The following is a 57,671-nucleotide window of genomic DNA, read 5'->3' as shown; positions in this document are numbered from 1 at the left end:
TCAAGCGCGCCCGGATCGATCACATAGATGACGTCGACGTCGGAAATGTAGTTCAGTTCGCGGGCGCCGCATTTGCCCATGCCGATTACGGCGAGGCCGACGTCGGCCACCTCCGCGGCGTCGAACTTTTCCGCCGCCTCGGCCCGGGATACGGCGAGGGCCGCTTCGAGGGCGGCGCCGGCGAGATCTGCCAGTTCGGCGCCCGCAGCCGGCATGAAGTCCAGCGGATCGGCCGCGCACAGGTCCTTGATGGCGAGCTCCACGAGCCCGCGCCGGTAGGCGGTGCGCAGGGCCGCGTAGGCTTCCTGTCCACTGAGGGCAGCCACCGGCCGGGCAGACTTGGGATCGGCCCGCACCGACTGCAGAAGCCGGGTCCGCAGGGCCACGGCGTCCGCGGGCAGCGGTTCCGGGCTGACCCGGACGTCGAAGGCGTCGAGGTGTTCGGGGTGGCGGATGAGGAACTCACCGAGCGCCTCGGAGGCCCCCAGGACCCGGTACAGCGGTTCGCTGCTTTCCGGGTCCGCGACGGCAAGCTTGCGCAGTTCCGGGTGCTTCTCGATCAGCCGGACCAGGGACTGCAGGGCCGTGTCCGGGTTCGCCGCCAGCTGCAGCCCCGCGAACAGGGCGTCCTGGTCGAGCCCCTCCAGTTCCCTGGCCGCCAGGAACCGCTCGCCCTTGTCCAGATCACTGAAGCCTGCGGCAATGAGGCGTCGTGCCAGGCTCATTGGGGCAGCCTACAGAATGCCGAGGTTGCGCTGCAGTTCGTAGGGCGTCACCTGGAGACGGTAGTCCTGCCATTCTGCACGCTTGTTGCGCAGGAAGTGCTCGAACACCTGCTCGCCGAGGATCTGCGGCATGAGTTCGGAATCCTCCATGGTCCGGATCGCGTCGTGCAGGCTCGCAGGCAGCGGGTCGTGTCCCATAGCGCGGCGTTCTGCCGAGCTCAGCGACCAGATGTCGTCCTCGGCCGCCGCGGGAAGCTGGTAGCCCTCCTCGATGCCCTTGAGGCCGGCACCGAGGAGCACAGCGTAGGCCAGGTAGGGGTTGGCGGCGGAGTCGATGCCACGGTATTCGATCCGCGCGGACTGGCCCTTGCCGGGCTTGTACAGCGGCACGCGTACCAGCGCGGAGCGGTTGTTGTGGCCCCAGCTGAGGTAGCTTGGCGCCTCTCCCCCGCCCCATAGCCGCTTGTAGGAGTTCACGAACTGGTTGGTCACGGCCGTGAATTCGGGGGCGTGCTTGAGGATGCCGGCAATGAACTGGCGCGCCGTCTCGGAAAGCTGGAACTCGGAACCGGCCTCGTAGAAGGCGTTGGTGTCCCCTTCAAACAGGGAGAAGTGCGTGTGCATGCCGGAGCCCGGGTGGGCGGTGAAGGGCTTGGGCATGAAGGTGGCATACGTGCCCTGCTGCAGCGCGACTTCTTTGATGACCGTGCGGAACGTCATGATGTTATCCGCGGTCTGGAGCGCGTCCGCGTAGCGCAGGTCGATTTCGTTCTGGCCTGGGCCTGCCTCGTGGTGGCTGAATTCCACGGAGATGCCGACCGATTCGAGCATGGTCACGGCGGTCCGGCGGAAGTCCTGGGCCACGCCGCCCGGGACGTGGTCGAAGTAGCCGCCCTCGTCCACGGGGATGGGTGATCCGTCGGGGCCCGGCTGCTGGGACTTGAGCAGGTAGAACTCGATCTCGGGGTGCGTGTAGCAGGTGAAGCCCATGTCCGCGGCCTTGGCCAGGGTGCGCTTGAGGACGTTGCGCGGGTCCGCGGCGGAGGGTTCGCCGTCGGGCGTCAGGATGTCGCAGAACATCCGCGACGTGGCCTCGGTCTCGCCGCGCCACGGCAGGATCTGGAACGTGGCCGGATCCGGCTGGGCGAGCATGTCGGATTCAAAGACGCGGGCCAGGCCCTCGATCGAGGACCCGTCGAATCCGAGCCCTTCCTCGAAGGCGCCTTCCACCTCGGCCGGAGCCAGGGCAACGGACTTGAGCGATCCGACGACGTCGGTGAACCACAGGCGCACAAACCGCACGTCGCGCTCTTCGATCGTCCGCAGGACAAACTCTTGCTGGCGGTCCATACTGGCCTCTTTCCGGTTCTTCCGTCCGCCCCAGGCCCGGCATTCATGGGCCCCGCGGCTACTCACGGTTCACTTTACTAAGCATTGGCACCGATTGCTGAAGCCGGACCCCGGTGTAACACGCCGTTAACACAAAGGCGGACGAATTCGCTGCATGCGGCGGCATTCCGCGGACGCACGGGCCGCCTGTGTGACGTGATTCACTGCAAACCGGGGCGCCCCCCGGTAGCTGCGGCACTTCGTCTCGCACTACGCTCGTGGCATGGCCTCAAGTAACAGTTCCGATTCCAGCACGCCCGCAGAACTTGCGGCCCCCTACGGCAGCGGCCCGGCAGCGGCTTCAGCGGCCGCCCCTTCCGGTACGTCGGCGGCAACCACAGCCGGCGGCACCGGCGGGTCCGCCGCCGGGAGCACCGGTGGAACTGCGGAGGCGTCCCGGAAACCGGCGGCCAGGATCCGCACGCATCATCTCCAGGCCGCCAAGGTCAACGGTGAGCGCTTCGCCATGCTCACCGCCTATGACCAGTACACCGCAGAGATCTTTGACCAGGCAGGCATCGAGGTGCTCCTGGTGGGCGATTCGGCCTCCAATAACGTCTTTGGCAACGAGACCAGCCTTCCCGTGACGGTGGACGAGCTCCTTCCGCTGTGCCGGGCCGTCGCCCGCTCCGCGCGGCGGGCCCTGGTGGTCGCTGACCTGCCGTTCGGCAGCTACGAGGTCTCCGCCCAGCAGGCGGTTGCCACCGGCGTCCGGTTCCTGAAAGAGGGCCTGGCCCATGCCGTCAAGATTGAAGGCGGAAAGTTCTACGCCGAGACCGTCCGCGCCATGGTCCAGGCCGGCATCCCCGTCATGGCGCACATCGGCTTCACCCCGCAGAGCGAGCACTCCCTCGGCGGCTACCGCGTCCAGGGCCGCGGCGATGACGCCCAGCGGTTGATCGACGACGCCGTCGCGCTGGCCGAGGCCGGCGCGTTCAGCGTGCTCATGGAAATGGTCCCGGCCGCCACGGCCGCCGCCGTGGATGCCGCCGTCGACGTCCCCACGGTGGGCATCGGCGCCGGCAGCGCCACGACCGGACAGGTCCTGGTGTGGCAGGACATGGCGGGCCTGCGCGGCGGAAAGATGGCGAAATTCGTCAAACAGTACGCCGACCTGCGCACGTCCCTCAGTGACGCCGCCAAAGCCTACGGCGACGATGTGCGCTCTGGCCAGTTCCCCGGCCCGGAACACTCCTTCTAGTTCCGCGCCTTCGACGTGACGCTTCGCCCACCGCTCCTACGGAGGGGAGGGCGCCGGGGCAACTCTGCCGGGCCACGGGGCGTTCGGTACTCGTGTGCAGACCCTGAACTGGGCCGACACCTCATCCTTCACGGGGGATGCGTTGCGCCGCCCGTCCGGGCAGGCTGACCGTTAAGGTCTGCTTCAGGCCTCAAGATGTTCCGCCGGCCCGGACGGTTTCATGCGCGAAGCGCTGGGTCAGGCTCCGGCGGACACAAGTGGAGGAGTATCGATGGACACGAATAGCTTCTGGGACGTCCTGCTGTGGAGTTTCTGGTTCTTCATCTGGATCGCTGCGCTGATGGTGTGGTTCCGCTGCCTGATGGACTTGTTCAGCGACCACGAGCTCAGCGGCTGGGCCAAGGCTGGTTGGGTTATCCTGCTGATCTTCGTTCCCTGGCTCGGCGCCCTCATCTACCTGATCGCCCGGGGCCGCAGCATGGCTGATCGTCAGATGAAGGCATTGGCCCAGCAGCAGGCTGCCCAGCAGGAGTACATCAAGCAGGCTGCAGGCTCGACGTCCAGTCCCGCCGCCCAGATCGCCGATGCCAGGGCGCTGCTCGATTCCGGAGCCATCAACCAGACCGAGTTTGATTCCCTTAAGGCAAAGGCCTTGGCCTGACGCGACAACCGCTTGCGCCGGGCATGAGAATTACCTGGCTTGGTCACTCCTCGGTGGTTCTGGATCTTGACGGGGTTCGGGTCCTGACCGATCCGCTGCTCAGTGCCCATGCCGGGCTGTTGCGGCGCCTGGCTCCACGGCCGGACCCGGCGTCGTGGAGCCGACCGGACGTGGTGCTGCTCTCCCATCTGCACCACGACCACGCCGAGGTGCGCTCCCTGCGTATGCTGCGCGGGGCAGCGCTGATGAGCGCACCGGCGAACGTTGCCTGGTTGCGTCGACGAAAGCTGACGCACACAGTTTCCTTGGGTGACGGCTGGACCCCGGTAGGCAGCGGGGTCCAGATTCGCCAGGTGCCAGCCGAGCATCGAAGCCGCCCTATGCCGCACCGTCCCAACGACGCCAACGGCCAGCTCGTTCGGGGCCCTTCGGGCGTCGTGTGGATCGCCGGTGACACGGAGTTGTTTCCGGAGATGGCCGCGCTCCCCGCGATGGCAGGAGGGCCGATCGATGTCGCCCTGGTGCCGGTGTGGGGGTGGGGGCCGAGGCTCTCGGCGGGACACCTGAATCCGGAGACGGCCGCCCGGGCTGTCGCGATGAGCGGTGCGCGGTTCGCCCTGCCCGTGCACTGGGGGACGCTGCACCCTCCGTTCGTCACCTACTTTGCCCGGAGCTGGCTCGAGCGGCCCGGGCACCGGTTTGCCGACGCCGTGGCGGATCAGGCTCCTGGCTGCACGGCAGTCATCCTCGCTCCCGGCCAGTCATGGCTGGCGCCCGTGTAAGCCGCTCAATCACGGGACGCCGTGGTGGCGCGCTGGCCGCAGGACTCGAGCATCGCCACCAGCACCTGGTGGAGTTCTCCGGCACCTTCGATCCGCTCGGGCAGCCCCGCCATGAGATCGACCGGGCCGATCAGCACGGCGCGGTCCTGCCAACCACCCAGGCCCCCGTGGGATCCCACGAGGCCTTCGAACGCTGCGACGTCGCCGGTCACGGGATCCACCGTGCTGTTGACGTAAAGGTCCGGCGCCTCGGGGTGCATCAACGCACGCTTCAGCACCCGCGCCGCATGGGACCCGAAGCCGGCCAGCGGGTCGGTGCCCTCCACCGCCCCGCTGCTGATGTTGAGGCGCCCACCGCTCCCGATCGCCCACGCTTGGCCGTCGTCATCGATGCCGGCAACGAACCCGACGCCGGGATGACCCGCCAGCCCGGGGATCAAGGCCGGCCACTGGCTCTCGAGGACTTGGAGCGTCAAGCGCCGGTCCCCCCGCAGGTACACCAGGCCCAGGTTGCCGGAGCCCAACACGACCACCGGATCCTCGGCGGCGTCGCCCGGAGCCGGCGTCGCTTGTGCCTTGGTCAGCACCTCATCGGCACGGCCGGCGAGTTTCCCGGTCAACCCGCCAGAGGCGACGTCGCCGGCGATGGAGTCCGCGCGCCCGAGCCCCTCGACGGATGCGTCCACGTTCTGAACGTGTTCCTGCATCAGTTCCGCACACAGATCGCCGAGCGTCTGGTCATACCTGTCCGCGAACGGGGTGCCCTGGGACTGGCCGTGGTCCGAGAGCACCACCAGCCGGTAGCGGCGGGGAGCGGTCCCGGCGAGCTCGGCCAGGGCTCCGAGTGTACGGTCCAAGCCATCCAGGGCGGCGAGCGATTCGGGCCGGAACATGCCTGCGTGGTGGGCGATCTCGTCGTAGTCAACGTAGTCGACGTAGATGCTCTTGGTGCCGCGGCGCAGCTCCTCGGCCACCAGGGCCGTGTTCAGGTCTCGCAGGAGACCGTTGGTCACTGCCCGCAGCAGGGCGAAGGTCCAGTCCCGGTGCACACGCGGGTGGAGGTCACGCTTGATCTGCCTCCGGGCCTGCCAACGCTCCTTGAGGATCTCCCCGACGGTCCGCGTGAAGCTGCGCATGAACCCATTCGGCGTGGCAAAAAACCAGGCGAACGCCCGGCGGGTTTGGGTGGAGCCGCGCCGGACCTCCACGCTGCTCATCGTCAAAAACGATCGGGGCGCGTCACCGGTGAACAGGTTCGAGATGGAGACGCCGTCGTCGCAGAGCAGGCCCTGGCCGGTGCTGTGCCGCTCCTCGATCACCCGGGCGTCTGCCGGACGGTTGGCCACCAGGACCCGGTTCAGTTCACGGTCGTACCACCGGAAGGCCGGGATCCCGTCTACGGTGCCGTGCAGAATGCCCATCTGGCTCGCTGGCGTGGTGCAAGGCAGCTGGGGAGTCCATTCACGGAACTGGTACTCCCCCGAGGTCAGCCAGCGCCGGAGGTGGGGTACTGCCCCGGACTGGACTGCCCACTGCAGCACCGGGAAGGGGACACCGTCGAGCTGGACGAATAGGACGCCGTCGACCTCCGGATCGGTCACCGTTTCCTGCCGGCGTGCCCTTCCGGCCAGTGAGGTGATCAGGCCGTCGTCAGTGCCGGCCGTGGTGGCCCACGAGATGAGCGTGCCGACGACGGCACTGACCCAGGTTGCGGCAAGGGCGGTCAATGGCGTCGACTCGATGCCGGGCACCAGGCGGATGGCGACGTACATGATCAGGGCCTGCCCGACCAGGGCGGTCAGCAGCACTGCCAGCCAGCCCACCCTGGCAGAGATCTCCACCAGCGCGGGGCGCAGGACCAGGCCGACGATGCCGGCGGCGGCTGCCACGGCGGCGTAGGACCACCAGCTGGTTGCCGAGAACCCCGGCAGCAGCGCGCCGGTGATAATGAGGGCAACAGTCGAGGCAGCCCAGGCAGCGGCCAGCCTGACGAGGTCGGTGATTCGGGCGCCGCGGGTGCGGGCAACGCGCGTCGGCATTTTCCCAGTATGGCTGGCGGCAACCGGCTGGCACTCACCCTCACGGGGTGAGAATGACGGGCGGAGAAAAATTAGCCGGCGTGCGCGGTGGCCGGTCCGCGATCGCCAGGGGATGCTTTCACGGGCGCGGCAGGCGGGAACGGGCTAGTCGTCCTCGTCCTTGTCCCACGCCTCGTTACGCGCCTTGACCTTTTCCAGGGCGTGTTCGGCTTCCTCACGTGTCTTGTACGGTCCGATCAGCTGGCTCCAGTCGGACATCGCGTCTTCCTCGATCTCGTGGGTGTTGACGTTGTACCAGTATTCGGGCATCGGGGTTCCTTCACTGTTTTCCGGCTGTTTTCCTGCTTTTTTCCGCCGGTTTCCGGATGCATTTTCCGGGTCCTATTTTCCGGGCGGAGCCCGGGGGCTTATATGATCAATCTATGCCTTCTCTAGCCTCAACTGCACCCATCGGCACGCTTGTCCCGGGGACAGTGAGCCCGCAGCGTCCCGTGCCGACGTCCATCCCGCGTCCGGAATATGTGGGCAAGCCGGGTCCTGCAAAGTTCACAGGGTCAGAGGTCAAGTCGGCAGAGACCATCGAAAAGATCCGGATCGCCTCCAAAATCGCCGCCCAGGCCATCGTGGAGGTCGGCAATCACATCGAACCCGGCGTCACTACCGACCAGCTGGACCGGGTGGGCCATGAGTTCCTGCTGGACCACAACGCGTACCCCTCCACCCTCGGATACCGCGGCTTTCCCAAGTCCCTGTGTTCCTCCCTCAATGAGGTCATCTGCCACGGGATCCCGGACAGCACAGTGGTCCAGGACGGCGACATCCTCAATATTGACATCACGGCGTTCGTCGGCGGCGTCCACGGCGATACCAACTACACCTTCCTGGTCGGCGATGTCGACGAGGAATCCCGCCTCCTCGTCGAGCGCACCCGGGAATCGCTGAACCGCGCCATCCGGGCCGTAGCTCCCGGACGCGAAATCAACGTGATCGGCCGGGCCATCGAGTCCTACGCAAAGCGCTTCGGTTACGGCGTGGTCCGTGACTTCACCGGACACGGAGTTGGCGAAGCCTTCCACACCGGGCTGATCATTCCGCACTATGACGCGGCCCCCGCATACAACACCACCATCGAAACCGGTATGGTGTTCACGATCGAGCCAATGCTGACCCTGGGCACCGTTGACTGGGACATGTGGGCCGATGACTGGACGGTCGTGACCCGCGACCGTAGGCGCACCGCCCAGTTCGAGCACACCCTGCTCGTGACGGAGTCCGGTGCTGAGGTCCTGACGCTGCCCTGACCGCCCGCTCCACACGCTATTTCCCGGAACCACCCCGCTCTTTCACCGCCGGCCCTGCCCGGTCACTACCGCCCGCCCCTGCCACGAATGGAACGACATTGGCCAAGAAGGACGAAAAGTCGAAGAAGAACGCCCCCTTGATCGGCATTGACATCGGCGGCACCGGAATCAAGGGCGGGATCGTGGACCTGAAGAAAGGGAAGCTGATCGGTGGCCGCGTGCGCTTCCCGACCCCGCAGCCCTCCACCCCCGAGTCCGTGGCCGAAGTCGTCGCGCAGGTCGTCGCGGAGCTCTCCGCCCGTTCCGAGGCCCCCGACGCCAGCACCCCCGTGGGGGTCACCTTCCCCGGCATCATTCAGCACGGCGTAGTCCACTCGGCCGCGAATGTGGACAAGTCATGGCTGGAAGCCGACATCGATGCCATGCTCACGGCGCGTCTCGGCCGTCCCGTGGAGGTCATCAACGACGCCGACGCCGCCGGACTCGCCGAGGCCCGCTTCGGTGCCGGCGAGGGGATCGACGGCACGGTGCTGGTGATCACCCTGGGCACCGGCATCGGTTCGGCGTTCATCTTCGACGGGAAGCTGGTTCCCAACGCCGAACTCGGGCACCTGGAGATCGACGGCTTCGACGCCGAGACCAAGGCCTCGGCCGTGGCCCGTGAGCGCGAGGGCCTCAGCTGGGAACAGTACAGCGTGCTGCTGCAGCGTTACTTCGCCCACGTGGAGTTCCTGTTCTCCCCCGAACTCTTCATTGTGGGCGGCGGCATTTCCAAGCGCGCCGACGAGTACCTGCCGCACATGAAGCTGCGCACGCCGATCGTCCCGGCCGAACTGAAGAACGACGCCGGGATCGTGGGCGCGGCCATCGAGATTGCCCTGAAGCACAAGCTGGCCAAATAGAGGCCGACTGAGCTGTAAAAACCAATTGAGCTATCACTCCGGGTCGTTTCTGAACGCTGGGAACGACCCGGAGTGATAGCTCAATTTTTTAGTGCGGTGCGGTGCGGTGGGTTGGAGCCGGTGGTGGCTGCGGCTTCCCCTCCGCTGCCACCACCGGAGTCTGTGGTGGTTCCTAGGCCTCAGTCACTAGGACAATCACGAAATTTACGACGGCGCCTGAAGCGGACGCTTGTCCGTGCTCTTGCCGTCCCGGCCCTTGGTCTCGGCCTCATGGCGAAGCAGGGAAATCGCCGATTCGAAGTCCTCGAGCGATTCGAAGGCCTGGTAGACGCTGGCGAACCGCAGGTAGGCGACCTCGTCGAGACGCTGCAGCGGCTCCAGGATCGCCAGCCCGACTTCGTGGGCATCGATTTCGGCGGCGCCGGATCCCCGGATCGCCTCCTCGACTTCCTGCGCCAGCAGGGCGAGATCGTCCTCAGTGACCGGGCGGCCCTGGCAGGCCTTGCGGACGCCGTTGATGACCTTGCTGCGGCTGAACGGCTCGCCGACACCGGAGCGCTTGATGACGGTCAGGCTGGTGGTTTCCACCGTGGTGAACCGGCGGCCGCATTCGGGGCACTGCCGGCGGCGCCGGATGGCGGAGCCGTCGTCGGCGATCCGGCTGTCCACGACGCGCGAATCGGGGTTTCGGCAGAACGGGCAGTACATGTCGGTTCCTCCCCTGTCGCAATCCGCCGTATCAGTGCTGTATCGGTTCCAATCACAGCACCGGTTCCAATCGCAGCGCCGCCGCGGTCATAACCGCCGCTGTCAGCGCTGCCCTGTGTCCCCAGTTTACGACTACATGTAGCTGAATAACAAGCCTGTAATTACTACATGTAGTGGTCTGGGCCCTGGCTACCGGGCGGCGAACCGCACCGTGACGGCCTCGCCGTGCGCGGGCAGGTCTTCCGCGCCGGAGAGGCTGACGATGTGGCCGCTGACCTGCTCCAACGCAGAGCGGGTGTAGTTGATGACCTGAATGGCGCGCAGGAACGTGGTCACGTTCAGTCCGGAGGAGAAGGCCGCAGTGCCACTGGTAGGAAGCACGTGGTTGGAGCCGGCGCAGTAGTCTCCCAGGCTCACGGGGCTGTAGTCCCCCACGAAGATCGCACCGGCGCTGCGGATCCGGCCGGCCACCCGGGCGGCGTCGGCGGTCATGATTTCAAGGTGTTCCGCGGCGTACGCGTCGCAGGCGGCAATGCCCTGCTCCAGGTCTTCGACCAGCACCACTCCGGACTGCGGGCCCGAGAGTGCCTCGCGGACGCGGCTGGAGTGCTTGGTGGCAGCGGCCTGCCGCTCCAGCTCCACGCGGACGTCGGCGGCGAGGGCCTCGGAGTCGGTGAACAGGACCGATGCCGCCTTGGGGTCGTGCTCCGCCTGGCTGATGAGGTCCGCGGCCACGAGGGCGGGACTGGCAGTGGCGTCCGCGAGGATCGCGATCTCCGTGGTGCCGGCCTCGGAATCGATCCCGACAACCCCCTTGACCAGGCGCTTGGCTGTGGCCACGAAGATATTGCCCGGACCGGTCACGACATCCACGGGGTCGATCCCGGGGAGGTTTCCGCCGTCGGACGCGTCCGCGGGGATGCCGTAGGCGAAGGCGGCGATGGCCTGCGCCCCGCCGATCGCGTAGACCTCCTCGATGCCCAGCAGGCAGGCCGCAGCCAGGATCGTGGGGTGCGGGAGGCCGCCGAAGTGCTTTTGCGGCGGCGAGGCCAGGGCTATCGATTCGACGCCGGCCGCCAGGGCAGGGACCACATTCATGATCACCGAGGACGGGTAGACCGCCAGGCCGCCGGGGACATAGAGCCCCACACGCGCCACCGGCACCCAGTTCTGGCTGACGACGGCGCCTTCGCCGAGCTCGACGTCGATGTTCGCCGGGCGCTGGGCGTCGGCGAAAGCGCGGGCCCGCTTGATGGATTCCTCGAGTGCCGCGCGTACGGCGGGATCCAGGCCCTCAAGGGCTGCATGCAGCGCCTCGGCCGGGACGCGGGGATGCGTCTGCTCCACGCCGTCGAAGGCCAGTGCCAGCTCCCGCAGCGCGGCGATGCCCCGCGTGCGGACGGCCGAGATGATGTCCAGGACCTTGCCCTCGGCGTCGGCCATCGTCCCGGACTGTGCCCGGGGCACCGCAGCGCGGAGTCCGGCGAGGGACAGGTGCTGGCCGCGCACGTCTACCGTGCGGAAGTTAAGGGCGGCGGTCATCGGGGTCACGGGGCTGTCAGGAGTTAGGCTCACCCGATCATTTTACGTGCCCGGCTGCGGCGGGGTTTGCCGCCGTTGCCGGGGAAGAGGCTGTTCAGGAAGATTGCCAGCGCGATCGCCGCGGGCCAGATGGCGAGGACGGCATAGGAGCGAAGGGAGAAGGCGACGCTGGCGCTGGCCGAGGTATCCGCCGGGGCTCCCCACCATTGGGCGCTGAGCACGCCGGTTCCCCAGGCGATGAGCGCACCGGCAGCGCCGGCGAGGACTGCCAGGATGACGGTGCCGGGGCCGGGCTGTTGGTGCTTGTTGCCGGCGACGAACGACCCGGCGATGCACCCGGCGAGCAGGCACAGCCCTGCCAGCACAAGGTCCCGGGGCAGCCAGGTGGCGGTGTTGGTGCCGGCGGCGAGGTCCGGGTCCCCCGTCAGGACATTCAGGCCCGACGGCGCCAGAAGCCACCAGAGCAGCCCCACGGGGATGCCTGCCGCCGCGATGACCGCGGCCTTCCGCCACGTTCCGCCGGGTCCGGGCTGCCGCTCGGGATAGGCGGGCTGTGCGGGCTCCCCGGCGTGGTGCACGGGGCCGTCTACTGCGGACTGTGTCATGCAACAAACGGTAACAAGGATTCCGCCGGCGCATGACGCCTCCGGTCAGCACGTGACGGCAGACGTAAAGAAAATGCCGCACGCGATTCCCCTGCGGCATACGCTGGCAGAGTAGGAAGCATGACACGCACATGCAGCAGGGAGTTGGATCGCAGTGGCCCCAGATGAAGGAATCTCCGAGCGGACATTCAGGGAAATGTTCCGCCGGCACGCGGCGGGCGTGGCCATCATCACGGCCAACCTCAACGGTGTCCCGTTCGGATTCACGGCAACCTCAGTGGCCTCGCTGTCCGCCAAGCCACCGCGCTTTACGTTCAACATGGCCCGGACGTCCCGCTCGTGGCCGGCCGTGGCGAACACGACCTACATAGGCGTGCACATGCTCGGGCTGGAAAACCAGGAGCTCGCCGACCGCTTCGCCCGGGCCGGCAACCGGTTCGACGGCGACCACTGGGAGCTCGGGCCCTACGAGGTGCCCGTGCTCAAGGGAGTCAGTGGCTGGCTGATCGGCAAGGTCCAGATGCGGCTCTCCTTCGAGAACAACGCCGTTGTGGTGGTCGAGGTGGTGGAGGGCCAGGTCGGCGACGACGGCGCTCCCCTGCTCTACCACTCCGGGGCCTACGGCCAACCCGTTCCGCTCGACTACGAGATCTAGCCGCCGGGGCCGCCGGCCAGCGCTAGTTGTCCAGGCACGTCGGGCCGAGCAGTACCTTCAAGTCGCCGAACAGTGACGGGCTCGGGTTGACCCGCAGATGCACCGGCAGGCCCATGACCTCCACCCGGGTGTCGCCTTGCAGGTGGAGCCGGACCTCGGAATTTCCGCGGTGGGTGCGCAGCACGTCGCCCAGCTCAGTGACCACGGCCTCGGTGGCCTTGTGCGTGGCCATGGTGATCACCACGGGCCCGTTCTGGCTGTCGCTGAGGTCCGGCACAGAGAGTTCCATGCAGTTCAAGGTGACGGCGCCGTCGTCGCGCCGCTGCAGGCGGCCCTTGACCACCACGATCAGGTCCTCCGCGAGCACCGAGGCGATGGGGCCGTAGACCTGGCCGAAGAACATGACCTCCATGGAACCGGCGAGGTCCTCGATTTCGGCGCGGGCGTAGGCGTTGCCGCTGGCCTTGGCGATCCTTCGGCTGAGCGAGGTGATCATGCCCGCGATGGTCACGATCGAGCCGTCCGGCGGGCCGTCTTCGGCGATGATCGAGGTGATCGATCGGTCGGCGTGCTGGCTCAGGAGCCCTTCCAGGCCTTGCAGCGGGTGGTCGGAGACGTAGAGGCCGAGCATGTCGCGCTCGAACGCCAGCTTGTCCTTCTTCTCCCATTCCGGCAGGTCGGGGATCTCCGTGCTGAGCGAGGCCTCGGGCTCCTGGTCCTCAAAGCCGGCGAAGAGGTCGAACTGGCCGATCGCCTCGTTGCGCTTGAGGGTGATGACGGAGTCGATCGCTTCCTCGTGGATCATGGCCAGGGCCCGCCGGTGATGGCCCAGCGAGTCGAAGGCGCCGGCCTTGATCAGGGATTCGATGGTGCGCTTGTTGCAGACCACCGCAGGGACCTTCAGGAGGTAGTCCTTGAAGGAGGTATAGGCGCCTTCCTTGGCGCGCGCCGCCACCATGGCTTCGACGGCGTTGACGCCGACGTTGCGGATGGCGCCCATGCCGAAGCGGATGTCGTTGCCGACCGGGGTGAAGTTCAGGGCTGACTCATTGACGTCCGGCGGCAGCACAGTGATGCCCATCCGGCGGCATTCGTTGAGGTAGATGGCGGACTTGTCCTTGTCGTCGCCCACCGAGGTCAGCAGGGCCGCCATGTACTCCGGCGCGTAGTGCGCCTTCAGGTAGGCGGTCCAGTAGGAAATGACGCCGTAGGCGGCCGAGTGCGCCTTGTTGAAGGCGTAGTCGGAGAACGGCAGCAGGATGTCCCAGAGGGTCTTGACCGCGGCCATGGAATAGCCGTTGTCCTGCATGCCCTGGGAGAAGCCGGCGAACTGCTTGTCCAGCTCGGATTTCTTCTTCTTGCCCATGGCGCGGCGCAGGATGTCGGCCTGGCCCAGGGTATAGCCGGCGAGCTTCTGCGCCACGGCCATGACCTGCTCCTGGTACACGATCAGCCCGTAGGTCCCGCCGAGGATCTCGGAGAGCGGCTCCTCGAGCTCCGGGTGGATCGGGATGACCTCCTGGATCTTGTTCTTGCGCAGCGCGTAATCCGTGTGCGCGTTGGCGCCCATGGGTCCGGGCCGGTACAGGGCCAGCACGGCGGAGATGTCTTCGAAGTTGTCAGGCTTCATCAGCTTGAGCAGGGAGCGCATGGGTCCCCCGTCGAGCTGGAAGACGCCCAGCGTGTCTCCCCGGGCCAGCAGCTCGTAGGACGCCGTGTCATCCAACTCAAGGGTTTCGAGGTCGAGGTCGATGTCCCGGTTCATTTTGATGTTTTCCAGGGCATCGGAAATGATCGTCAGGTTTCGCAGCCCGAGGAAGTCCATCTTGATCAGGCCGAGGCCTTCGGACGTCGGATAGTCGAACTGGGTGATGACCTGGCCGTCCTGGAAGCGGCGCATGATCGGAATCACGTCGATGATGGGGTCCGAGGACATGATGACACCGGCGGCGTGCACGCCCCATTGCCGCTTCAGGCCCTCGATGCCCAGCGCCGTCTCGAAGACCTTGGCGGCCTCCGGGTCGGTGCTGATCAGCTGGCGGAAGTCCCCGGCCTCGCTGTAGCGCTTGGACTGGGGGTCCTGAATGTCGGCCAGCGGAATGTCCTTGGCCATCACGGCTGGCGGCAGCGCCTTGGTCAGCTGCTCGCCCATGCTGAACGGGTAGCCGAGCACGCGCGAGGAGTCCTTGAGGGCCTGCTTGGTCTTGATGGTGCCGTAGGTGACGATCATCGCCACGCGTTCGTCGCCGTATTTGCGCGTGACGTAGTCGATCACCTCGGACCGGCGCCGGTCATCGAAGTCGACGTCGAAGTCAGGCATGGAGACGCGGTCCGGGTTGAGGAAACGCTCGAAGATCAGGCCGTGGTGCAGCGGGTCAAGGTCGGTGATGCGCATGGCGTAGGCCACCATGGAGCCAGCACCGGAGCCACGCCCGGGACCGACCCGGATGCCATTGTTCTTGGCCCAGTTGATGAAGTCGGCCACCACGAGGAAGTAGCCCGGGAAGCCCATGGAGGTGATGACTTCCAGCTCATAGTCGGCCTGCTTGCGGACCTTGTCCGGGATGCCCTGCGGATAGCGGTAATGGAGTCCCTTGTCGACTTCCTTGACCAGCCAGGACGTTTCGTCCTCGCCCTCCGGGCAGGGGAACCGGGGCATGTAGTTGGCGCCGGTGTTGAATGAGACTTCGCAGCGTTCGGCGATCAGGAGCGTGTTGTCACACGCCTCCGGGTGGTCGCGGAACAGCTCACGCATTTCCTGCGGCGACTTGAGGTAGTAGCCGCTGCCGGAAAAGGCAAAGCGCGAGCCGCCGTTGTCGTACGTCGGCTCCAGCAGGGTGGAGCCGGACTGGATGGCCAGCAGGGCCTCATGGGCCTTCGCGTCGTGCTCGTGCGTGTAGTGCAGGTCGTTGGTGGCCACCAGCGGCAGGTTCAGGTCCTTGGCCAGGCGCAGGAGGTCGCCGGTGACGCGCCGCTCGATGTCCAGGCCGTGGTCCATGAGCTCGCAGAAGTAGTTCTCCGCACCAAAGATGTCGCGGAACTCCGCCGCGGCCTCCAGCGCCTCGCGGTACTGGCCCAGGCGCAGCCGGGTCTGGACCTCGCCGGACGGGCAGCCGGTGGTGGCGATGAGCCCCTCCGAGTAGGTGTTCAGCAGCTCACGGTCCAGCCGGGGCCATTTGCCGAAGACCGAGTCCAGGGAGGCAATCGAGGAGGCCCGGAAAAGGTTCCGCATGCCCACGTTGTTGTAGCTGAGCAGGGTCATGTGCGTGTACGAGCCACCGCCGGAAATGTCATCCTTGCGCTGGTGCTCCTCGCCCCACCGCACGCGGGTCTTGTCCGTGCGGGCGGTCCCGGGAGTCACGTAGGCTTCGACGCCGATGATGGGCCTGATGCCCTGGTCGGTTGCGCGCTTCCAGAAGTCGAAGGCGCCGAACAGGTAGCCGTGGTCCGTCGTGGCGAGGGCCGGCATGCCGAGCCGCTCGGTTTCGTCGAACAGCTCACCGAGCCGGGCGGCACCGTCCAGCATCGAGTACTCGGTGTGGTTGTGGAGATGGACAAACGAGTCGTTGCTGGAAGTCACCGCACCATTCTAGTGCCGTGCCGCTACGGCGGCGTGCAGCCACGGCGGTGAGGACGGAACTGCGGCAACGGGCGGCCCATCAGAATCCCCTGGGAAACAGGGCGCCCGCCCGGGCGGCTCAGGCTTTTCCGGATTCCAGGACCGTCAGCGCGTACTGCAGGTCCTGCGGGTACTCACTGGCGACGGTAACCCGCTCCCCTGTCCGCGGGTGGTCGAAGGAGAGCTCCCGTGCGTGCAGCCACTGCCGGGTCAGCCCGAGGGTGGCGGCCAGCCGCGGATCGGCACCGTAGGTGAGGTCACCGGCGCAAGGGTGGCGCAGGGCCGAGAAGTGCACGCGGATCTGGTGGGTGCGGCCAGTCTCGAGGTGCACCTCCACGAGCGAGGCCTTCCCGAAGGCTTCCAGGACCTCGTAGTGCGTCACCGAATCACGGCCGTCCTCCGTCACGGCGAACCGCCAGTCATGGCCCGGATGGCGGCCGATGGGCGCGTCGATGGTGCCCGCCAGCGGATCGGGGAGGCCCTGGACGACGGCGTGGTAGACCTTGTCCACGGTGCGTTCCTTGAAGGCCCGCTTGAGCACGGTGTAGGCGTTTTCGGTCTTGGCGACCACCATGACGCCCGAGGTCCCGACGTCGAGCCGGTGGACGATGCCGGCGCGCTCCGGGGCGCCCGACGTCGAAATCCGGTAACCGAGCCCGGCGAGGCCACCCACCACAGTGGGTCCCACCCAGCCGGGCGAGGGGTGGGCCGCCACGCCGACCGGTTTGTCGATGACAACAAACTCGTCGTCGTCCAGCAGGATCAACAGGTCGTCCACTACTTCCTCCACGATTTCCAGGGGGTCCCTGCGGTCCGGCACCACGACCTCGAGCACGGTGCCCAGGGCCAGCTTGAGGGACTTCCCGACTTTCCCGGCGTTGCTGGTGACGTTGCCTTCGGCGATCAGGACGGCGGCCTGGGAGCGGGAGATGTCCATCAGCCTGGCGAGGCCGGCGTCCACGCGGGAACCGGCGAGGTCCTCCGTCACGGTGAAGCGGTGGTGCCCGGCGGGCGCCGTGCCGGCTTCGCCGGCCGTATCTGCCGCCATGTCAGCGGCGTTTCCTGAAGCAGTTTCAGACATCTTTAACCACCGTATCTTTCGTGTGGCGCGAGCCGTCCAGGGAGATTCCGCGGAGCGTAAGCAGGCAAATAATCACGACGGCGGAGACGACGGCCGAGTCGGCGATGTTGAAGATCGCGAAGTTTGGCAGCTGGATGAAGTCCACCACATGGCCCATCGCGAAGGACGGCTCGCGGAATAGCCGGTCCGTCAGGTTGCCGAGGGCGCCGCCGAGCAGCAGCCCCAGCGCCAACGCCCACCACAGCGAGCCAAGCTTGCGCAGCTGAAGCAGGATCGCGACAGACACGGCCGCCATGATGATCGTGAACACCCAGGTGACGTTCTCGCCGATCGAGAAGGCCGCCCCCGAGTTTCGGATGTAGAACCAGTGCAGCAATGGCGGAAAGACAGGGATCCGCTCGCCCTCGGTCATATTGGTCGTGACCCAGAGCTTGGTCAGCTGGTCGAACACGTAGGCGAACACCGCGAAGGCAGCGAAGAGGACAAACAGCTTTGCCCGCCGCGGCCGGGCGTGCACGGACTGTGCCGCTTCGACAGGCTGCATGGCGTCTGGTGATGGTGCGTCAGTCATAGGGCTTTCGATCGGGAGCCAGTGCGGAGACCGGGGTCGGGTATCCGGCAAGCGCCGGGCACCGGAGCCGGCGGCGGCACGTTGCGGGAAAAAGGAAAAGCCGGCGGCCGAGGAATCCCCAGCCACCGGCTTTCAGAATACTTGGCTTTTTGCCTAGCTGGCTTCGCCAACCTCGGGCGCCGCAACGGAGCCACGGGCGTCCAGGTCGCGGAGCTGGCCTTCGATGTAGGCCTTCAGGCGCGAGCGGTAGTCGCGCTCGAAGCCGCGAAGCTGCTCGACCTTGCGTTCCAGGACGGAGCGCTGCTGCTCGAGGGCACCGAGGATCTTGCGGGACTTTTCCTGCGCATCGTTGACGAGGCTGCTGGCCTCGATCTGGGCTTCAGCGATGATCTTGTCCCGCTGCTGCTCGCCGTCCGCGACGTGCTTGTCATGCATCTGCTGCGCCATGGCCAGCAGGCCTGCGGCGGACTCCGAAGCCGGGGTGGCAGCGTTGCGTGCCGGTTCGACAGCTTGGGCGGCCTTGGCAGCCTGCTCGGCTTCCTTCTTCTTGGCGGCTTCTGCGGCCGCCTTTGCCTTGGCCTCGGCCTCGGCTTTGGCGGTGTCTTCCTTCTCGGCCTTGACGGGCGCCGGGACCTTTTCCACCACGGGAGCGGCGGCTGCGGAGCTGGCAGGCGTGCCGGCGCCGGATTCGGCGAGCTTCTTGCGCAGCTCGTCGTTCTCCTGGTTCAGGCGCCGAAGTTCGACGACGATCTCGTCCAGGAAGTCATCAACCTCGTCCTGGTCGTAGCCTTCGCGGAACTTGGTCGGCTGAAAGCGCTTGTTGACAACGTCTTCTGGCGTCAAAGCCATCTGGTCACCTCGTTGGTCTAGTTAGTCAGTAGGCCTTCCGGCCGTCAAAACTACGGTACCTAAATATGGTCTGGTTCCTCTAATTCAACACCGCAGTGTCAAACCGGAGTTTCTTTCAGTTGGGACTTGGCCCGGGCAAGCCCGCTGCCCAGCTGTGGCGGCGGCCTATGCAGCGATCGGCTGGGCGTACACCAGGCCCTTGACGATCCACATCGCCACGCTCACGGTCACGAACAGGAGCAGGAAGCCGATGTCCAGCGAGACGCCGCCCAGCCGCAGTGGCGGGATGAGCCGGCGGAGCAGTTTGAGGGGCTTGTCCGTGACCGAATACACAGCATGGGCGGCCACGAGTGCCAAACCGCGCGGCCGCCAGCTTCGGGCGAACATCTGCACCCAGTCGTAGACCAGGCGGATGATCAATGCCACGAAAAAAAGCAACAGAGCGATATAGACGAGCCCGAAAACAATTCCCATGAGCTAACTCATATCTCCATGTTCATTCCGGATACCGAAGTGTCCTAAGGAAAGTGTCACTTCTATTTCAACACGGATAATTCCGCACGGATGCCAGGCGGGTGTCCCCGCCTGGCATCCGTACCGAATATTCGGGCCTAGCTTTGGTTGAAGAAACTTGCCTGCGTCTCGCTGACCTTCTTGTCATCGCCAATGACTTCGACGTACGACGGCGACAGCAGGAAGACCTTGTTCGTCACCCGTTCGATGCTGCCCCGGAGGCCGAAAACAAGACCGGCGGAGAAGTCCACGAGGCGCTTGGCATCAGCTTCGCCCATGTCGGTGACGTTCATGATGACGGGGATGCCGTCACGGAAGCTTTCACCGATGAGCTTGGCGTCGTTGTACGAGCGCGGGTGGATGGTAGTGATTTGCCGGAGTCCGGTGGTCTCTTCGCGGCTCGATGCCGCACGCTTGATGGGTGTCACAGGTGCGCGATATTCCTCTTCAGCGGCGTGAGGCTCTTCCCGGGGGACCTCGCGGACGGGCGCCGGCGCACGTCGTTCCTCGCGGTCCTGCTCCATGGATTCGTCCTCATCCTTGTGCGGTGTGGGGTGCTCAGACTCGTAGTGTTCGTCGCCGTCGGCGAGCCCAAGATAGATCATTGTCTTGCGCAGAGCGCCAGCCATGGTCGACTCCTAATCTTGTCCGTAAGCGGGCCGCTTAGTGACTAGACAGCCTTGGAATCCCCGCCATTACCTTCCAATACGTCGAACTTACCGCAGGGCCGGACGCGGACCGAGAATATCGGAGCCAATGCGCAGGTGTGTCGCCCCGAAGCGTACGGCCTGTTCAAGGTCCTGGCTCATACCGGCGGATATCCCCGTAGCGTCCGGAAATTGTTCGGCCAGCCGCCGGGAAATGCCTGCCAGCTTTTCGAAGGCAGCCGCCGGGTCCATGCCGAGCGGGGCAACGGCCATGATGCCGGCGAGCCTCAGTCCGGCGGCGCCGGCCAGCTGTTCGGCCAGTGCGGGGACCTCGGCGGGGGCCGCGCCGCCGCGGTGCGCCCCCGCGTCCTCGTCCAGGCTGACCTGAATGAAACAGTCCAGGGGCGGGCGGCCGGTGCGGTCACTTTCTACCGCCATCGCTTTCGCCAATGCGGAAGCCAGGGCCTCCCGGTCCACGGAGTGGACGGATGCGGCGTATTTCACCACGGACTTGGCCTTCTTGCTTTGGAGCTGGCCAATGAAGTGCCAGTTCAGGCCGAGGCCTTCAAGCTGCGCCGCCTTTTCTGCGGCCTCCTGATCCCGGTTTTCCCCGACGTCGGTGACCCCCAGCGACACCAGCCGCCGGACGTCCTGCGCAGGATGGAACTTGGTGACGACGATCAGGCGCGGTGGCGTCGCCTGCCGGCCCGCAGCGGCCACGGCGGCGTCGATCCTGCGGCGGACGGCCGAGAGGTTCGCGTCCAGCTCGGCCCGGCGGGGGCCTTCCAGCGCGTCCTCCCGATTCTCATGGGTCTCCCCCGGCGCCCTGACGGGTTTGACGGGGTTTATGCCGGGGCGCTGCGACGGCTCAGACATGGCCACGCTCCCTTTTCCCGTCAGTCCCGTGCGTCCCATCCGTCCACGCTAGCCCGGCGAAGCGGCCGGTGTGGCTGTTGCGGCGGTAGGAGAAGAGGGTGTCGTCCTCGAGGGTGCATCCCCCGGAGTATTCAATCGCGACGCCCGCAGCTTCGAGCTGGCTGCGCACCCCGGCGGGCAGGTCCAGGCCAGGGGTGCCGGTGGACGTGGTGCACCAAGTGGCAGGCACGGCCGCGGCAACGTCCGCGCGCAGGTCTTCGGGGACCTCGTAGCAGCGCCCGCAGACCGAGGGCCCCACCCAGGCGCCGATGCGGTCCGCGCCGAGCTCCCGGAGCCGGGCCACTGCGGCCGGCACCACCTCGGCGGCGACGCCGGGCCGGCCGGCGTGGACTACGCCCAGGACGGGCGCCCCGGCCGCGTCCTCGCCGACCAGTACCACCGGCACACAGTCCGCCACCAGGACGGCCAGCGGCTCGGTCAGGGAGACCATGGCATCGGCCGTGGGGGCAGCCGGAACTTGGCCCGCAGGGTCCGCCGTCGCCGTGGACCCAACCATGGTGGCGACGTCATTGCCGTGGACCTGGTTCATGTACCGGAAGGAGCGCCCGCCGAGCCCGGCGGCCGCTTCGAGCTCCGCCCGCCGGCGGCGCACCTCCACGGGGTCGTCACCAACATGCAGTGCCAGGTTCCCGGCCCCGGCGTCGGTGAAAGCCACCCACACGCCCGGCCGGACTTCAGCCCGCCAGCAAAACAATCACAACACCGCCATCAACATGTCCGGAATACCTGCGTTCATACAATCCACCGTAACCCGCCGCAAAGCAGCATGGCACCGCCGGACGGCGGTGCCATGCTGAAGCGGAACGATTTACTTGAGGAAGTCCGGGACATCCAGGTCATCGGAGTGACGGCCGGACAGGTCCGGCTCCACGACGGCCGGCAGGTCGACGTCGAAGCCCGAGTCGGCCGGTACCGCAGAGGGACGCTGCTGGCCCCAGCCGCCGTAGCCGGAGGCGCCGACAGTGGCGTGCAGCGGCTGGACCGGGGCGGAGGCGGGTGCCTGCGCCGGGGCGGGCGCCGCGGACGTGGGCCGCTGCGGCGCGGCCGGCAGGGACTGGTCCATGGACGGCGAGGTGGCCTTGACGTCGTCGAAGCCGGCGGCGATGACGGTGACGCGTGCCTCGTCGCCAAGGGCGTCGTCGATCACGGCGCCGAAGATGATGTTGGCCTCCGGGTGGGCGACTTCCTGGACCAGGCGGGCTGCCTCGTTGATTTCGAAGAGGCCAAGGTCCGAGCCGCCCTGGATGGAGAGCAGGACGCCGTGCGCGCCGTCGATCGATGCTTCCAGCAGCGGGGAGGCGATGGCCAGCTCCGCAGCCTTGACGGCCCGGTCTTCGCCGCGTGCAGAACCAATGCCCATGAGCGCGGAACCGGCACCCTGCATGACGGACTTGACGTCGGCGAAGTCGAGGTTGATCAGGCCGGGGGTGGTGATGAGGTCCGTGATGCCCTGGACACCGGAGAGCAGAACCTGGTCGGCGGAACGGAACGCGTCCAGGACCGAGACGTTGCGGTCGCTGATGGAGAGCAGGCGGTCGTTCGGGATCACGATCAGGGTGTCGACTTCATCGCGCAGCGCGTCGATGCCGGCCTCGGCGGAACCGGCCCGGCGGCGGCCTTCGAAGGTGAAGGGGCGCGTGACGACGCCGATTGTCAGGGCGCCAAGGGAACGGGCGATCCGGGCGACGACGGGGGCGCCGCCCGTTCCGGTTCCGCCGCCTTCGCCGGCGGTGACGAAGACCATGTCTGCGCCCCGGATGACCTCTTCGATTTCATCGGCGTGGTCCTCCGCGGCCTGCCGGCCGACTTCAGGGTTCGCGCCAGCACCGAGTCCACGGGTCAGCTCACGCCCGACGTCGAGTTTGACGTCGGCATCGCTCATCAACAATGCCTGCGCATCGGTGTTGATCGCGATGAATTCGACGCCGCGAAGACCGACCTCGATCATGCGGTTGACTGCGTTCACGCCACCGCCGCCGATGCCGACGACCTTGATGACGGCCAAGTAGTTCTGCGGAGCTGCCACGTTACGTGTCCCTTGTTCGTGTACTAATGCGAAAACTGATCGAGTCTTGCTTGAAGCTTTGAACCTTAACCTTCGACTTGAAGGTTATAGTTATGTCAAGTAACTCATGTCTGTGACGGTATTTCCTATGCGGGGGACATTCAATAACCGCCCGGGGCGTGTCGCGCGAATACCGGGCAAATAGCCCCTGTATGTAGTCCCGCGACCGGCTGGACGTTTCGCTGGACATCCCGCTGGCGTCGGCTACCGGGTGACAGGGTGCCGCGGAACGCTGACATCGTAGACCTTCACCGGGATCTTCGGGTCTGCCGGGACCTTCAGGAGGGCCGAAAGAACCCGCGCTTTCAGCTCCTTCTCCCCCGCGTTGCCCCAGAGGATTGTCTGCCCGTCGACGAGTTTGAGTTCGACTGCGTCGGCGGACGCGGCAGAGGCGTTTGAGAGCCGCGCCAGCACATCCGCCGGCAGGGCCCCCAGCACCGCCGTGATGGCCTGGAACAGGTCCTTCGGCAGCGTGCCGCTGCCGCCGTCAATCACCGGGAGCGGTACCGAGGCGGCATCCGCGGTGGTGCTGAGCTGGACACCGTCGACGTCCACCAGCTGGAACGTTTTGCCCTGCTTGACCAGGGCCACGGGGATGCGTTCGGTGACGTGCACCTGCAAAGTGGCGGGCGGGAGCGCCTTCGCCGTGACGTCCTTGACCTGGACCAGCGGCTTGAGCAGGGCTGTGACCTCCTCCTCGCTGATCTGCGGCAGCGGCTTGCCCTGAAGGGGCGCGAGGGCGGCCTGAACCTGATCCGGATGCAGCAGCTTTGTGCCCTCCACCGTGACCGTACGCAGTGCGAGCACCGGCGAGTAGACGGCAGCCGCGACGATGCCCGCCATCAGCACGGCCACGATCCCGATGGTGCTGAGCAGGATCCGCCGCCGGCGCTTGCCCTTGGGCTCGGGGAAGGACAGCACATTGTCGGGCCCGCTGTCCGGTGTCCCCTGCGGGTTCCGCGGGTTCTGTGCGTTGCGGGCCGGGCCGCCGGCGGTGTCCGCGGCGTTCTTGGACGCCGAAATGACATCCGTGCCCGTTCCGCCGGACGGCGGCCGGGAGCCGGTTCCGGCAGCATTGGTTCCGGCGGTGCCGGATCCGCCCCGGTAGGTGGGGCGCCTGGTGCTAGGCACCGGCGGCCTCGGCCGTCAGGGCCTCGACAATCAGCGGCCCGTAGGCCGTGACGTCACCTGCGCCGGCGGTCAGCACGATGTCCCCGGGTCCGGCGGCCGCCAGCAGCGCCTGCACAGCCTCCCCGCCGGGTCCGACGAGGCGGCCGCCGGAGCCCAGGTGCTCGGCGATCAGCCCGCTGGTGACGCCGGGAATGGGATCCTCGCGCGCAGGATAGATGTCCAGGACCAGGGCCGTGTCCGCCGTGTTCAGCGCTTCGGCGAACTCGGTGGCAAATTCACGGGTCCGGGAAAACAGGTGGGGCTGGAAGAGCACGTGCACTTTGTGCGGCCCGGCGACCGCCCGTGCCGCGGACAGGGCGGCGCGGACTTCCGTGGGGTGGTGGGCGTAGTCGTCGTAGACGCGGACGCCGCGGCCTTCCCCCTTGAACTCGAAACGGCGTGAGGCCCCGGAGAAGTGGGCCAGTGCCGCCGCCGCGGTGTCCGGCGCGACGCCGAGCTCGACCGCCACGGCGAAGGCGGCGGCAGCGTTGAGCGCGTTGTGCCGGCCCGGAACCTGGAGTTCGACGCCGAAGGTGCCCGCCGTTGTCGAGATCCCCATGCGGCCAGGTCCAGCGTCGTGCAGCCGGATGGCGGCGTCGTCCGCCGTCCCGTACAGGACCACGCGGGTGTTGCCGCGGGCCAGGGTGCGCTCGGCGAGGGCCCTGGCCCCGGGGTCGTCCGCGCAGGCCACCAGGACGCCGTCGGCCGGGAGCAGCGCCGTGAAGCTGTCGAAGGAGGCATAGACGGCTTCTGCTGTGCCGTAGAAGTCCAGGTGGTCCGGCTCGACGTTGGTCACCACGGCGATCGTGGGGCGGTAGTTCAGGAAGGAGCCGTCCGACTCGTCGGCCTCGGCGACGAAGATCCCCGCCGTGCCGTGCGCCGCGTTGACCCCGAGCGCCGGGACGTTGGCACCGATCGCGAAGGACGGGTCCAGTCCGGCGCCCTGCAGCAGCACCGTGATCATGGAGGTCGTGGTGGACTTGCCGTGCGTTCCGGCGACTGCCACCACAGCGTCATCCCCCATGGTGGCGGCGAGTGCCTCGGAGCGGTGCAGCACCGGGAGTCCGGCGGCGCGGGCCGCTGCGAGCTCGGGGTTGTCGGACCGGATCGCAGAACCGGCGACCACCGTCTGGGCGTCTCCCAGGTTGCCGGGAGCATAGCCCACGGCGATCCGGGCCCCGGCGGCCGCGAGGTCAGCCATGACGGGCAGGGACTTGGCGTCGGAACCGCTCACCGGGATGCCGCGGGCCACCATGATGCGGGCAACGGCGGACATGCCGACGCCGCCGATGCCGATGAAGTGAACGCGGCCGAGGGATTCCAGGGCACGCGTGCCGTGTTGGGGCTGGGTCATTGCTCTACTGCTTCCTGCCGTGCTGGTTTGTACCGTGTCGATTCCCGCTCTGCTCATTTGAGAACGCGACTTCGAGGATGAGATCGGCCATGCGCCGGTCCGCGTTCCGGATACCGAGCTGTTCGGAGCTGGCGCCCATCCGGGCCAGCCTGTCCGTGTCCAGCAGCAGGGGAATGATGTTCCCGCTGATCCAGTCAGCGGAGAAGGCCTTGTCATCGACGATCAACGCGCCTCCTGCGGCGACAAGGCCCGCGGCGTTCAGCGCCTGCTCTCCGTTGCCGATGGGCAGGGGGACGAAGACGGCGGGCACGCCCACGGCGGCCACCTCACAGACCGTGGCAGCTCCGGCACGGGCCAGCAGCAGGTCCGCCGCGGCGTAAACGGTTTCCATGCCGTCCACGTACTCCACCTGCCGGTAGCCTGGCGCGGCGAGCGGCTTGCCGTCGGCATCGTGCACCGACTTGCCGCGGCCGGTGATGTGCAGGGTCTGCACTCCGGCGTCGGCGAGGGCACCCACGGCCGCGGCGAGGGACCGGTTGATGCTCTGGGCCCCCGAGGAGCCGCCGGTAACGATCAGCGTCGGTTTGTCCGCGTCCAGTCCGAGCGCCTGCCGGGCGCCGGCCCGGGCAGCCGCGCGGTCGAGGCCGGAAATTTCGGGGCGCATGGGCATGCCGACGTGCCGGGCGCGGCCCAGTTTGGTTGCGGCGAAGGCGACTGCCACGTGGGCGCCGAGGCTTGCGCCAACACGGTTTGCCAGACCGGGACGGGTGTTGGCCTCGTGGACCACGATCGGGATCTTCCGGCGCCGGGCCGCGAGGTACATCGGCGTGCACACGTAGCCGCCGACTCCCACCAGGACGTCGGCGCCTGCCTCATCCAGGATGGAGCCCGCCTGCTTCACTGCACCGGCCATCCGGCCCGGAAGCCGGAACAGATCCGCGGAAGGCTTGCGCGGGAGGGGGACCCGGCTGATCGTGGCAAGATCCAGGCCGGCCGCCGGGACGAGCCGCGCTTCCATTCCCCCGGGGGTCCCGACAGCCAGGAGCTGCACTCCAGGCCGGGACAGCCGGAGGGCGCCGGCGATGGCCAGCAGCGGGCTGATATGGCCGGCGGTTCCGCCGCCGGCAAGGACCACGGACAAGGTCGACTCGGTATTCATGAAGGGCTGTTTACGCTTTCGTACGGTTCGTGGAGGCTGATTTCTTGGCGGCGGGGTTCTTGGCGGCGGGGTTCCTGCTTGTGGGGATCTTGGGGCGGGCAGCGGTGCGGGCGGCGGTTCGGCTGGAGGCAGTGCTGGCGGCGGATCGGTTGGCGGCCGTTCTGGCGGCCCGGGCAGCGCGGGCCCTCCGCACGGAATTCGCGAAGGCGGCCGGGCCGAACTTGAGCATCTTCTTCGGCTGCATGCCCGGGTCCATCTGGGCCCGGGCCAGCGACAGGACGACGCCGATTGCGCACAGCGACATCAGCAGGGCCGAGCCGCCGTAGGAAATGAAGGGCAACGGGACGCCGATCACCGGTGCCAGCCCGGTGACCACGGCCATGTTGACGCTGGCCTGGCCGAGCAGCCAGACCATGATCGCGCCGGCCAGGACGCGGTGGAAGACATCGTGCTGGGCGACGACCACCCGGTAGATGGCGGTGCCGAGGATGGCGAAGAGGACCAGGACGACGAGGGTCCCGACCAGTCCGAGTTCCTCGCCGATGATCGCGAAGATGAAGTCGTTGTGGGCTTCCGGGATCCAGCTGTACTTTTGCCGGCTCTGGCCCAGTCCGACGCCGAACCACCCGCCGGATGCGAGCCCGTACAGACCGTTGGTGGACTGGTAGTTCAGGTCTGAGCCGTCGGCGCAGGTCTGGCCCGTCCATGACAGGATGCGACACATCCGGTTCGGGCTCGTGACGGCGAGGATCGTCGCGCCAAGGGCAAGGAACGCCCCGGCGAAGCCGAAAAGGTAGAGCCGCACGCCGGCGAAGAACAGCGCGGCGGCCACGATGATCATCACGATCATGGCCGTGCCGAGGTCGTTTCCGGCCAGGATCAGGATCAGGACCGCAAGGGCGCCCGGGAGCACGACTGGAATGAGCGCGTGGCGCCATTCGTGGAGGAGCTTGGCTTTGCGGTCCAGCACCGTGGCCATCCAGAGCGCGAGGGCAAGCTTGGCGGCTTCGGAGGGCTGGAAGGTGAAAGGGCCGACGTCGATCCAGTTCTGGTTGCCCAGGGCGCTGCGTCCCACGAGAAGGACCAGGCCCAGCAGCGCAATGGCCAGCCCCATGACAAGCCAAGCGATTCGCCTGAGCCAGACGACGTTGACGCGTGAGAGGACAAACATCGCGAAGACGCCAATCGCGGCGAATCCGCCCTGTTTGAGGGCGGCGGAGTACGGTGACTCCCCCGCGGCGATGGCTTCCACGCTGGAGGCCGAGAGGACCATCATGATGCCGATCGCCGTCAGGGCCAGGGTGGAGCCAAGGATCAGGTAGTACGTGGATCCGTTGCGGGATTTGCCGGTGCCTTCGAGGGCGGACCAGAATCCGCGGTTCCAGGCACGCACCCTGGCCACCGGGGTGATGCGGGTGACGGGGGCCCTGCCGGCGGACTTGCCACTGGTGGCCCCGCCACTGCTGGCACCGCCTCTGGCGGATGGTGCCGCCGTCGTACGTGTGGGCGTGCTGACCATTGTTACTCCTCGCTGGTCTGAGCCTGCCCTTCCACGAGCTCGCGGACAGCTTCGATGAAGGCATCGCCACGGTGAGCATAGGAAGAGAACTGATCCATGGAAGCAGCAGCCGGGGCCAGCAGCACAGTGTCCCCGGAGGCGGCCAGCTGCGCCGCCGAGGCAACGGCCTGGGCCATCACAGTCTCGCCGAAAATCGGCGAAGGGCCTGCGTCGGCTTTGGCCGTTCCGGCAGTCTGCACGTCTTCAGTCTCGCCCTTGCCCTGCCCGATCACGGGGACATCGGGCGCGTGTCGCTTCAGGGCGGCCTGCAGATCGCTGGAGTCCGCCCCGATCAGGACCACGGCCTTGAGCCGGCTGCCCTGTTCCTGGATCRGGGAGTCGTAATTCACGCCCTTGGACAAGCCTCCCGCGATCCACACCACATTCTGGAACGCGGACAACGAGGCTGCGGCGGCATGCGGGTTGGTGGCCTTGGAATCGTTGATCCAGAGCACACCCTCATGCCGGGCCACCAGCTGGATCCGGTGGTCTCCCGGAAGGTAGTTCAGCAGGCCCTGGCGGACGGCCGACGGCTCCACCCCGTAGGCCCTGACCAGGGCGGCGGCTGCCAGCGCGTTGGCCACCATGTGGCGCGGAGCCACATGTCCCAGGTCGGCGATCGAGGCGAGTTCGGCCGCGCTGTCCTTGCGTTCTTCGATGAACGCCCGGTCAACCAGCAGCCCCTCCACGACGCCGAGCATGCTGATGGCCGGCGTCAGTGTGGTGAATCCCACGGCCCGGCAGCCTTCCACCACGTCCGCGTCCTCGACCATGCGTTCGGTCTCGATCTGCTCGGCGTTGTAGATGCAGGCCTTCTGCGTGTTTGCGTAGACCTTGGCCTTGTCGGCCAGGTAGGAGGCGTAGGAGCCATGCCAGTCCACGTGGTCTTCGGCGACGTTGAGGCAGACGCTGGCCACCGGTGAGACCGAGTGGCTCCAGTGCAGCTGGAAACTGGACAGTTCCACCGCGAAGGCGTCGTAGTCCACGGGGTCGCGCAGGGCGTCCAGGATCGGAGTCCCGACGTTGCCGACGGCGATCACCTTCAGTCCGGCGGCCTGGAGCATGGACTCGGTCAGGCCAACCGTGGTGGTCTTGCCGTTGGTGCCGGTAATGGCCAGCCAGTCGGCGGTCTTGCGGCCCTTGCGTTCACGCAGCCGCCAGGCGAGCTCGACGTCGCCCCACACCGGAATGTGCGCCCGCGCCGCGGCGGCGAGCAGGGCCTGGTCCGGGCGCCAGCCCGGGGACGTGACCACCAGGTCCGGCTTCTGCCCGTCGATCTTCGGAACGGACTCCACCGCCTCCTCGCCCAGCAGGACGTCCACGGCGCCGACGATCCGGAGCGTGTCGGCCTGGGCCAGCGCCTTGGCGCTGGTGGCGGCATCCACCACCACCACCCGGGCACCGAGTTCGATGAGGGTATCGGCGGCGGCGAAGCCGGACACGCCGATGCCGGTGACCACGACGCGCAGGCCCGACCAGTCGGAATCCCAGGTGGTGAGTTCCTGCAGCCGGGGCGAGGTGGTGAGCGGGGCGGGGATGGGTCCGGTCACAGCAGCACCACCCATTCGGCGTAGAAGATGCCCAGGCCGGCGGCGACAAACAACCCACAAAGGATCCAGAACCGGACCACCACGGTGACTTCGGCCCACCCCTTGAGCTCGAAGTGGTGCTGCAGCGGTGCCATCTTGAAGAACCGTTTGCCCTTGGTGAGTTTGAAGTAGCCCACCTGGATGATGACCGAGAGCGTGATGAGGACGAAGAGCCCGCCGATGAAGGCCAACAGCAGTTCAGTGCGGGACAGGATGGCGAAGGCTGCGACGGCGCCGCCGATGGCGAGGGAGCCGGTGTCGCCCATGAAGATCTTCGCGGGCGAGGTGTTCCACCACAGGAACCCGACCATCGCCGCGCTCAGGATGGCGGCCAGCAGAGCCAGGTCCAGGGGGTCGCGGACCGAGTAGCAGCCGCTACCGGCCTGCCGCGGGGATCCGCAGGCCTGGTTGCTTTGCCAGATGCCCATGAGCGTGTAGGCCCCGAACACCATGACCGAAGCGCCGGCGGCCAGGCCGTCGAGGCCGTCGGTGAGGTTCACGCCGTTGGTTGCGGCCGTGATGATCAGGTTGGACCACAGCACAAACAAGATGGCGCCGAGCACGGTTCCGGCGAAGGCGAGGTTAAGCCACGGAATATCGCGCACCAGCGAGATCTGGGTGGACGCCGGGGTCAGGCCGGCGGCATTCGGGAAATTCAGCGCCAGCACGGCAAAGATGATGCCAACGGCGCCCTGGAGGATCAGCTTGGCCTTGGCATCCAGGCCCAGGCTGCGCTGCTTGGAGATCTTGATGAAGTCATCGAGGAATCCGACCAGCCCCATACCCACCATGAGGAACAGCAGGAGCAGTCCGGAGGCGCTTGGTCCCGGTGAGTGCGGGTTCATCATCCACATGATCAGGTGCGTGAGCCCGTAGCTGACGAGGACCGCCAGGACCACAACGGCGCCGCCCATCGTGGGCGTGCCCCGCTTGGTGTGGTGGGAGGTGGGTCCGTCGTCCCGGATGAATTGCCCGTAGCCCTTGCGGACCAGGAACCGGATGAACAGCGGGGTGCCCACAAACGCGAGGAGCAGCGCCATTCCGGCGCCCATCAGCAGTGCAATCACAGCTGTGCACTCCCTTCGGTGGCGGTTGCGGCAGTTCCCTCAGCAGTTCGCTCGGGAGAGTCTTGGCTGGCATGTGGGGGTAATGCTATCCGATCCCCCAAGTGGCGCAGCCCGATGCCGTTCGATGACTTGAACAGGACCAGGTCGCCGGGCTGGAGCTCGGCTTGGAGAAGCTCGTAGGCCTCGTCCGCAGTCTCGGCGAAAACACATTCGTCGCCCCAGGAGCCCTCGTTGACGGCGGAGACGTATAGCGACCGCGCCTCCCGGCCCACCACGACGAGACGGGAGATGTTCAGCCGCACCACCTGGGTGCCGACTGCGATGTGCTCGCGGATGGAATCCGGGCCCAATTCCAGCATGGCGCCCAGGACGGCCCAGGTGCGGCGGCCCTGGCCCAGCTCGGCCAGTGTCCGCAGTGCTGCCCGCATGGACTCCGGGTTGGCGTTGTAGGCATCGTTGATGACGGTCACGCCGTCGGGACGCTCCGTGCGCTCCATCCGCCAGCGGCTGGCGGCGGTCTGTGCGCTGAGCGAGGCCGCGATCTGCGCGCCGGGGATGCCGGCCGCGTGCGCCGCGGCCGCGGCCGCGAGGAGGTTGGCCATGTGATGGGCGCCGATCAGCTTGGCGGCGACGTGATGCCGGGTTGATCCGTGCTGTGCCGTCCCGTCGCCGGGGAGGTGGAGCTCAAATTCCGGATGGCCGTCGGCATTCAGTTCCACATCCACGGCCCTAACCACATCGGCTTGGGCCGCGTTGGTCTGGACGCTGTTGTCCTGGCCTATGCTGGCCGCACGGGAGGTGTAGCCGAGCACGCGGGCCCGGGTCCGGGCGGCCATCGCGGCGACGCGGGAGTCGTCCAGGTTCAGCACGGCGGTGCCCCCGGCCGGGAGCGCCTCCACAAGTTCGCCCTTGGCGACTGCGATGTTGTCCACGCCGCCGAACTCCCCGGCATGGGCGGAGCCGACGCCGAGGACGACGCCGATCTCCGGCTGGACCATGTCCGCGAGGTATTGGATGTGGCCGATGCCCGTGGCACCCATCTCGATGACGAGGTAGCGGGTGTCAAAGTCGGCTTTGAAGACGGTGAGCGGCACGCCGATCTCGCCGTTGTAGGACCCCTGCGGCGCAACAGTGGCGCCTTCGGTGCCGGCGGCCGCGAAGATTCCGGCGAGCAGGTCTTTCGTGGTGGTCTTGCCGGCGGAGCCGGTGATGCCTACCACTGTGAACCCGACGCCGGCAGCTGCGCGGCTGGCCCGGATCCGGCGGACGGCTTCAGCGGCCAGTGCGCCCATGGCAAGGACAGCGTCCTCGACGACGACGGCCGGGTAGTTCGTCCCGGTGGCGTCGGCGACTTCGCGCTCCACGAGTGCCAGAACGGCGCCCCGGTCAAAGGCGGCGCCGACGAAGTCGTGTCCGTCGGCGTTCTCCCCCGGTTTGGCCACATAGAGGGAACCCGCCGTGGCCTCGCGGGAGTCGGTCACCACGGAGGCGGGAGTAATTCCCGGTTCCGCGGCGAGCCGGCCGTTGGTTATGTCGGCGATTTCCGCCGCTGTAAGTGCAATCATCTCGGTTTAGGACTCTATCCGGTGGTCTTCGAGAACGGTGAATCCCCGTGCTGTCAAGGCGGTCCGAAGCTCCACCCGGTCATCCAGTGCCAGGTTGACGCCCTTGACTTCCTGCCACACCTCGTGCCCGCGCCCGGCCACGAGGATGGTGTCCCCTACGCCAGCGAGCTCTACGGCTTTCAGGATGGCGGCGTCGCGGGGGAAGACCTCCAGGACCGTGCAGTCTAGGCCTTCGTCGTCCCTGGCCGCCAGGGCCCCGGCAAGGACGTCCGCGCGGATGGCCGCCGCGTCCTCGTCGTGGGGATCGTCGTCGCTGACAATCACGGTGTCCGCCAACCGGGCCGCGATGGCCCCCATGGCAGGGCGTTTGCTCTGGTCCCGCTGTCCGGTGGCACCGAAAACGATGATCACCCGGGATCCGGGTTCCGGGGACCGGACGGCTTCGAGGGCGCGCGCCAGTGCGTCGGGGTTGTGCGCGAAGTCCACCACGGCGGCCGGGGCCGTGGACACGAGCTGCATCCGGCCGGGCACGGCTACGGTGAAGGGGTCGGCGGCGTCGAGGGCGGCCTGCACGGCGGCAGGCTCGTGGCCGCCGGCGAGCACCATCACCGTGGCCAGCGCGGCGTTGGCGACGTTGAAGCCTCCCGGCAGGCCGGTGTGGACGCGCAGCTCCGCGCCGTCGCGGTGCCGGAGTACGAAGTCGGAGCCAAGGCCCCGCGGAGCCGTTCGGGCCACTGTCCAGTCCGCGGTCCAATCGGCGTCTGCCTGGCCGCCTCCGGTGGTCCCGGCCGTGGCGAGGGTTGTGACCGGGATTTCGGCGGCGGCCGCGAGCTTCCGGCCCCAGGCGTCATCGATTGTCACCACGGCGGCACGGGCGCGTTCCGGAGTGAACAGCCGGGCTTTGGTCTGGAAGTATTCCTCCATGGTCCCGTGCAGGTCCAGGTGGTCCTGGGTGAGGTTCGTGAACCCGGCGACGTCGAACACCACGCCGTCCACGCGGTGGAAGGACACGGCGTGCGAGGAAACCTCCATGGAAGCGGCATCGAGCCCGCGTTCGCGCATCAGCGCCAGAAGGGCGTGCACATCCGTGGATTCGGGAGTGGTCAGCAGGCTCGGGATCGGCTCGCCGCCAGCCAGGATCTCAATCGTCCCGATCAGTCCGGTCCGCTTGCCCAGCGCCCGCAGGAGGGCATTGATGAAGTAGGTGGTGGTGGTCTTGCCGTTGGTGCCTGTCACCCCGAAAAGCGCCGGTGCCCCGGCGCCGTCGGGCCGGCTCTGGTAAATGAGTGCGGACAGCCGGCCGACCACGCTGCGCGGCTCGTCGGCCAGCAGCACCGGAACGGAAATGTCATTGGCCAGCGCCAGCAGGCGCGCTCCTGCGCCGTCTGTCAGCACGGCCACGGCGCCCGCGTCGACGGCCTGGGACACGAAGTCGGCCCCGTGCCGTGCGGCGCCTGGCAGGGCCACGTACAGGTCTCCCGGGCGGACCGACCGGGAATTCAGGGAGATCCCGGTGACCGGGACGGAGTGGGACGCACCGGGGACGGCGATGCCGATCGCCTCACCGATGGCTGCCAGCGGCACTGCGGCAACCGCAGTAGGCCGAAAGCCTGTAGTGGAGTCATGGCCGGACGGCGCGGAAGCATCGGGGTCGGTGAGCTCTGACAAGTGGATCTCCGTTGTGGTGCTAGTGGGTCGGGCACTAATAAATCGGGCACTGATGAATCGGGACCTGGTGGATCGGGACCTGCCCACGCGGACATGCTCCGGCGCGCAGGCAGTGGGAGTGGCGCCGGCTGGTGACTTCCGGGTGCCAGGTGGAACGGGCGCTACTTGGCGTACTGCGGCAGCCGCACGGGTTCGCCGGTGGAGGGCTGAACGTTGAACGTGCGCAGCGTCTGGCTCATCACCGAACGGAACACCGGTCCGTTGGTGATTCCGAAGATGCTTCCCTTGGGCCGTTGCAGGACCACCTCAACAATAAACCGCGGATCGTCCATGGGCGCCATTCCGATGATGGAGGCGGTGTAGCCGCAGAACCCGGACTTGCCGTCGTCGCAGGGTGATTCGGACGTGCCTGTCTTGGCGCCCACCCGGTACCCGTCGATCGCGGCTTCCTTGATCTCGCCCTCGGTCACGGCGCTCTCAAGGATGTCGCGGACCTGCTTGGCGGTGTCCTTGGAAACGATCTGCCTCGGGTCCTTGGCCGGGACTTTTTCCTCGGTTCCGTCCGGGTTGATGTAGCTGTCGATCAGCCGCGGCTGGAGCATCACGCCGTCGTTGGCGATGCTCTGGTAGGCCCGGACGGTCTGGAGGGTGGTTTGCGCGACGCCCTGGCCGAAGAGCACGGTGTATTGCTGGCGGCCGTCCCACTGGTCGGCCGGCGACAGGATGCCCTTGGCTTCGGCCGGAAGGCCGATGTCGGGGGCCTCGCCGATGCCGAACTTCCGCAGCCAGTCATGGCGCTGGTCCTTGCTCAGGCGCTGGCCCACCATGACTGTGCCGGTGTTCATGGAGTAGCCGACAATTCCAGCCAGCGTCCGTTGCTCGGTGCCGTGTTCGAACGCGTCGCTGAAGGTCTGTCCGTCCACGGTGTAGGTCGGCGGAATGGTGAACCTGTCCAGCGGGCTGGATTTCCCTTCCTGGATCGCGGCTGCGGCCGTGATCATCTTCTCCACCGAGCCGGGCTCGTAGGCGGCGGTGACGGCCCGGACCCCGCGGTCCTCGGCGGCAACCTTGCCGGGGTCGTTCGGATCCGGGGCATCGGTATCGGCCATGGCCACGATGTTGCCGGTCTTGGCATCCAGGACCACAATTACACCCCACTCGGCGCTGAGCTTGTCCTTCTGGCTTTGGATCGCCTGCTGGGAAAAGTACTGCAGGTCCGAATTCAGCGTGAGCTTGATGTCCTTGCCGTTCACCGCCGGCGTCAATTGGTCCACGCCCACGGGGATGCGCAGTCCGTCGGCGCCGATTTCAAACAGGCGCTTGCCAGGTGTCCCTTTGAGGATCTCGTCCTGGGTCTGCTCGAGGCCCGCCTGTCCGGTGCTGCCGTCCTTGAGAAACCCGACAATTCCGCCGGCCACGGAGCCGTTGGGGTAGACGCGTTTGCTGGTGCCTTCGGTGACAATGCCGGGAATCTGCAGCTTGGACACCGCGTCCTCGATGTCCGGCTTCAGGTCCTTGGCCACGATGTAGTAGCGCTGGGTTCCGGTCAGGGCATCGCGCAGGGCGCCGCGGTCCATGCCGAGCACGCCGGCCAGTTCGGAAATGCCCTGGTCCCGGGTGACCTTGACGAGTTCGTCCTTGCCATTGATGGTCTCGAGCCGGCGGAAGGAGTCGGTCTTGGTATTGACTGTCTGGTCCACCACGATGTTGTAGCGGATGACGCTGCTGGCCAGGACCGTGCCGGAGGAATCGAGGATGCTGCCGCGCTCCGCAGGCAGCACCGTTGGCGTGAGCCGGTTGTTGAGGGCGGCCTCCGCCATGCCCCCGACGTCAAGGCCCTGGACCATGAACAGCTTGCCGCCGACCACCAGCAGGAGCGCCAGCATGATGCCGAGCCCCACGCGGAGCCGCCGGGTGGCGTTTGGGGCTTTCGCCTTGCTTGCCTTGCCGGAGTTCTTCGCCACGGTGAGTCCTTGCTGCTTGCCTTGCTGGTGGTCAGTGAACGTTACTGCCCCGGCGTCTTCTGTGCGGGAGCGGGAACCGATCCGCCGTGGAGCTCCACGGCGGGGGCAGCAGGTTTCGGTGCGGGTGCGGGCTTTGCAGCTGCCGGCGCCGGTAGCGTGTCTGCGGCTTTGGTGTCCGCCGCTTTGGTGTCCGCCGACTCGCGCTGGGCGAGCGGTTCGTTCTCCGTGACGGGCGGGACAACCGTGAGCTGCCCGGCGACGGCCGGTGCGGCGATGACGGCGCCCGGGGCATCACCCTTGACGGCCGGTTTGGCCTTGCCGGTGACGCTGAGGGTGGAGAGGTCGATCTGGCCCTTGGCGAGGGAACCCACCATGCCCAGTTCCGTGGCCCTGGCCGCGAGGTTCTGCGGGGCGTCGAAGTTCTGGACCTGCTGGGTGAGGTCCTGGTTCTGTTTGGTCAGCGTGGTCTGTTCACTGCGGAGCTGGACCAGCTTGTACTGGGCAGAGGAGACGGAGATGTTCAGGACCAGCACGGCCATGAGGGCAATCGCCAAGAGTCCGAAGCAGAGGACCACGAACGGTGCGCGGCGCTTGCGGGGTACGGAGCGGACCAGCGAAAGCGGGGTGCGTGCCTTCCGGGGCTGAACAGTGCCGGGGCGGAGGCCGGGCAGGGCACGGGCAGTGGCGCCCTGGGCAACGGGGTAGCTGTTGACGGCGGCGGTGCTCATGCGGCTCTCCTGGCTTTGATGCGTTCGACGGCGCGCAGCCGGGCGGAAGCTGCGCGGGGGTTTTCGGCGATTTCAGCGGCGGTGGGTACCTCGGTGCCCTTCGTCAGGGTTTTCAGTTCGGCTTTGTGCTCTTCGAGTTCGACCGGGAAGCCGAGCGGTGCCGAGGACTTCGAACCGGCCTGGAAGAAGCCCTTGACGATCTTGTCCTCCAGGGAGTGGTAGGACATGACCACCACGCGGCCGCCGAGGGCGATGGCCTCGATCGCTGCCGGGATGGCGCGCTCGAGGACGTCCAGTTCCTCGTTGACCTCGATCCGGAGCGCCTGGAAGGTGCGCTTCGCGGGGTGGCCGCCGGATTTGGCGGCACCGGCGGGCACCACGGACCGGATCTGTTCGACGAGTTCGCCGGTGGTGGTGAAGGGCTTTTCGGCGCGCGCGGCCACGATCCTGTTCGCGATGCGGCCGGCGAACTTCTCTTCGCCCCATTTCCGGATGATCCGGACGAGTTCTTCTTCGCTGTAGTTATTGACGACGTCGGCGGCCGTCTGGCCGCGGCTGGTGTCCATCCGCATGTCCAGGGGGGCGTCGAAGGAGTACGCGAAGCCGCGCTCCCGCTCGTCCAGTTGGAGCGATGAGACGCCAAGGTCCATGAGCACACCGTGGACTTCGGTGAAGCCCAGGTCCTCGAGGACGTCCGGGATTTCGTCGTAGACGGCGTGAACGAGGTCGGTCCGGTTCTCGAAGGGCGCCAGCCGGGCCCCCGCCAGCGCCAGGGCTTCCTCGTCGCGGTCGATGCCGATCAGGTGAAGGTCCGCAAAGCGCTTCAGGAGGGCCTCGGAGTGCCCGCCCATGCCGAGCGTCGCGTCGATCACCACGGGGGTCTCGCCGCGGGTCCGGGCAGCCTCGATGCCAGGTGCCAACAAATTGATGCACCGGTCCTTGAGGACCGGTACATGGCGTTCGGACGTCGGCTTCGCCTGGTCGGGATCCGTCATACCTTCGTCCTTTCGTTGGCGGCTTTGATGGCTGCGCTTTGCTTGTTGCTGCTCTTACGCAACGTTCCTTGGTCCAGATCCCCATCCGCGCCTACCTAGCGCCGGCCTGGCTCCGGGGAAGTGAGCCAGGACAACAACCGGATGGGCGGCTGGAGATCTCGATCAAGGAACGTTGTTTGCTGGTGGATCAGCGGGGGTTCAGAGAATCCCCGGGATGGCGTCGTCTGTTTCCGAGAAGGCGGTTTCCTTTTCGGCCAGGTACTCATTCCAGGCCTGGGCGTCCCAGATCTCCGCGCGGGATCCTGCGCCAATGACGGCGAGTTCCCGGCCAAGACCTGCATACTCCCGGAGCGCCGGCGGAATCGTCACGCGCCCCTGCTTGTCAGGTACCTCGTCCGAGGCTCCAGAGAGGAAAACACGGATGTAGTCACGTGCCTGCTTGGAGGAAATTGGAGCCTCCCGCATCTGCTCGTGAACCCGGCCGAATTCCGCCTCACTGAATACGTAGATGCAACGCTCCTGACCCCTTGTGAGAACCAGCCCGCTGGCAAGTTCCTCGCGGAACTTAGCGGGGAGGATAATTCGACCTTTTTCGTCCAGACGCGGCGAATGTGTGCCGAGAAACACGGCCCACCGCCCGTCTGTTCTAGAAAGTCCAACGTCCCCTGTGTTGCAACTACCCTCTTACGCCCTCCACATTACTCCACATCGCTCCACAGTCAACGACACGCCCGGGATGTTTAGACAAATTTGCGGAGGTACATCCCCTTTCTTCCCAGCATTTGCAGGGAAACAGGATTGGTGGGGGAAAGTGGAGCGATTTTGCCTGCTTGCCTCACTCGCCGTCGCCGCTTCACGGCGCGGACCGGCGCCAGGGTGAAACAATTCGACTCCGTCGCCCCTTATGTGTGCGGATCACAGCAAAACCGCAGCAAAAATTCCGCTTTAAATGGCGAAAGACCCGCCGAAGCGGGTCTCGCGCCGTCCCCCGGCGTACCGGTGGCGGGAAGTGGAGGGCCTAAGGGGCCATCACGGATTCGTTCAGGATTCTCCCCCGTGCCGTTCGTCCCAGCGCTGCTCAAGGTTGCTCATGAACGAACTCCTGGGCTTGCCCTGCTTGCGGCCGCCGGCTGCCCGGGCCTTGCCCACAGCCGAACTGCGCATCGTGGCGAAATAGACGCCAGCGCCCATCACCACAAAGCCCACGACCCCGACGATGATGATTTGCGTCGACACTCCGACCAATAACAGCAGCACGCCCGCGAGGGTCGCGAGCACGCCCATGACGAGGTGGCGGGTGGACCAAGAGCGCGCGGGTCCGGATCCCATCGAGCTTGCAAACTTTGGGTCGTCCTCATTCAGCTRCTTCTCAAGTTGCTCCAGCAACTTCTGTTCGTGCTCCGAGAGCGGCATCACGACCTCCTCAAGTCTGCCAACGTCCGGGCGTGACGTATCCAATGCCCTAATCGCCTAACGCCCGGGATTCCGAAGTGGTTCCCCTTCACCGCCGTTGGTGAAAAGGGAAATTCAGCTGTCCCGTGCCGGTCTTAGCTAGCCAGATCGCCCGAACGGTCGATCCAGTAGTCCTAAACCTAGGTATTAATAAGGATAGATTGTTGCGGCCTGTTCTGAAAGACAGTCTTAAGGCCCTTTCGCCGCCAGAACCCTTGGGAACGGGCGGCGCCGCCAAGGGATTCCGGCCGGGCTTACTCGGAGGTGCCCCCGGGATCCAGGAGCCGGGCCGGTAGAACGGACTTATTGCCGAATTTCCGGGTGACAGCATCGAGGGCTTGTTCGGCGGCCCGCCAGTTGTCGTCCCGGCGGTCAAGACTGAGCTGAAGCGGGGCGTCGGCGGCCTCCTCCAGCTGTTCGGCCCGGATACCGACCAGCCGGACTGTCATGGGCCGCTCTCCCACCGATTCCAGGAGCTGCACCGCCACGGCGTAAAGGAGTTGGGCGCTGTCGATCGGTGTGCTCACGGTACGGCTGCGGGTAATCGTGGAGAAGTCCGCGTAGCGCAGCTTGAGGGCCACGGTGCGGGCGTGCATGCCGGCGCCGCGGAGGCGCTCCGCCGTCCGGTGCGAAAGGCGCAGCAGTTCCCGGTGCAGCAGTGCGTCATCCGCGGTGTCAGTGGCGAACGTCTCCTCGGCTCCAATGCTCTTTTCCAGCCGGACCGGTGTCACAGGCCGCGGATCGATGCCCCAGGAGAGCCGGTAGACATGCTCCCCCGATGCGCCCAGCAGCTTGCGCAGCGAGGGCAGGGGCGAGGCGGCGACGTCCGCCACCGTCCTGATGCCCCGGCGGGCCAGCACCTCCACGGTCTTGCCGCCGACTCCCCAGAGCGCACTGACCGGAAGGCTGTGCAAGTAAGGGACGGTTTCCTCCGGCCTGATCAGCAGCAGCCCGTCCGGTTTGCACCGGGTGGACGCGATCTTGGCCACAAACTTGCTGGCGGCTATGCCTACCGATGCCGTGATCCCCAATTCCCGGACCACGCGTGCCCTGATGAGTTCGCCAATCTCCCGTGGCGGACCGAGCCGCCGGATGGCTCCCCCGACGTCCAGGAACGCCTCGTCCACGCTAAGCGGTTCGACGAGGTCGGTGATGGAAGCAAAGATTGCCATGATCTGGCCGGAGACTTCGTAGTAGAGCTTGTGGCGGGGCTCGATGATGACAGCCGAGGGGCACATGCGTGCCGCGACCACCATGGGCATCGCTGATCTGACGCCGAATGCGCGGGCCTCGTAGGACGCGGAGAGCACCACGGAGCGGTCCGCCGGATAGCCCACAATCACGGGTTTTCCCTTAAGCTCGGGACGGCTGCGCAGTTCCACGGAGACAAAGAACGCGTCCATGTCCACGTGCATGATGCTGCTGCGCCGCATTTCCAGCAGGGATTCCCCGCTCAGGTTGCCGGGGGGCTGGATGTGGGGCTGCGCATTCGAGCGCTCGTAAGGGTGCATATTCGTCTGCACTCCCTGCTGAACTGCCCGATGATTGTCTGCTTCCGACCCCACGTCTTCAATCCTATGCCCGGGAACTGACTAAACTGGAGGCTGATTCCGCTTCAACCCCAGGAGGAAAGTCCCTGTGAAGGTATTTGGACAGCGCAAACGTGCCGCGGCCGCCATCGCGGCGGCGGGCGCGCTTTTGGCCTTGGCCGCATGCACGCCTGYCGGCACCGGGAGCACGGCGACGTCCCCGGCGCCGAACCCGGACGCATCAGCGCAGTCCTCCACCACTGCTCCCCCCAGCCCTTCCGCGGAACCCGGCACATCGGCCACGGTCGGCGCCCTGGTGCCCGGCTTCCCGCAGAAGCCCCTGGCGCTCATGCCCGGGGCGAAGGTGGTCTCCAGCAGCTTCGATAAAACAACCGTGCCGGCAACCGTGGCCCTGGTCGGCAGCATCACGGCCCCCGCCGCCGATGTCCTGGCCTTCTACACCAAAGGGCTGGAGGCGCAGGGCTTCAAGGCCGTACCCGGTGAAACCGTCGGCGCCCTGCCTTCCAAGGACTTCCTGCGCGGTGACAACGAAACCGTGAACATCGCCGTCATGCAGACCGCTGGCGTGTCCACGTTCACGATCGGCGCGAACGTCGCTGCCGAGTCCGTCAAGTGAGTCTCGCCGAACAGCTACGGCTCGAGCAGGCGGATTTCGTGGCCGCCGTCGCCGGCAAGCTCACCGTGTTCCTGACCAGCCGCCAGGCCGTCATGTCCTCGATCTCCCCGGACATCGATCCGCTCATGGGCTCGATCTCAAACCTGGTCACGGGCGGAAAGCGCCTGCGGGCGCTCATGTGCTACTGGGGCTGGCGCGGTGCCGGCGGGGAAGCCGGCGCGGCTGAAGTGGTCACGGCCGGCTCGGCCCTGGAACTGTTCCAGGCCGCGGCCCTGATCCACGATGACATCATTGACCGCTCGGACACGCGCCGGGGCGGCCCCAGCGTCCACCGCCGGTTCATTGAACTGCACGAGGCCCAGGGCTGGGCGCTGGACAGCGAGCGGTTCGGCCACGCGGCAGCGATTCTGACCGGGGATCTCTGCCTGTCCTTCAGCGAGGAATCGTTCACGGAAATCGGACACCGCGCCGCCTCCGGCAGCCCGGCACGGCTGATCTTCAACCTCATGCGCGCCGAAGTGATGGCCGGGCAGTACCTCGACATCCTTGAAGAGGTCGCCGGACCCAGGCGGGACCGCGCTGGGGCCGTCAGCCGGGCCCAGTCCATCATCCGGTTCAAGTCGGCCAAGTACTCCACCGAACACCCGCTCGCTCTGGGCGGCGCCCTGGCCGGCGCGGGCGACGAGCTGCTGCGCGGCTATTCCGCCTTCGCCCTGCCGCTCGGCGAGGCGTTCCAACTGCGGGACGATGTCCTTGGCGTCTTCGGTGACCCTGTCACCACCGGCAAACCGGCTGGGGACGACCTCCGTGAGGGCAAGCGCACGGTCCTGGTGGCGTTCGCCCTGGACCAGGCCCCGCCGGCCGAATCAGAGTTCATCGACGCCAAGCTCGGCAGCCCCGATCTCAGCGATGCGGACATTGAGGAGATCCGGCGGATCATCGTGGACTGCGGCGCGCTCCAGGCCACGGAAGTACTCATCGAGGAGTTCGGCAAGGCCGCCTTCGCCGCCCTTGACCTCCTGCCGATTGAGGAGCTGCCCAAGACCGCGCTCCGCAGGCTGGCAGAGGCCACGGTCAGCCGCGCGGCCTGACCCGGCACTCAAGGCAAAGGCGCCCTTTAAGAGGTGCCTGGAACGCGGCGGGCCGTGCACGGCGGTTTGCGCTGTGCACGGCCCGTAATGGCACGTCTAAGGGATGCTGCCGGCGCATTGATACTGCCGGCGTGTGCCTACCAGGCCAGTGACTGGGCCCTGCGGCGAATTTCGGTCTTGCGCCCTTCCCGCAGGGCGTCGATCGGCCGGCCGCGGAGGGACTCGTCCGGGGTGAAGAGCCAGTTGATCAGTTCCTCATCCGAGTATCCGGCGTCCGAGAGGACAACTATGGTGCCTTTCAGGCTCTCCACGGCATGCCCGTCCTGGATGAAAGCCGCGGGCACGGACCTGATGCGCCGGTCGCCGATTCTCACAGCCGCCAGCGCACGCTCGTCCAGAAGTGCATGGACCTTGGTAATAGATACGTTCAGAAGCTGTGCGACATCGGGCAGGGGCAGCCATTCGCCCACGAGGCTTTCTACATTACTCACGCATAAAGATTGCCACGGCGGGTGCCCCGCCGCCTAGTCGGCAGCCGCAGAAATGACGGCCGCGGCACTGGCTCATCCCGCCGCCGGAATGCCGTCCGGGTTCACCCGGGACTCCGCCGGGACGCCTTTTGGCCGACACTCCACCGGAAACTGGTTTGCGGAATGCCAAGCGGTTCTTGTGCTAATTGCCAATTCATGAGACATTCACATAGATCACATTTGTAACAGAAATAACATTTGTCACACTGGTAACACCAGTTCTACCGGCCTGACCGCAGCGTTGCCGCTGAGAAGAGGATCTTTCCAATGACAACCTCACGTTCGCCACAGCTCCGTCCGGGGCGCAGCCTGCCGCTGATCGCGGCGACGACGGCGGCGCTTCCCGCCGTCGTGCTTTCCTCCCTGGCGATCGCCCAGCCTGCCGCAGCCGAATCGCGTGTGCGTTCGGTCCCGGCAACCCTCGCGGCCGCCATGCGTGCCCAAGCGAAGGCGGACGCTGCGACGTCCCTGAAGGCGGCAGTGATCCCCGCCGCCTCCGTCCCGGTCACGCTGCCAAGCGCCTTGCGGCCCGCGCAGCCTGCGGCACCCGCCGTCTACACGATCGCCCGCGGCGACACCATCAGTGCCGTTGCCGGCCGCTACGGCCTGGACACCTTCGCCGTACTCAAGCTGAACAACCTGCAGGCGAACACCATCATCTACCCGGGGCAGAAGATCAAGCTCACGGGCTCGACGCCGGCCCCGGCAGCCACCCCGGCCCCGTCTACCCCCAGAGCGTCTGCTCCTGCGACTTCCTCCGGCGGGGGCTCCGTGTACGTCGTCAAGTCCGGCGACACCCTGAGCGCCATCGCCGCCAGACACGGCGTTGGGCTTTCCGAGATCTTCAAGTGGAACGGGCTCGGCATGAGCTCAGTGATCTATCCCGGCCAGAAGGTCAAGGTCGGCGGCGGTACCAGCACTCCGGCCCCCGCCGCACCCAAGCCCGCGACAAAGCCCGCATCGTCGGCGCCCGCGCCGGCCAGCTCCGGCTCCTACACCATCAAGGCAGGCGACACCCTCTCCGGCATCGCAGCCCGCAACAGCGTCAGGCTCTCGGACGTCCTGTCGGCCAACCGGCTGACGATGTCGAGCATCATCTACCCTGGCCAGAAGCTGGTCATCCCCGGCGCGTCGACCATCGCACCGGCCTCGAGCACGCCTGCCACCACCACACCGCTCGTGCCCAGCACGTTCCTCGGGTTCAGCTACCCGGCCGCGGTGGTCAGCTCGGCCAACCAGAACAAGGCGCTGCTCAACGCCTCTCCGGTGCCCAGCCTTCAGCAGATGAAGTCGATCGTGGCGGACACGGCACGGCGTATGGGCGTGGACGCCAGCCTCGCCATGGCCTTTGCCTTCCAGGAATCCGGCTTCAACCAGCGTGCCGTGTCACCGGCCAATGCGATCGGCACCATGCAGGTCATCCCGTCCTCCGGCGAATGGGCATCCGATCTGGTGGGCCGCAAGCTGAACCTGCTGGATCCGTACGACAACGCCACGGCAGGCATCGCGATCATCCGCCAGTTGGTCCGCACCAGCCCTGACCTGGACAATGCGATCGCCGGCTACTACCAGGGCCAGTACTCGGTGAGCCAGAACGGCATGTACGACGACACCAAGGACTACGTCGCCGCCATCAAAGCCAACCAGAGCCTGTTCCGCTAAATACAGACTCCAGCACAGGCTCCCTTACGGCGGAGCGTGACGCTACGGGCCCGGATCGCATGTTGATTCGGGCCCGTTTCTGTCCAGCGACTACGATTGTAAGGTGCAAGAATACGTGTCGGACGCCCTCGTAGGGAACCTGGTGGACAACCGCTACCAGGTTCAATCCAGGCTTGCCCGCGGCGGGATGTCCACCGTGTACCTCGCCACGGACCAGCGCCTTGAGCGCGACGTCGCGCTGAAGGTGCTGCATCCGCATCTGGCCGACGACCCACAGTTCCTCGACCGGCTGGGCCGCGAAGCCAAGGCAGCCGCCCGGCTCTCCCACCCCCACGTCGTGGGTGTCCTGGACCAGGGTGAAGACGGCCGGCTCGCCTATCTGGTCATGGAGTTCATCAAGGGCCACACGCTGCGGGACGTCCTCAATGACAAGGGCGCCCTGTCACCGCGGTTGGCGCTGGCGCTGATCGATCCGGTCGTCGAGGGGCTCGGCGCCGCGCACGCCGCCGGCATGATCCACCGGGACATCAAGCCGGAAAACGTCCTGATCGCCGACGACGGGCGGATCAAGCTCGGCGACTTCGGCCTGGCACGCGCTATCTCGACGTCCACGAGCACCGGCGCCCTGATCGGGACTGTCGCCTACCTCTCCCCCGAACTTGTCCTCGGTAAGCAGGCAGATGCCCGCAGCGACATCTATTCGGTGGGGATCATGCTCTATGAAATGATCACGGGCCGGCAGCCGTTCGCCGGCGACGTGCCCATCCAGGTCGCCTACCAGCACGTCAATTCCACCGTCGAAGCTCCGTCCCTGGAGGTGCCCGGGCTGGCCGCGGAGATCGACGAACTGGTCCAGTGGTGCACGGACAGGGACCCGGACAAGCGCCCCGTCGACGGTACCGCCCTGTTGTCCGAGCTCCGGCACATCAGGACCAACCTCAGCGACGCCGAACTCGACCTCCAGCCCCCGGCGGCTGTCCGCAGCCCCCTGCCGGCCGTGGCTGCACCGCCAAGTCGGCGACCCGGCGTTACCGGGCCGGCGTCGGACGCGCGGGACACTGCCTTCGTGCTGCCGCCCACCGAAATGCCCACGGAATTGCAGACTGAGGTATACGGCAGCCTCGCCCGGCCCACCGAGATGATCTCCCGCACCAGTGGCAACCCGACCACTGTGATGTCCGGTGCCCCGCGGCGTCCGGCCTACGGACCGTTGTCCACCCCGGACGAGGCGGCCTACGACGGCGCCGCCGGGTATGACGATCCGGCGGAAGGTGCGGTTGCCCCCAGCAAGCGCGCCCAGCGCAAGCTGGACCGGGACGAGGAGAAGGCCCGCCAGCGCGCCGCGGCCACGCCCACCAAAACCCTGCACGAGGGCAACCCCCGGCGCCGCGGCCTGCTGTGGATCGTCCTGCTCGTCGTCGCGGCCCTGCTCGCCGCCGTCGCCGGCTGGTTCTTCGGCATGGGTCCGGGCTCCCCCGGAACGATCCCCCAGGTGGCAAATAAGACCGTTGCCGAGGCCCAGGATCTGCTCCGCACCGCCGGCTTCCAATCCAGCGTGAAGGATGTCTTCAACGACGACATCTCGCCGGGCCTGGTGGTCGACTCGGAGCCGAACGCCGGCGAGGTCATCCGCAAGTTCCTGCCCGTGTCCCTTGCTGTGTCCAAGGGCCCGGAGCTCTTCCCGCTGCCGGAACTCACCGGCAAGACCCTGGATGAGGCCAAGACCACGCTCAACGGCGCCGAAATGGCCCTGGGCCCGATTACCGAGACCTTTGACGAGAAGGCGCCTGCCGGGACTGTCCTTGCGATGGCGCCGCGCAGCGGCAACCCGGTGCGGCACGGGACGCCCGTTGGCCTCACTGTCTCGAAGGGCCCGCAGCCCATCCCGGTCCCGGATGTCCGCGGCCAGGCGCAGGACGCCGCCGTGAGTGCCCTGGAAGCCGCCGGGCTGAAGGCCGTGGTCTCACCGGAGCCGGTCAATGACCCGCAGATTCCCAAGGGTGCGGTGCTGGCGCAGGACCCGGCCTCCGGCAATCTGACCAAAGGCGGATCCGTGACCCTGACCATCTCGAAGGGCCCGAAGCTCGTTCATGTTCCGTCGGTATTCCGGATGTCCGAAGCGGAGGCCGTGAAAGCCCTCCGGGATGCCGGCCTCGACGTGAAGGTCACTTACGCCTTCGGTGCATCGGTGCTCGACATCGTCGCGGGACAGGACAAGACCGGCCAGCAGCCGGAAGGCACGCTCGTTACAATCACCGTCACGTAGGCCTTTGGCCGGCGCCCCATCAGGGCACACTCACTCCACAGAAAAGCTCCGCCCGGCTGATATCAGCCGGGCGGAGCTTTTAATAAGGGGCTTCGTTGCCAATCAGTGCAGCGCGTCAGCGCTTGGAGAGTGCACCGGCCACTAGGAACGCCATTTCGAGCGACTGCATGTGGTTCAGGCGCGGATCGCAGACCGACTCGTAGCGGTCCAGGAAGGCTTCCTGGTCGATCGGGTCGGCTCCGCCGAGGCATTCGGCGACGTCGTCCCCCGTCATCTCCACGTGCAGGCCACCGGGAACGGTGCCGAGCGCGTGGTGGACTTCGAAGAACCCGCGCACCTCGTCAATGACGTCGTCGAAATTGCGGGTTTTGTAGCCGTTGGGCGACGTGACCGTGTTGCCGTGCATGGGGTCGGTGACCCAAAGGACCTGAGCCCCGGAGGCGGTGACGCGCTCGACGATCGCCGGCAGCTTCTCGCGAATATTGCCCGCACCCATGCGGGTGATGAAGGTGAGCCGGCCGGGCTCCCGGTTCGGATCCAGCTTGTCGATCAGGCGCAGGGCGTCATCGCCGCTGGTCGACGGGCCGAGCTTGACGCCGATCGGGTTGCGGACGCGGGAGAGGAAGTCAACGTGTGCGTGGTCCAGCTCGCGGGTGCGCTCCCCGATCCACAGGAAGTGCGCCGAGGTGTCGTAGGGCAGCCCGGTGCGCGAGTCGATGCGGGTCAGGGCGCGCTCGTAGTCCAGCAGCAGGGCCTCGTGGCTCGCGTAGAACTCCACCCGCTTCAGGGCCTCGAAGTCGGCCCCGCAGGAGGCCATGAACTTGATGGCGCGGTCGATGTCCCGGGCCAGGGACTCGTAGCGGGCGTGGGCCGGGTTTTCGGTGAAGCCCTTGTTCCACTGGTGCACCAGGCGCAGGTCCGCGAAGCCGCCCTGGGTGAAGGCGCGGATCAGGTTCAGCGTCGAGGCGGAGGTGTGGTAGGCCTTCAGCATCCGGCCGGCGTCGTGGGCGCGGGAATCGGGCGTGAAGTCGTAGCCGTTGACGATGTCGCCGCGGTAGGCCGGCAGGGTGACGCCGTCGCGCGTTTCGTCGTTGGAGGACCGGGGCTTGGCGAACTGGCCAGCCATGCGGCCCATCTTGATGACGGGCATGGCCGCGCCGTAGGTGAGGACGACGGCCATCTGCAGGATGGTCCGGACGCGGGCACTGATCTTGTCCGCCGTCGCCGCTTCGAAGGTCTCGGCGCAGTCGCCGCCCTGGAGCAGGAACGCCTTGCCCTGCGCGGCGGCGGCGAGCCGTTCGCGCAGGATGTCCACTTCGCCGGCGAACACGAGGGGCGGGAGGACGGAAAGTTCCTTGACGGACGTCTCAAACACAGCCGGGTCCGACCAGGTGGGCTGCTGCGAGGCCGGGAGCTCCCGCCAGTTGTCCAGCCCGGGATAGTTGGCGGCTCCGCTCTGGGCGGTGCTGGTCAGCGGGGAAACTCGTTTCTCAGATAGCTCGGTCACCATCTAAGGATAGTAGCCCCATCGAGGTTCGGGGGGCCCGGCCTGTCATTGACAGCTCCGTTGCCGTCATATGGCACCCGGGGCGCCGCTCATGCAGTGCCGGGAACCTCCGGCCCCGCTTCCCCGGCAGCGGTTTCGTCCGGGGTTTCGTCCGGGGTTTCGTCCGGGGTCTCGCTTGGGGATTTGCCGCCGGCCGCTTCCTGCACCGCAGCAGGGCCCGCAGAGGCTGTGTCCGGGGCCGCGTCCTGCGCCTTGCCCGCCAGGCGGAGCTTCACGGCGGCAGCGTACTCGTCCACATACTCCTGTCCGGACAGCCGCATGAGTTCATACATGATCTCGTCGGTCACCGAACGCTGGATCAGCCGGTCATCCTCCATCCCGTAGTAGCGGCTGAAGTCGAGCGGTTCGCCGAAGATCATGCCGATGCGACGGATGTTGGGCACGCGCTTGCCGATCGGCTGGACTTTGTCCGTTCCGATCATCGCCACCGGAATGACCGGGACGCGGGCCTGCAGCGCAAGGCGGGCAACGCCCACCTTGCCGCGGTAGAGGCGCGCGTCGGGGCTGCGTGTCCCCTCGGGGTAGATGCCCAGCAGGGAGCCGTTCTTGAGCACGTCCATGCCGGCGTTCAGGGACTGCGCGGACGCTGCGCCCCCGGACCTGTCCATGGGGAGCTGGTTGGTGAGCCGGAAGAAGGCTGCGGTCAGCCGGCCCTTGATCCCGGTGCCGGTGAAGTATTCGGATTTCGCCAGGAACGCGACCGGCCGCGGCACCATGACCGGCATGAAGATGGAGTCCGAGAAGGAGAGGTGGTTCGAGGCAATGATCGCGGCACCCTCGGCAGGGACGTTGTCGAGGCCCTTGACCCAGGGCCGGAACAGCAGCCTTAGCACCGGTCCCAGGACGAACGTCTTCATGAACCAATAAAACACTCGGTGACCTCTCCGGAAGGCGTCTGGCCGGCCACCCGAAACGGGTCCGGCCAGGCTTCAATGGACACCTTACTCTAGTGAGTTTTGCCGCTAAGGGTGACACGATGGGCACATGACTGAAAGCAGCACTCCCCCGGCGCCCGCCGCTTTCAGCTACCCCGGCCACGGCCCCAACGCCCGGACCGGCGTGGCCATCTGCCACGGCTTCACGGGCAGCCCGCTCAGCGTCCTGCCGTGGGCCCGCCACCTCGCCGCCCAGGGCTTCGCCGTGTCGGTACCGCTTCTGCCCGGGCACGGCACCCACTGGCGGGACCTCGCCCGGCAGGGCTGGCAGGACTGGTACACGAGCTTTGAAACGGCGTACCTGGACCTGGCTGCCCGGACCGATGACTGCTACGTCGCCGGGCTGTCCATGGGCGGCACGATCGCCCTGCGTACGGCGGCCCGCCACGGCGTGGCCGGCGTGGCCGCAGTCAACCCCGGCCTGAGCTTCTATGACCGCCGGGTCAGGATCGTGGGACTGCTCAAGTACTTCCAGCGCACCACCACGCCCCTTCAGGAGGAGAACTCCACGGCGGCCATCACCGACGACGGCGACTACTCCCTGACGCCGCTGGCCGCCGTCCACCAGCTGCGCCGGCTGTTCGCCGCGACACTCCGGGACCTGCCGGCAGTCCGGGCCCCGGCCCTGGTCTTCAAGTCGGCCACCGACGCCGTGGTCCCGCCGTCGTCCCTGGCGCTGCTGCGCAGGCGGCTCGGGTCCCGGGAACTCACGGTGGTTCCCCTCCCGCGCAGCGGACACGTTGCCACCCTGGACGCCGATGCGCCGCTACTCTTTGAAGAATCAGTGCGTTTCTTCCTGCAGCACACCCCCGCCATTTCGCCGCCCCGCGCCCCCACGGAGACCCCATGAGCATCCTCCCGGACCATTCGCCGTTCAGCAGCCCGTTCACGGGAACCGGCCCCCGGACCGGCGTCGTGGTGTCCCACGGCTTCACCGGCAGCCCGCACGGCGTGCGGGACTGGGCGTCGTCCCTGGCCAGTGCCGGGTTCGCCGTCCGGCTGCCCCTGCTGCCGGGGCACGGAACGAGCTGGCAGGAGCTGGCCAAGACCCGCTGGCAGGACTGGCATGCGGCCCTGGACGCGGCCTACCTGGAGCTTGCGGAAGAATGCGATGCCGTGGTCATGGCGGGACTGTCCATGGGCGGCGCCCTGGCGTTGCGGATTGCGGCCACCCGCCCCGTTGCAGGGGTTGTGGTGGTCAACCCCGGCCTGGTCATCGATGATCCCCGCGCCCCGCTTGCCGGCATCCTGAAATTTGTCCTCAAAAGCACTCCGGCGATCGCCAATGACATCCTCAAACCGGGCATGGATGAGTGCGCATACCCGCGCACGCCGGTGGCCGCCGCGCACGAACTCAACAAGATGTTCAAGGACACCGTGCGACTGCTGCCCCGCGTCACGGCTCCGGTCCGGGTCTACCGTTCCACAGTGGATCATGTGGTGTCTGAGTCCAGCATGGTGGCCCTGCGCAAGGGGTTGTCCAACGCCCCGCTCGAGGTGGTCCGGCTGGAAAACAGCTACCACGTGGCTACCATGGACAACGACGCACCCGAGATCTTCCGTGGCACGGCCGAATTCGTCCGGTCAGTTGCCGCCGCAGCCAGTCCGGGCGCCGCCCGCGCCAGCCGGAAGGACACGGCCAATGACTAAACCGGACCCCGACGTCCCGGACCCGGAGACCCCGGATCCGGACAACGCCCGGTCGCCTGTCCCTGACGCTGACGCTTCCGGCGACCAGCGCCCGGGCGCCACCGCGCCCCATGAGTCCCAGGACCCATCCGCCGCGGACGCACAGCCTGCTGACGACGACGCCGTGTGGCTGGACCTCGTCGCAAGGCTCGAAGGGGTCGGGGCAGGCGCGGACGAGGCAACTGGCGGCCCGGCCGGCGGCACCGACAGCGCCCGTGGCGCCGGCTCCGGCGCTGGCTCCAGCGCTGGCTCCCCTGCGAATAGGCCGTTCCGCGATTTTGACCCGCTGGGTCTCGCCGGCGCAGCGCCGATCGAGCTCTCCGCCAAAGAGCGGCTCGCCCCCGCCGCAGGCAATCCGACTGCGGGCGAGGCCCCGGATGCCGCACCCGGTCCCCGGGACTATGAGGCCGACGACGACGACGGCGCGTTCGTCCCGGAGGAGCCGCCCAGCCTGGCGGGTGCAGATCCGATGACCGTCCTTGCCTGGCTCGGCACGGTGGGCGGCCCGATTGCGCTGGTGCTCTCGGCGATGTTCTGGCGGTCGGCCCCGATGCTGGCGATCGTGGGCATGGTGGCCGCGTTCGCAGCCTCAGTGGTGTTCCTGATCATGAAGCTGCCGGGCGAGAAGGACGAGCACGACGACGGGGCGCGCATATAGTCCAGCCGGTCATCGAGTCCACCGGATACTGCGCTGGTTTTTTCGGGGGTGGTTACATCACGTTACTGCGTGTGCATGCGGCTGCTGACCCGGGAGAGGTCCGCGGCGCCGATTAGTCCGGCGTTGGGTCCCAGGGCCGCCAGTTCGATCTCCGCCGCGGGGCGGAAGCCGCGGCCGGTGAGGTTCCGCGCGAAGGCCTTCCGGGCCGGCGCGACCAGCAGCTCGCCGGCGTCGCACAGTCCGCCGCCGATCACGAACTTGCCGGGGTCCAGTGCCGCTGCGAGGTTCGCTAGGCCGAGTCCCAGCCACTCCCCGACGTCCTCGAGGAGTTCCCGGGAGGTCTGGTCCCCGGCCTTGGCCAGCTCCGTCACGATCACGCCCGTAATGCGTCCCACGTCGCCGTCCACGGCCTTGAGCAGTTCCTGGGCAACCGGGGAATTCGCGGCAGCCAGTTCCCTGGCCTCGCGGCCGAGCGCATTGCCCGAGGCGTATTGTTCCCAGCAGCCGCGGTTGCCACACTCGCAGCGGTGCCCGCCCGGCATGATGATCTGGTGGCCGAACTCCCCCGCCACACCGAACCGGCCGCGTTCGAGCCGTCCGTCCATCACCATGGCGCCGCCGATCCCGGTGCCCAGGGTGATGCAGACCAGACGGTTCTGTCCCTGCCCGGCGCCGAAGCGCCATTCCGCCCAGGCTGCGGCGTCGGCGTCGTTGGTCAGCAGGACGGGACGGCGCAGCAGCCGCTGCAGGTTCTCGCGCAGCGGTTCATTGCGCCAGGCCAAGTGCGGGCTGAAGAGGACCATACCGCCGTCGAGGTCCATCCAGCCGGCGGCGCCGATGCCCACCGACCAGATCCGGTGCCCGGCACCCAGTTCTTCGACCAGTTCGACAATGACCTGCTCCACGGCGCGCGGGTCGTTACCCGGAGTGGAGCGTTTCGCCTGGCTGAGGATCCGGCCCTCGGCATCGACCACCCCGGCAGCAACCTTGGTTCCCCCGATGTCGACGCCGATCGCCAGGCCCTTGCGGCCCAGCCGCAGGTGTGAACGAATGTCGTGTCCGGCCGTGGCGGCCGCCGCTCCGGCCACGGTCCTGCTCCGCCAGGCGGCGGTCCGGCCGCGCAGGCCGGGCTGCCGGCCAGGTGTTGGTGTCTGCATGRTGCCCCATTCTATTCGCCGGGGCCGCCGCAGCCGCGAAGGCCCGGCAGCGTGACTTCACCGGCGTGCCAGCAGCATGACGCCGCGCCCATGTCCGCAGCATCCTTGACTGGCGGAACGGCGGGCCCGACCGTAAAGTTACTGGCCAGTAGGTGTCGCAGAACACACCTTTGGGGGACCGCATACTAGGCTTAGCGGTACCCCTTGCGGGCCTATGGATACCTAAGGAGCTCTCGTGCGAGAAATCATTGTCCCGCCCCTGGTGAATGTCGATCCGGACACCAACGTCACCGATCTCGTGGTGCGTCAGGCGGCCAAGGCCTCCAACCCTGCGCTGTTCTCACGGCTCGACGCGGCGGGCCAGTGGCAGGACGTCCGTGCCACGGATTTCCTGGCCGACGTCTCGGCCCTCGCCAAGGGCCTCATGGCCAGCGGTGTGGCCGCCGGCGACCGCGTGGGCATCATGTCCCGCACCCGGTACGAATGGGCCCTGGTCGACTTCGCCATCTGGTTCGCCGGCGCCGTCTCGGTCCCGATCTATGAAACCTCCTCCCCCTCCCAGGTGGCCTGGAACCTTGGCGACTCCGGCGCTGTGGCCGCGTTCGGCGAATCGGCGCACCACGAGGACATCATCCGGCAGGCGGCCACGTCCGAGGGGCTCACCGCCCTGGGACATGTCTGGCAGCTCGAGGGGGACAGCCTGGACGAGGTCCGTGCGGCGGGAGCCGGCATCAGCGATGCCGAGCTCGAAGCGCGGCGCAGCCAGGCGTCCCTGAACGATATCGCCACGATCATCTACACCTCGGGCACCACCGGCCGGCCCAAGGGCTGCGAGCTGACGCACGGCAACTTCGTGGAACTGTCCGAGAACGTCCTGGTCACGTCGCTGGGCAGGATCGTGCATGAGGAGGCCAGGACCATCATGTTCCTGCCCATGGCCCACGTCTTCGCACGCTTCATCTCGGTGCTGGCAGTCGCCGCCGGCGTCACGGTGGCGCACACACCGGATATCAAGAACCTGCTGCCGGATCTGCAGAGCTACAAACCGACCTTCATCCTCGCCGTCCCGCGCGTCTTCGAAAAGGTCTACAACTCCGCCATGACCAAGGCCGAGGACGGCGGCAAGGGCGCCATCTTCCACCGCGCCGCGGACACCGCCATCGAATTCTCCCGGGCCCGGCAGGCCGGCAAGGTGGGGCTCGTGCTGAAGCTCAAGCACGCCGTGTTCGACAAGCTCGTGTACAGCAAGCTTCGGGCCGCCATGGGCGGGAACATCTCCCATGCCGTTTCCGGCGGCGGCCCGCTCGGTGAACGGCTGGGCCACTTCTTCCAGGGCATCGGCATGCAGATCCTGGAAGGGTACGGGCTGACCGAAACCACGGCGCCGGTCACGGTAAACACCCCGGACCTGATCAAGATCGGCACCGTCGGCGCCCCGATTCCGGGCAACTCCGTCAGGATCGCGGACGACGGCGAGATCCTTGCCAAGGGCGTGTGCGTCATGCGCGGTTACTACCAGCGCGATGACCTGTCCGCTGCGAACTTCGACGACGACGGCTGGTTCCGCACGGGAGACATCGGCCAGCTGGACGAGGCGGGGTTCCTGACCATCACCGGGCGCAAGAAGGAAATCATCGTCACCGCGGGCGGCAAGAACGTGGTCCCTGCCCTGCTGGAGGACCAGATCCGGGCGGACGCGCTAGTCTCGCAGGTGCTCGTGGTGGGCGACAACCGCCCGTTCATCGGCGCCCTGGTGACCCTGGACGAGGAAGCCCTCCCCGGCTGGCTGGGCCGCCACGGGCTCCCGGCCTCGACCTCGCTCGCCGAGGCTGCCGAGAATCCGGCGGTCAAGGCCGCCGTCCAGGAACTCATCAACCACGCCAACCAGTCGGTGTCCCAGGCCGAGGCGATCAAGTCCTTCCGGATCGTGCCGGCCGACTTCACCGAGGCCTCCGGCCACCTGACCCCCTCCATGAAGGTCAAGCGGGCCCAGGTGCTCAAGGACTTCGAGAACGTGATCGAGGAAATGTACAGCGCCAAGCGTCCCACCCTCGCCTAGGCAACGTACTCCCGCACCACCAAAGCTTGCACAAACAGAAGGGTCCTTCCAGCTTCCGCTGGAAGGACCCTTTGTCTGTGGTGCAGGTTGTTGCGCTGCCGCTATTCGACGACGAGCAGCAGATCCCCGCCCTGGACCTGTTCGATCGCGCCGACGGCGAGTCGCGCCACCGTTCCTGCCACCGGCGTCGTGATGGACGCCTCCATCTTCATGGCCTCGATGGTGGCCACCGTGTCGCCGGCTTTGACGGTGTCCCCGGTCTTGACGGTCAGCGTGACGGCACCGGCGAACGGCGAGGCCACCTGGCCCGGCTGGGAGGCGTCGGCGCGTTCGGCGGCCTTGACGTTGCTCACCACTGAACGGTCGCGGACCACCACGGGCCGGGACTGGCCGTTGAGCGTGCACATGACCGTGCGCATGCCCTTCTCGTCCGGCTCGGAGACGGCCTCGAGCGAGGCGATCAGGTGGACGCCCTTTTCGAGCTCGATCTCGTGCTCCGCGCCGCGCTGCAGCCCGAAGAGGTAGTCGCGCGTGTCCAGCACCGAAAGGTTGCCGTAGGACTCGACGCTCTTCTGGTAGTCCTTGGTGGGACCGGCGAAGAGCAGGCGGTTAAGGGTGCCCCGCCGGGTCTTGGAATCGCCGTTGAGCGCGGCGCTGTCCTCGGCGCTGAGCTCGACGTCGCGGACCTTGACGGTGCGGCCCTGCAGCGCCTTGGTCCGGAAGGGCTCCGGCCAGCCGCCGGGCGGGTCACCGAGCTCGCCGGAGAGGAAGCCGATCACGGAATCGGGCACGTCGTACTTCTGCGGGTTCTCGTTGAAGTCCGCGGGATCGGCATTGAGGCCCACCAGGTGCAGGGCGAGATCGCCCACCACCTTGGACGACGGCGTCACCTTCACCAGGCGGCCGAGGATCCGGTCCGCCGCGGTGTACATGTCCTCGATCGCCTCGAAACGCTCACCCAGGCCCAGCGCCATCGCCTGCTGGCGCAGGTTGGACAGCTGCCCGCCCGGAATCTCGTGCTGGTAAACCCGGCCCGTGGGCCCCGGCAGTCCGGACTCGAACGGCGCATAGACCCGGCGGACGGCCTCCCAGTACGGCTCGAGGGCACAGACGTTCGCGAGGCTGAGGCCGGTGTCGCGCGGCGTGTGCGCCAGTGCGGCGACGAGGGCCGAGGCCGAGGGCTGGCTGGTGGTTCCGGCCAGGGAGGCCGAGGCCACGTCCACGGCKTCCACGCCGGCATCCACGGCCGCGAGGAGTGTGGCCAGCTGGCCACCTGCCGTGTCGTGGGTGTGCAGGTGGACGGGGAGGTCGAACCGCTCCCTCAGCGCCGAAACCAGGCGTGCCGCGGCTGCCGGACGCAGCAGCCCGGCCATGTCCTTGATCGCGAGAATGTGCGCCCCGGCGTCGACGATCTTTTGCGCCAGCTCCAGGTAGTAATCCAGGGTGTAGAGCGTTTCCTCCGGATCCAGCATGTCCGCGGTGTAGCAGAGGGCGACCTCGGCGACGGCGGTACCGGTCTCGCGAACGGCCCGGATGGCCGGGGCCATCTGGTTGACGTCGTTGAGGGCATCGAAGATGCGGAAGATGTCGATGCCCGTGGCGGCGGCCTCGTTGACGAACGCGACCGTGACCTCTTCCGGGTAGGGCGTGTAGCCGACGGTGTTGCGGCCGCGGAGCAGCATCTGCAGGCAGAGGTTCGGCATCGCCTTGCGCAGGGCGGCAAGCCGGTCCCACGGGTCTTCGCCGAGGAAGCGCAGGGCGACGTCATAGGTCGCCCCGCCCCAGGCCTCGACCGAGAGCAGCTCCGGGAGCAGCTTGGACTCGGCCGGACCGGCCGCCACAAGGTCGCGGGTGCGCACACGGGTGGCGAGCAGGGACTGGTGCGCGTCGCGGAAGGTGGTGTCCGTGACGGCCACGGCGTTCTGCGCGCGCAGGGCGCGGGCAAATCCTTCCGGGCCGAGCTCCAGGAGCCGCTGGCGGGACCCCGGCCGGGCGTCGGCGTCATCGAGGGCCGGAAGCTTGTCCGCCGGGTCCGTGTGGACCTTGAGTTCGCCGTTGGGCTTGTTGACCGTGACGTCGGCAAGCCAGGTCAGCAGCTTGGTGCCGCGGTCTGCCGAGACCCGTGCCCTCAGCAGCTCGGGCCGTTCGTCAATGAACGAGGTGGCCACATCCCCGGCGACGAAGTCGGGATCGTCCAGTACGGCCTGCAGGAAGGAGATGTTGGTGGACACGCCGCGGATGCGGAACTCGGCGAGGGCGCGGCGGGCCCGGGCCACGGCGGCCGGGTAGTTGCGTCCGCGGCAGGTCAGCTTGACCAGCATGGAGTCGAAGTGCGGACTGATCTCCGCGCCCGAGTAGACGGTGCCGCCGTCGAGCCGGACACCGGCGCCGCCGGCCGAGCGGTAGCCGGTGATCTTGCCGACGTCGGGCCGGAAGCCGTTGGCCGGGTCCTCCGTGGTGATGCGGCACTGCAGGGCGGCGCCCTTGAGCTGGACGCTCTCCTGGGACAGGCCCAGGTCCGCGAGCGTCTCACCGGCGGCGATGCGCAGCTGCGCCTGGACGAGGTCGACGTCGGTGACTTCCTCAGTGACCGTGTGCTCAACCTGGATGCGCGGGTTCATTTCGATGAACACGTGCTGGCCGGCGCGCTCCCCCACCGTGTCGACAAGGAATTCGACGGTACCGGCGTTGACGTAGTTCAGCGCCTTCGCGAACTTCACGGCGTCGCGGTACAGCGCCTGCCGGATGCCTTCGTCGAGGTTCGGGGCCGGCGCGATCTCCACCACTTTCTGGTGGCGGCGCTGGATGGAGCAGTCACGCTCGAAGAGGTG

49 protein-coding genes (2 of these 49 running past the window's edge) are annotated in these 57,671 nt (G+C 67.2%); 14 read left to right on the top strand and 35 right to left on the bottom strand.

Features of this window, described 5'->3' with window-relative positions:
• A protein-coding gene (locus AC1DZQ_RS16060) for a bifunctional [glutamine synthetase] adenylyltransferase/[glutamine synthetase]-adenylyl-L-tyrosine phosphorylase (protein ID WP_476964429.1) crosses the window boundary here: on the bottom strand, positions 1 to 725 show its 5' end (the start). Its footprint begins 2,287 nt before the window's first position; 725 of the gene's 3,012 nt are visible here — the first part of the coding sequence; it begins with the start codon at positions 723 to 725; the stop codon falls past the left edge of the window.
• Positions 726 to 734: 9 nt separating this feature from the next.
• On the bottom strand, positions 735 to 2,075 hold the full coding sequence (gene glnA / locus AC1DZQ_RS16055; RefSeq protein WP_476964428.1) for a type I glutamate--ammonia ligase: 1,341 nt from the start codon (positions 2,073 to 2,075) through the stop codon (positions 735 to 737).
• Between the two features lie 262 nt (positions 2,076 to 2,337).
• Between glnA and panB the strand changes: the two genes are divergently transcribed.
• The 3 genes from panB to AC1DZQ_RS16040 all read left to right on the top strand — a co-directional run bounded on the left by panB (position 2,338) and on the right by AC1DZQ_RS16040 (position 4,758).
• The gene (panB, locus tag AC1DZQ_RS16050; protein ID WP_476964427.1) at positions 2,338 to 3,315 is read left to right on the top strand and encodes a 3-methyl-2-oxobutanoate hydroxymethyltransferase; all 978 of its coding nucleotides are present in this window, start codon (positions 2,338 to 2,340) and stop codon (positions 3,313 to 3,315) included.
• A gap of 271 nt (positions 3,316 to 3,586) precedes the next feature.
• A complete protein-coding gene (locus AC1DZQ_RS16045) occupies positions 3,587 to 3,976 on the top strand; it encodes an SHOCT domain-containing protein (protein WP_476964426.1) in 390 nt (129 codons plus the stop codon).
• 23 nt (positions 3,977 to 3,999) lie between these two features.
• Positions 4,000 to 4,758: an MBL fold metallo-hydrolase gene (locus tag AC1DZQ_RS16040; protein WP_476964425.1), complete on the top strand. Its 759-nt coding sequence runs from the start codon at positions 4,000 to 4,002 to the stop codon at positions 4,756 to 4,758.
• Between the two features lie 5 nt (positions 4,759 to 4,763).
• Here AC1DZQ_RS16040 and AC1DZQ_RS16035 read toward each other — a convergent pair whose 3' ends face one another.
• Together AC1DZQ_RS16035 and AC1DZQ_RS16030 are read right to left on the bottom strand one after the other, a co-directional pair.
• Entirely contained in the window at positions 4,764 to 6,797 is a 2,034-nt protein-coding gene (locus AC1DZQ_RS16035; protein WP_476964424.1) for a phage holin family protein, read from the bottom strand.
• Positions 6,798 to 6,941: 144 nt separating this feature from the next.
• A complete protein-coding gene (locus AC1DZQ_RS16030; protein ID WP_018772367.1) occupies positions 6,942 to 7,106 on the bottom strand; it encodes an SPOR domain-containing protein in 165 nt (54 codons plus the stop codon).
• Positions 7,107 to 7,219: 113 nt separating this feature from the next.
• On the opposite strand from AC1DZQ_RS16030, the gene map reads away from it, so the two are divergent.
• Positions 7,220 to 8,098, top strand: coding sequence for a type I methionyl aminopeptidase (map, locus tag AC1DZQ_RS16025; protein WP_476964423.1), 879 nt, complete (start codon positions 7,220 to 7,222; stop codon positions 8,096 to 8,098).
• A 98-nt stretch (positions 8,099 to 8,196) separates the two neighbouring features.
• Entirely contained in the window at positions 8,197 to 9,000 is an 804-nt protein-coding gene (gene ppgK, locus AC1DZQ_RS16020; protein ID WP_476964422.1) for a polyphosphate--glucose phosphotransferase, read from the top strand.
• A gap of 204 nt (positions 9,001 to 9,204) precedes the next feature.
• Here ppgK and nrdR read toward each other — a convergent pair whose 3' ends face one another.
• The 3 genes from nrdR to AC1DZQ_RS16005 form a co-directional block, all read right to left on the bottom strand.
• Positions 9,205 to 9,708, bottom strand: a complete 504-nt coding sequence (nrdR, locus tag AC1DZQ_RS16015) for a transcriptional regulator NrdR (RefSeq protein WP_476964421.1) — start codon at positions 9,706 to 9,708, stop codon at positions 9,205 to 9,207.
• Between the two features lie 189 nt (positions 9,709 to 9,897).
• On the bottom strand, positions 9,898 to 11,250 hold the full coding sequence (gene hisD / locus AC1DZQ_RS16010; RefSeq protein ID WP_476964444.1) for a histidinol dehydrogenase: 1,353 nt from the start codon (positions 11,248 to 11,250) through the stop codon (positions 9,898 to 9,900).
• A 29-nt stretch (positions 11,251 to 11,279) separates the two neighbouring features.
• Positions 11,280 to 11,855: a hypothetical protein gene (locus AC1DZQ_RS16005; protein ID WP_476964420.1), complete on the bottom strand. Its 576-nt coding sequence runs from the start codon at positions 11,853 to 11,855 to the stop codon at positions 11,280 to 11,282.
• A 196-nt stretch (positions 11,856 to 12,051) separates the two neighbouring features.
• Here AC1DZQ_RS16005 and AC1DZQ_RS16000 point away from each other — a divergent pair, with 196 nt between their 5' ends.
• Complete coding sequence (locus AC1DZQ_RS16000) at positions 12,052 to 12,510, top strand: flavin reductase family protein (protein ID WP_476964443.1); 459 nt, start codon at positions 12,052 to 12,054, stop codon at positions 12,508 to 12,510.
• A gap of 22 nt (positions 12,511 to 12,532) precedes the next feature.
• On the opposite strand, the gene dnaE is transcribed toward AC1DZQ_RS16000, so the two are convergent.
• From dnaE to dinB, 23 genes are all read right to left on the bottom strand, one after another.
• A complete protein-coding gene (dnaE, locus tag AC1DZQ_RS15995; protein WP_476964419.1) occupies positions 12,533 to 16,090 on the bottom strand; it encodes a DNA polymerase III subunit alpha in 3,558 nt (1,185 codons plus the stop codon).
• Positions 16,091 to 16,208: 118 nt separating this feature from the next.
• Positions 16,209 to 17,177 (bottom strand): RluA family pseudouridine synthase, encoded by a 969-nt coding sequence (locus tag AC1DZQ_RS15990; protein WP_476964442.1) that lies wholly within the window; start codon positions 17,175 to 17,177, stop codon positions 16,209 to 16,211.
• 25 nt (positions 17,178 to 17,202) lie between these two features.
• On the bottom strand, positions 17,203 to 17,781 hold the full coding sequence (gene lspA, locus AC1DZQ_RS15985; protein WP_476964418.1) for a signal peptidase II: 579 nt from the start codon (positions 17,779 to 17,781) through the stop codon (positions 17,203 to 17,205).
• 153 nt (positions 17,782 to 17,934) lie between these two features.
• Entirely contained in the window at positions 17,935 to 18,630 is a 696-nt protein-coding gene (locus tag AC1DZQ_RS15980; RefSeq protein WP_476964417.1) for a DivIVA domain-containing protein, read from the bottom strand.
• Positions 18,631 to 18,795: 165 nt separating this feature from the next.
• Positions 18,796 to 19,104 (bottom strand): YggT family protein, encoded by a 309-nt coding sequence (locus AC1DZQ_RS15975; RefSeq protein WP_476964416.1) that lies wholly within the window; start codon positions 19,102 to 19,104, stop codon positions 18,796 to 18,798.
• A 137-nt stretch (positions 19,105 to 19,241) separates the two neighbouring features.
• The gene (locus tag AC1DZQ_RS15970) at positions 19,242 to 19,772 is read right to left on the bottom strand and encodes a cell division protein SepF (protein WP_230008814.1); all 531 of its coding nucleotides are present in this window, start codon (positions 19,770 to 19,772) and stop codon (positions 19,242 to 19,244) included.
• A gap of 87 nt (positions 19,773 to 19,859) precedes the next feature.
• The gene (locus AC1DZQ_RS15965; RefSeq protein WP_476964415.1) at positions 19,860 to 20,666 is read right to left on the bottom strand and encodes a YggS family pyridoxal phosphate-dependent enzyme; all 807 of its coding nucleotides are present in this window, start codon (positions 20,664 to 20,666) and stop codon (positions 19,860 to 19,862) included.
• Positions 20,659 to 21,420 (bottom strand): purine nucleoside phosphorylase YfiH/LACC1 family protein, encoded by a 762-nt coding sequence (locus AC1DZQ_RS15960; RefSeq protein ID WP_476964414.1) that lies wholly within the window; start codon positions 21,418 to 21,420, stop codon positions 20,659 to 20,661. The genes AC1DZQ_RS15965 and AC1DZQ_RS15960 overlap by 8 nt, the downstream gene beginning before the upstream one ends.
• 114 nt (positions 21,421 to 21,534) lie before the next feature.
• Complete coding sequence (ftsZ, locus tag AC1DZQ_RS15955) at positions 21,535 to 22,752, bottom strand: cell division protein FtsZ (RefSeq protein WP_026266241.1); 1,218 nt, start codon at positions 22,750 to 22,752, stop codon at positions 21,535 to 21,537.
• A 243-nt stretch (positions 22,753 to 22,995) separates the two neighbouring features.
• Positions 22,996 to 23,922 carry a cell division protein FtsQ/DivIB gene (locus AC1DZQ_RS15950; protein ID WP_476964413.1) on the bottom strand — a complete coding sequence of 309 codons (927 nt, stop codon included), beginning with the start codon at positions 23,920 to 23,922 and terminating at the stop codon, positions 22,996 to 22,998.
• Complete coding sequence (gene murC / locus AC1DZQ_RS15945; RefSeq protein ID WP_476964412.1) at positions 23,915 to 25,315, bottom strand: UDP-N-acetylmuramate--L-alanine ligase; 1,401 nt, start codon at positions 25,313 to 25,315, stop codon at positions 23,915 to 23,917. Before murC ends, AC1DZQ_RS15950 begins: the two co-directional genes overlap by 8 nt.
• A 4-nt stretch (positions 25,316 to 25,319) precedes the next feature.
• Positions 25,320 to 26,474 (bottom strand): UDP-N-acetylglucosamine--N-acetylmuramyl-(pentapeptide) pyrophosphoryl-undecaprenol N-acetylglucosamine transferase, encoded by a 1,155-nt coding sequence (locus AC1DZQ_RS15940; protein ID WP_476964411.1) that lies wholly within the window; start codon positions 26,472 to 26,474, stop codon positions 25,320 to 25,322.
• 10 nt (positions 26,475 to 26,484) lie between these two features.
• Positions 26,485 to 27,993 (bottom strand): putative lipid II flippase FtsW, encoded by a 1,509-nt coding sequence (ftsW, locus tag AC1DZQ_RS15935; RefSeq protein WP_476964410.1) that lies wholly within the window; start codon positions 27,991 to 27,993, stop codon positions 26,485 to 26,487.
• 2 nt (positions 27,994 to 27,995) lie between these two features.
• Positions 27,996 to 29,597: a UDP-N-acetylmuramoyl-L-alanine--D-glutamate ligase gene (gene murD, locus AC1DZQ_RS15930; RefSeq protein ID WP_476964409.1), complete on the bottom strand. Its 1,602-nt coding sequence runs from the start codon at positions 29,595 to 29,597 to the stop codon at positions 27,996 to 27,998.
• Positions 29,579 to 30,688 (bottom strand): phospho-N-acetylmuramoyl-pentapeptide-transferase, encoded by a 1,110-nt coding sequence (gene mraY, locus AC1DZQ_RS15925; RefSeq protein ID WP_476964408.1) that lies wholly within the window; start codon positions 30,686 to 30,688, stop codon positions 29,579 to 29,581. The genes murD and mraY overlap by 19 nt, the downstream gene beginning before the upstream one ends.
• Positions 30,685 to 32,253 carry a UDP-N-acetylmuramoyl-tripeptide--D-alanyl-D-alanine ligase gene (locus AC1DZQ_RS15920; protein WP_476964407.1) on the bottom strand — a complete coding sequence of 523 codons (1,569 nt, stop codon included), beginning with the start codon at positions 32,251 to 32,253 and terminating at the stop codon, positions 30,685 to 30,687. Before AC1DZQ_RS15920 ends, mraY begins: the two co-directional genes overlap by 4 nt.
• 6 nt (positions 32,254 to 32,259) lie before the next feature.
• Positions 32,260 to 33,921, bottom strand: a complete 1,662-nt coding sequence (locus AC1DZQ_RS15915) for a UDP-N-acetylmuramoyl-L-alanyl-D-glutamate--2,6-diaminopimelate ligase (protein WP_476964406.1) — start codon at positions 33,919 to 33,921, stop codon at positions 32,260 to 32,262.
• Between the two features lie 161 nt (positions 33,922 to 34,082).
• On the bottom strand, positions 34,083 to 35,885 hold the full coding sequence (locus AC1DZQ_RS15910; RefSeq protein ID WP_476964405.1) for a peptidoglycan D,D-transpeptidase FtsI family protein: 1,803 nt from the start codon (positions 35,883 to 35,885) through the stop codon (positions 34,083 to 34,085).
• Positions 35,886 to 35,926: 41 nt separating this feature from the next.
• On the bottom strand, positions 35,927 to 36,613 hold the full coding sequence (ftsL, locus tag AC1DZQ_RS15905; RefSeq protein ID WP_476964404.1) for a cell division protein FtsL: 687 nt from the start codon (positions 36,611 to 36,613) through the stop codon (positions 35,927 to 35,929).
• A complete protein-coding gene (gene rsmH, locus AC1DZQ_RS15900) occupies positions 36,610 to 37,608 on the bottom strand; it encodes a 16S rRNA (cytosine(1402)-N(4))-methyltransferase RsmH (protein ID WP_476964403.1) in 999 nt (332 codons plus the stop codon). The genes ftsL and rsmH overlap by 4 nt, the downstream gene beginning before the upstream one ends.
• A 198-nt stretch (positions 37,609 to 37,806) precedes the next feature.
• On the bottom strand, positions 37,807 to 38,235 hold the full coding sequence (mraZ, locus tag AC1DZQ_RS15895) for a division/cell wall cluster transcriptional repressor MraZ (RefSeq protein WP_028275887.1): 429 nt from the start codon (positions 38,233 to 38,235) through the stop codon (positions 37,807 to 37,809).
• A 414-nt stretch (positions 38,236 to 38,649) separates the two neighbouring features.
• Complete coding sequence (locus AC1DZQ_RS15890) at positions 38,650 to 39,021, bottom strand: DUF3040 domain-containing protein (protein ID WP_476964402.1); 372 nt, start codon at positions 39,019 to 39,021, stop codon at positions 38,650 to 38,652.
• A gap of 293 nt (positions 39,022 to 39,314) precedes the next feature.
• On the bottom strand, positions 39,315 to 40,493 hold the full coding sequence (dinB, locus tag AC1DZQ_RS15885) for a DNA polymerase IV (RefSeq protein WP_476964441.1): 1,179 nt from the start codon (positions 40,491 to 40,493) through the stop codon (positions 39,315 to 39,317).
• A gap of 205 nt (positions 40,494 to 40,698) precedes the next feature.
• Between dinB and AC1DZQ_RS15880 the strand changes: the two genes are divergently transcribed.
• Complete coding sequence (locus AC1DZQ_RS15880; protein WP_476964401.1) at positions 40,699 to 41,226, top strand: hypothetical protein; 528 nt, start codon at positions 40,699 to 40,701, stop codon at positions 41,224 to 41,226.
• Positions 41,223 to 42,317: a polyprenyl synthetase family protein gene (locus AC1DZQ_RS15875; RefSeq protein WP_476964400.1), complete on the top strand. Its 1,095-nt coding sequence runs from the start codon at positions 41,223 to 41,225 to the stop codon at positions 42,315 to 42,317. The genes AC1DZQ_RS15880 and AC1DZQ_RS15875 overlap by 4 nt, the downstream gene beginning before the upstream one ends.
• 137 nt (positions 42,318 to 42,454) lie before the next feature.
• Here AC1DZQ_RS15875 and AC1DZQ_RS15870 read toward each other — a convergent pair whose 3' ends face one another.
• The gene (locus tag AC1DZQ_RS15870) at positions 42,455 to 42,808 is read right to left on the bottom strand and encodes an Rv2175c family DNA-binding protein (RefSeq protein ID WP_026538795.1); all 354 of its coding nucleotides are present in this window, start codon (positions 42,806 to 42,808) and stop codon (positions 42,455 to 42,457) included.
• A 306-nt stretch (positions 42,809 to 43,114) separates the two neighbouring features.
• Here AC1DZQ_RS15870 and AC1DZQ_RS15865 point away from each other — a divergent pair, with 306 nt between their 5' ends.
• Together AC1DZQ_RS15865 and AC1DZQ_RS15860 are read left to right on the top strand one after the other, a co-directional pair.
• The gene (locus tag AC1DZQ_RS15865) at positions 43,115 to 44,509 is read left to right on the top strand and encodes a lytic transglycosylase (RefSeq protein WP_476964399.1); all 1,395 of its coding nucleotides are present in this window, start codon (positions 43,115 to 43,117) and stop codon (positions 44,507 to 44,509) included.
• Positions 44,510 to 44,612: 103 nt separating this feature from the next.
• Positions 44,613 to 46,775 carry a Stk1 family PASTA domain-containing Ser/Thr kinase gene (locus tag AC1DZQ_RS15860; protein ID WP_476964398.1) on the top strand — a complete coding sequence of 721 codons (2,163 nt, stop codon included), beginning with the start codon at positions 44,613 to 44,615 and terminating at the stop codon, positions 46,773 to 46,775.
• Between the two features lie 115 nt (positions 46,776 to 46,890).
• Here the strand turns inward: AC1DZQ_RS15860 and AC1DZQ_RS15855 are convergent, their stop codons facing one another.
• Positions 46,891 to 48,285, bottom strand: coding sequence for a class II 3-deoxy-7-phosphoheptulonate synthase (locus AC1DZQ_RS15855; RefSeq protein WP_476964397.1), 1,395 nt, complete (start codon positions 48,283 to 48,285; stop codon positions 46,891 to 46,893).
• Between the two features lie 86 nt (positions 48,286 to 48,371).
• Complete coding sequence (locus AC1DZQ_RS15850; RefSeq protein WP_476964396.1) at positions 48,372 to 49,214, bottom strand: lysophospholipid acyltransferase family protein; 843 nt, start codon at positions 49,212 to 49,214, stop codon at positions 48,372 to 48,374.
• A gap of 112 nt (positions 49,215 to 49,326) precedes the next feature.
• Between AC1DZQ_RS15850 and AC1DZQ_RS15845 the strand changes: the two genes are divergently transcribed.
• From AC1DZQ_RS15845 to AC1DZQ_RS15835, 3 genes are read left to right on the top strand one after another with little or no spacing between them, the layout of a single operon-like run.
• Positions 49,327 to 50,127, top strand: a complete 801-nt coding sequence (locus AC1DZQ_RS15845) for an alpha/beta hydrolase (protein ID WP_476964395.1) — start codon at positions 49,327 to 49,329, stop codon at positions 50,125 to 50,127.
• Complete coding sequence (locus AC1DZQ_RS15840; RefSeq protein WP_476964394.1) at positions 50,124 to 50,927, top strand: alpha/beta hydrolase; 804 nt, start codon at positions 50,124 to 50,126, stop codon at positions 50,925 to 50,927. Before AC1DZQ_RS15845 ends, AC1DZQ_RS15840 begins: the two co-directional genes overlap by 4 nt.
• Positions 50,920 to 51,624: a hypothetical protein gene (locus AC1DZQ_RS15835; RefSeq protein WP_476964393.1), complete on the top strand. Its 705-nt coding sequence runs from the start codon at positions 50,920 to 50,922 to the stop codon at positions 51,622 to 51,624. Before AC1DZQ_RS15840 ends, AC1DZQ_RS15835 begins: the two co-directional genes overlap by 8 nt.
• 62 nt (positions 51,625 to 51,686) lie before the next feature.
• Here the strand turns inward: AC1DZQ_RS15835 and AC1DZQ_RS15830 are convergent, their stop codons facing one another.
• Positions 51,687 to 52,781 (bottom strand): ROK family glucokinase, encoded by a 1,095-nt coding sequence (locus tag AC1DZQ_RS15830; protein WP_476964392.1) that lies wholly within the window; start codon positions 52,779 to 52,781, stop codon positions 51,687 to 51,689.
• Positions 52,782 to 53,016: 235 nt separating this feature from the next.
• Here AC1DZQ_RS15830 and AC1DZQ_RS15825 point away from each other — a divergent pair, with 235 nt between their 5' ends.
• Positions 53,017 to 54,840, top strand: coding sequence for an AMP-dependent synthetase/ligase (locus AC1DZQ_RS15825; protein WP_476964391.1), 1,824 nt, complete (start codon positions 53,017 to 53,019; stop codon positions 54,838 to 54,840).
• Between the two features lie 101 nt (positions 54,841 to 54,941).
• On the opposite strand, the gene AC1DZQ_RS15820 is transcribed toward AC1DZQ_RS15825, so the two are convergent.
• On the bottom strand, positions 54,942 to 57,671 hold the 3' portion of the coding sequence (locus AC1DZQ_RS15820; RefSeq protein ID WP_476964390.1) for a pyruvate carboxylase. 666 nt of this gene lie beyond the right edge of the window; only the last 2,730 of its 3,396 coding nucleotides appear in the window; its start codon lies off the right edge, out of view; it ends in the stop codon at positions 54,942 to 54,944.

The organism is Arthrobacter sp. P1_C12_2 (genome assembly GCF_056406415.1).
Note: the sequence above shows the minus strand (reverse complement) of the source record. Positions and strands in the feature narration are given on the sequence as shown.

Bases quoted from the DNA above. Each gene is read 5' to 3' on its own strand.
- glnA (WP_476964428.1), bottom strand. From the start codon at position 2,075: ATGGACCGCCAGCAAGAGTTTGTCCTGCGGACGATCGAAGAGCGCGAC.
- panB (WP_476964427.1), top strand. From the start codon at position 2,338: ATGGCCTCAAGTAACAGTTCCGATTCCAGCACGCCCGCAGAACTTGCG.
- AC1DZQ_RS16045 (WP_476964426.1), top strand. From the start codon at position 3,587: ATGGACACGAATAGCTTCTGGGACGTCCTGCTGTGGAGTTTCTGGTTC.
- AC1DZQ_RS16040 (WP_476964425.1), top strand. From the start codon at position 4,000: ATGAGAATTACCTGGCTTGGTCACTCCTCGGTGGTTCTGGATCTTGAC.
- AC1DZQ_RS16035 (WP_476964424.1), bottom strand. From the start codon at position 6,797: ATGCCGACGCGCGTTGCCCGCACCCGCGGCGCCCGAATCACCGACCTC.
- AC1DZQ_RS16030 (WP_018772367.1), bottom strand. From the start codon at position 7,106: ATGCCCGAATACTGGTACAACGTCAACACCCACGAGATCGAGGAAGAC.
- map (WP_476964423.1), top strand. From the start codon at position 7,220: ATGCCTTCTCTAGCCTCAACTGCACCCATCGGCACGCTTGTCCCGGGG.
- nrdR (WP_476964421.1), bottom strand. From the start codon at position 9,708: ATGTACTGCCCGTTCTGCCGAAACCCCGATTCGCGCGTCGTGGACAGC.
- hisD (WP_476964444.1), bottom strand. From the start codon at position 11,250: ATGACCGCCGCCCTTAACTTCCGCACGGTAGACGTGCGCGGCCAGCAC.
- AC1DZQ_RS16005 (WP_476964420.1), bottom strand. From the start codon at position 11,855: ATGACACAGTCCGCAGTAGACGGCCCCGTGCACCACGCCGGGGAGCCC.
- AC1DZQ_RS16000 (WP_476964443.1), top strand. From the start codon at position 12,052: ATGTTCCGCCGGCACGCGGCGGGCGTGGCCATCATCACGGCCAACCTC.
- AC1DZQ_RS15990 (WP_476964442.1), bottom strand. From the start codon at position 17,177: ATGGCGGCAGATACGGCCGGCGAAGCCGGCACGGCGCCCGCCGGGCAC.
- lspA (WP_476964418.1), bottom strand. From the start codon at position 17,781: ATGACTGACGCACCATCACCAGACGCCATGCAGCCTGTCGAAGCGGCA.
- AC1DZQ_RS15980 (WP_476964417.1), bottom strand. From the start codon at position 18,630: ATGGCTTTGACGCCAGAAGACGTTGTCAACAAGCGCTTTCAGCCGACC.
- AC1DZQ_RS15975 (WP_476964416.1), bottom strand. From the start codon at position 19,104: ATGGGAATTGTTTTCGGGCTCGTCTATATCGCTCTGTTGCTTTTTTTC.
- AC1DZQ_RS15970 (WP_230008814.1), bottom strand. From the start codon at position 19,772: ATGGCTGGCGCTCTGCGCAAGACAATGATCTATCTTGGGCTCGCCGAC.
- AC1DZQ_RS15965 (WP_476964415.1), bottom strand. From the start codon at position 20,666: ATGTCTGAGCCGTCGCAGCGCCCCGGCATAAACCCCGTCAAACCCGTC.
- murC (WP_476964412.1), bottom strand. From the start codon at position 25,315: ATGACCCAGCCCCAACACGGCACGCGTGCCCTGGAATCCCTCGGCCGC.
- AC1DZQ_RS15940 (WP_476964411.1), bottom strand. From the start codon at position 26,474: ATGAATACCGAGTCGACCTTGTCCGTGGTCCTTGCCGGCGGCGGAACC.
- ftsW (WP_476964410.1), bottom strand. From the start codon at position 27,993: ATGGTCAGCACGCCCACACGTACGACGGCGGCACCATCCGCCAGAGGC.
- AC1DZQ_RS15920 (WP_476964407.1), bottom strand. From the start codon at position 32,253: ATGATTGCACTTACAGCGGCGGAAATCGCCGACATAACCAACGGCCGG.
- ftsL (WP_476964404.1), bottom strand. From the start codon at position 36,613: ATGAGCACCGCCGCCGTCAACAGCTACCCCGTTGCCCAGGGCGCCACT.
- rsmH (WP_476964403.1), bottom strand. From the start codon at position 37,608: ATGACGGATCCCGACCAGGCGAAGCCGACGTCCGAACGCCATGTACCG.
- dinB (WP_476964441.1), bottom strand. From the start codon at position 40,493: ATGCGGCGCAGCAGCATCATGCACGTGGACATGGACGCGTTCTTTGTC.
- AC1DZQ_RS15865 (WP_476964399.1), top strand. From the start codon at position 43,115: ATGACAACCTCACGTTCGCCACAGCTCCGTCCGGGGCGCAGCCTGCCG.
- AC1DZQ_RS15855 (WP_476964397.1), bottom strand. From the start codon at position 48,285: ATGGTGACCGAGCTATCTGAGAAACGAGTTTCCCCGCTGACCAGCACC.
- AC1DZQ_RS15845 (WP_476964395.1), top strand. From the start codon at position 49,327: ATGACTGAAAGCAGCACTCCCCCGGCGCCCGCCGCTTTCAGCTACCCC.
- AC1DZQ_RS15840 (WP_476964394.1), top strand. From the start codon at position 50,124: ATGAGCATCCTCCCGGACCATTCGCCGTTCAGCAGCCCGTTCACGGGA.
- AC1DZQ_RS15835 (WP_476964393.1), top strand. From the start codon at position 50,920: ATGACTAAACCGGACCCCGACGTCCCGGACCCGGAGACCCCGGATCCG.
- AC1DZQ_RS15830 (WP_476964392.1), bottom strand. From the start codon at position 52,781: ATGCAGACACCAACACCTGGCCGGCAGCCCGGCCTGCGCGGCCGGACC.